The following is a 47,616-nucleotide window of genomic DNA, read 5'->3' on the forward strand; positions in this document are numbered from 1 at the left end:
GCTTAACCCGTCCCCTACGGCAGTCAAAAGCTTGGGACCTTCCGCCCTCATCTTGGGTGCAATCTCGGCAAAAGTACCTGTTATAGAAACTCCCGGGCCGTTATCTACATCAGTAAGCTGATTTGTGTCAATATTTGAGAATATTTCCGCCGCTTTTGTATAATTTTTTGCACCATATTCTCTTATAACACCTATAAGATACACATACTGCAAAAGCTTATAGTTCATATTTTCAGTGGATGTATTGTTAATCTCATTCAGCTTATTCACCTGATCATTTAAAGACTCATTTTCACTCTTTAATTCTTCCATAGAAATACCGGCATCACTTAGTTTCTGTGAAATCTCCACTACTTCTTTATTATGTGCCTTATTAAGTGCCACTTTCATAGTAGGCATATATAAAAATACCATGGCACAGGCACCCACAATAAGCCCGATGCCTACATTTACAGCTGTAAACATTCCTGAATAATTCTTATAGATTTCCGTTACAGGCATACTTGCACTTGTATTTTTTTCTACAGGCTTTTCTTTTTCCTTCTTTATCGGACTTCCTATAACAGAAAGCTTTACGCTACCTGACTTTCTCTCACTCACCGGCCTCATTTCATCCAGATAAGTGATGGCCTTTGCATTAAATCTGTCAATCAAAAGAACCGACTCAAGGAGTTTTCTTGCCTCACCTGCCTTGCCTTCTCTTATATCAAGCAGTGCAAGTGCAAGCATTGCCTTAATAAAATGAGGTCTGATATCCACAACCTGCTTTAGACTCATTCTTGCCATGTCATAGTTAACAGTCCTGATCTGTGAAACAGCCTTATTGTATTTTGAGATGGCCTCCTGTGACTTCTCAAGATATGTTGACTTGTTTCTCAGATTCTGCAAATAGTTCTGTGCAAGATTGTTCATAGACTTGATATTTATACTAATCACCCATGAAATAAGTGCCTTGGTCTCTTCTCCCATCTCAAACTGTATAAGTCCGTATAAGTTCCTGGCATCTATATTTTTCTTATTCAGTCCCAAAGCTATACTCAGTGCGTTTAATGCTGAAGATAAATTTCTTTCTTTTGCCAAAGACAGACCCAAATTATAATAGCCGTTTGACATCTGCTCCAGCCTTCTTCTTCTGTTCATACTAGCCATTTTTAGCCCTTTACTTGCTCTTTCAACAGTTCCATTAAAATATCATTCATATCTGAAATATCACTTTTTGCAATTATATCTTCCACTGCCGAAATATCCAGTGACGGCTTAAACTTACTTAATTCTTCTTCAAAATCTATCATCTGTTAATATCTCTCCCATCAGGTACAATGAGCCTACACAAAACAAAATCTCATCATCCCTTTTCTCAAACTCGGCATCAGACAAAGCTTGTCTTGTATTATTATAACAAGCAATATCCGACAGTCTTTTATTTTTTTCTAAAAGTATATTTAAGCTATTATAAAGCTTTTTTATATCATTACTTCTATATGAGTGCAATGAGCTTAGATAATACTTTTTTACATCTAAACTTGATGTAATTATATCAAGCATCCTCTCCGCTTCCTTATCTTTTACTATCGATATCAAAAGCTTTATCTTCTTGTTTCTTTTTTTTGAAACAGTAAGGACATTATTTACAAATTCTACTATTGCAGGCTCATTATGAGCACCGTCTATTATAATGTCTTTTTCTATTTCTTCCATTCTGCCATGCCACACTGTAGACTTTATAATCTCTGTATCTATATCCGGTTTTTTAAGCAGCTCTTTGGCTGCAAGTATTGCAAGTGCAGCCGCTTTTTTCTTGTAGTTTACATATGTAAAGTCAAAACTTTCATAATCAATACTTGACAGGGCAATTAATTTGGCATTTTCTTTTTTTGCCACCTCATTTATGACCTCATTTGCCTCTTTATCTCCGTCATCAAAGATTACAGTGGAGTCTTTTTTTATAATGCCTGCCTTCTCAAAAGCAATCTCTTTTACAGTATTTCCAAGATACATCATATGATCCATTCCGATACTTGTAATAATACTTAAAGTTTTATCAAAGACATTTGTAACATCCAGTCTGCCGCCCATGCCTGTCTCCAATATAACAAAATCCATTGGAAGACCGGAAAAATACACCATTGCTATATAAAACAGATATTCAAAGTATGTAGGAGGAGTCAAAACACCGTTCAATTTTTTTCTCACATACTTTGAAATATTCTCCAATTCGGCATCAGCTATAGGCAGCATATTAAACAATATTCTCTCATTGATTTCTATCAAATGTGGCGAAATAAAGGTTCCCACATTCTTTTTATCCGCCGTCAAAATATTGCTTAAATATGCACATACAGAGCCTTTCCCATTGGTTCCCGCTACATGTACAATCTTTGGAAGCTTTATATCAAGAAGTTTTATATTCTTTTTCACTTCAAAAAGTGTTGCCTTTTTCTTTGCCCACATGGGTATACTCTCTATATATTCTTTTTCATTCATATCAGTCGGACAGTCTTTCAAGCTGCTCTCTTACCTGTGAAAGCATCTGCTCATAGTTCTCAAGCTTTTTCTTTTCTTCATCTATTTTAGACTGTGGAGCCTTGCTTACAAACTTTTCATTTGAAAGCATTCCGGTTGACCTTGCCACCTCACCGATAAGTTTTTTCTCTTCTTTTTTCAGCCTTTCAACTTCCTTTTTGATATCTACAAGCTCTCTGAGCGGAAGACAAATAGAGGCATTTGGAATTGCAACCCTTACAGAGTCCTTTTCTACCGTCGAATCGTCAGAATCGATAATAAGCTTATCAAGTCCTGCAAGCTGTTTAAAGAAATCTGTAGCACTCTCAAAGATATCCCTTATCTTTTTATCCTCACTGACTACAATTCCCTTTGCTTTATGTGAAGGAGGTACATTCATAGAAGATCTTACATTTCTGACCGCCCTTACAGCTTCCTTTATAAGTTCAGCCTTGTTTTCATCATCCAAAAAATTATATTCAGGGTTTTCTACAGGCCAAGGTTCAATCATTATGGTCTTTACATCTTCATTGACAGTGCAATATATTTCCTCTGTTATAAAAGGCATAAACGGATGCAAAAGCTTAAGTATAGTATTCAAAACATAGATAAGTACTGCAAGTGCCGTATCTTTGGTATCATCCTCCTTATTCCAAAGCCTTAACTTTACCATCTCTATATACCAGTCACAAAACTCCTCCCATGCAAAGTCATAGATTTTTGAAAGTGCAATGCCAAGCTCAAATTTATCAAGGTTTGTGCTTACCTCATTTATAAGCTTGTTTGTCTTTGAAAGAATCCACTTGTCTGAAAGCATAAGCTTTGAACCATCTATTGCCTCAGGCTTTGACTCACCTATATTCATCATAATAAGTCTGGCAGCATTCCATATCTTATTGGCAAAGTTTCTTGCACTTTCCACTTTCTCATAGTAAAATCTCATATCATTTCCCGGGGCATTGCCGGTAATAAGCATCATTCTAAGAGCATCCGCACCGTACTTATCTATTACCTCAAGCGGATCAATACCGTTTCCAAGTGACTTACTCATCTTTCTGCCTTCAGAGTCCCTTACAAGTCCATGTATAAGCACTGTTTTAAACGGCGACTTGCCTGTCTGCTCATAGCCTGAGAATACCATTCTGACTACCCAGAAAAATATTATGTCATATCCTGTTACAAGTACATCTGTAGGATAGAAATACTTCATCTCAGGAGTATCATCAGGCCATCCAAGTGTCGAGAAAGGCCAAAGTGCTGATGAAAACCATGTATCAAGAGTGTCCTCATCCTGTATAAGCTCATGGCATCTGCATTTCGGACAGGCATCAGGCTTCTCCTTTGCAACTGTTATCTCTCCACATTCAGTACAGGTATATGCCGGTATTTGATGTCCCCACCAAAGCTGTCTTGATATACACCAGTCCTTGATATTTTCAAGCCAATGTAAGTAGGTCTTTGAGTAACTCTCAGGTACAAACTTAAGCTCCCCTGTTTCTATTGCTCTTATAGCAGGTTTTGCCATCTCACTCATAGATACAAACCACTGTGGCTTTATAAGAGGCTCAACCACAGTCTTACATCTGTCATGTCTGCCTACATTGTGTATATGCGGCACCACCTTTACCAAAAGCCCTTCATTCTTAAGGTCTTCCACTATAAGCTTTCTTGCTTCATATCTGTCAAGTCCGTCATACTTACTTCCCGCACAGTCAATAGTCGCATCGTCACGCATTATATTGATTTCAGGCAGATTATGTCTCTTTCCCACCTCAAAGTCATTCGGATCATGTGCAGGTGTTATCTTGACACATCCTGTACCGAATTCCTTATCTACATATTCATCCGCTATTACCGGAATTTCTCTGCCTACAAGGGGCAATATAAGCTTCTTGCCTATTATATCCTTATATCTGTCATCCGAAGGATTTACCGCTACCGCACTGTCACCTAAAAGTGTTTCAGGCCTTGTAGTTGCAATCTCTACATATTTGCCCTCTTCACCTGCTATAGGATACCTTATATGCCAGAAATTACCCTCCGTCTCAATATGCTCCACCTCGGCATCTGAAATGGATGTCTTACATACAGGACACCAGTTTATAATTCTATTGCCCTTGTAGATATATCCCTTTTCATAAAGCTTTACAAAGACTTCCTTTACGGCCCTTTGTCCATGCTCATCCATAGTAAATCTTTCTCTGTCCCAGTCGGCGGATGAGCCAAGTCTTTGAAGCTGATTAATTATCCTTGTGCCATAGTCATTTTTCCATGCCCATGCCTCTTTTAGGAATTTTTCTCTGCCAAGCTCATGCTTATTCTTTCCTTCGGCTTTTATCTTCTCAATTACCTTTACCTCTGTAGCTATAGCTGCATGGTCTGTTCCCGGTTGCCAAAGTGCCTCATATCCTGCCATTCTTTTATATCTGATAAGTATATCCTGCATAGTATTGTCAAGTGCATGACCCATATGCAGTTGCCCTGTGATATTTGGCGGCGGCATTATGATTGTAAACGGCTTTTTATCCTTATTTACCTTTGCATGAAAATACTTCCCCTCCAACCACTTTTTATATATTTTGCCTTCTATTTTTTGCGGACTATATGTCTTTTCCAAATCCTTCATACTTTCCTCTTATTTCATATTTCTGTAGTCTGATTTCAGCTTTGCAATATATTCATTTATCAGTTTTCTTTTTTCTTCTCTATTTTCTATCTGAAAAATATGTTCTATATATTTCAGTCTGTCACTGTCTTTGATACCGCTTAGTGCCATATCAAAAGCTTTCTTGGCCTCTTCCATCAAATCAGCCTTGCATGAATCGTTTATCTCTCCGGTCTTTTTCTTTTTTCCCTCTGAATCAAATATTCTCTTTAAAAAATACAGTTCCATCAAGGTTACTTCATCATTTGTCAGCTCATAAGATTTTTTGAAAGCGTCATAAGCTTCTTCATATAGAAAAAGGTTTGCATATGTAACTCCAAGGTTGTGATAAATGCTTCCGACAAAATTATTGTCCGACTTTTTATCCATATCAAGTATCTCAAGATAATACCTCTTTGCTGTTCCATATCTTCCTATATAGAACATATAATCGGCTCTTTGTTTGCCCACTTCCCATACGCTCATTTTCTTTATCTTTGCAACGGCATTTCTAAACAGAATGGATTCGGCATTATTATATAAATCGCATGAATCAATAATATATACTAAAATATCGGCATCATCCACTCCGTTTGTTCTCTTCCTTTTGATACTTTCAGCCAAAGTATTTTTATTAAGTTCATTTTCAATAAAGTCTACCATTGCATCACTTACTATACCCTCCGTGACCAATATCGGATTTTCATATATTATATAGCAAAGTTCCTCAAAACTGTATATATTCAGTGACAGTACCTCTATATGGAAAGAATTTTTTGTTCTTAAATTCTCACATAAAATCAATCCCATATACTCACCTCTATATTTCTCTTTGCATCGGTTGCAAAATACATATCTCCAAATCCTGCATCCGCTATCTCAAGGTTCATTATCTTATTGTTTAAAAAACTTGATTTAAAATATACTCTTCTGGTCTTTATAGGTCTCTTAGGCAAAAAATCAAGCAATATAGGAATATTTTTCTTTTCCTTACCGTCCACGCTTACTACATTTATATCAATAATCTCACTGTTGTCAGGTATCAGCAAAAGCTCCGTAGTAGGTTCATTCCAAAAATCCCCTGCTCTGCCTAAATATATCTTTGCCTGCTTACCGCTGTTGACTACCTCAATATATATATCAGATTTAAGTCTTCCTTCACATGTAGCCACTATATTGTAAATGGAATTCTCATTTGCAAGGTCTACACCTTTAAAAGCTGCTCCCTTGGCAAAAATATTTGTATCCAGATACACCCTGCCTCTTGAACACAGAAAGCTTATAAAATTCTCCGCCCAATCATGTTCCGCAAACACCTGACCTGTCAAAAAGATAGCGGAAAACTGCTTTTTATCCATTACTTTTTCTGCTACGGAGGTCAAAATCTTATCGGCAAGCTTCGCACCTGAAGGATTGCTGAGTATTTGCAGATTGAATGCCTCATCCATATTTTCAGATTCCGCACTTACATAGAGCTTTCTTGTATTTCTGTTTGTAAGCATTTCATAGTATGTAAGACTTACATCCGATAAATCAAACATTCCTACCCGATTGCTCCAAATATCTTTTTTTAATGAAAGTACAAAATAGATAAAACTTTCTTCCTTACTTATAATATGTATATGATTCGGTTGATATCCAAGCCCTACCAAGGCCTCTTTTATATCTCTCATAATATTTTGGTCTAAGCCTGCTATAGCTATTACAACTTCTTCAGGCTTTTCCTTATACAGCTTTTCCATTCCGACCTGTATTATCTCTTTAAAGAAAAGCTTCAGTATATCTCTACCCTTATATCTTGTCCCGTCAATGGTTGCAATTCCATTTTTTCTGGTTAATTTTAATAATTTATCAGTTATTATACCTTTTCCATCCAGTGCCATAGCATAGGCTTCTTCGCCTACAACCCAAGCATCTTCACTCTTTTTCTTACTTATAACAGTAGGAAATGTCAATGCTTCATCATCAGGATAAAATATAAGACCGGTACTTATATCCGATAAAGCGATTCCAAGTACCTTTGGATTCATTGTTTCTCCCATCCTATATAAATTTTAAATACAAATAATTGCATTCCTTTCTTTTTTATATCAGCACAAATAAGTTATCCACTAACTCATCCTTATATATAAATTCTGTTAACTTCTTCTTCATTTCCTCGTCTTTTCCCTCAGGCAAATCTTCCATATCATTTATAAGAATAAACCTGCTCTCTCTTGCATCCTCCTCTTTTTCGAACTGAACACAATCATTTGCCAATACCTTAACATTACCATCTATATTCTGCACAATCTGATACTCCCAAATTTCATCTGCAAAGATTTTCTTATATTTCACAAAAATATTTTTGTATACATTAGAGAACTCCTCTTCCTCAAAAATATCACTAAGCGGCAAAATCTTTGAATTAAGTACAATACCCTCTTTTTCTCCCTTATACTCTATAAAAACCGATTCTAAAATATCCCTGTCAACATAGACAAACTTTGCAAGTGACTTAAAATATGAGAAAATCATATCTTCATCACAAAGATTCTTTACAATCATCTCACAAAGTCTTGTCTGTTTGAAGTTAAGCTTTTCTTTCCTTGAATAATATTTTGACAGTGCCAGCATATAAATATTGGGGAACTCTTTGATATCGTCCACATCATTAAGTCCGTCCTCAAGGTACTCAAATACGGCATCGGAAGTCTCTTCATCATTCATAAAGAATGCATCACTCTTTATAGTAAAATATGCTCTGATAATAATATCCGTCACTCTTTTTCTGTCTGCATATATGCCGAATGCTTCATCAAGGTTTGCTGTCTGATTTGAAAACAACATCTGTATCAAAACTCTTTCTTCAAAGTCATATGTCTCAACATTTTGTTCTACGCAAGTCTTTAAACATTCAAACATATCAATTGTTCTGCCATTGTAAGTTCTCGCAATAAATTCAAGAGTCCTGTCACTGAATTCCCCCTCTTTGTAAAGTGTGAATGCAATGTTTGAGAGTATTTTATTTTGTTCAAAAGTTTCATCTTCTATCGCCTTTGAAACCAAAGTCAACAAATTATCCTTCTTTATATGCTCTATACCGAATGACTTTATGATTTCTATAGATTCAAGCTTATTTCCGATATTCATAAGAGTATCGCAATACATGAATATATTGTCCTCATTTAAACTTTTTACCCCTGTCTTATTTAAAAGTTCAAAGTTTATCTCTTTATCATTCTTAGATGACTCCCAAAAATATTCTATAAGTCTTGACATCAGCTTATTTCTAAATCTTTGGTCAATATCAATCTCTTCAACGGCATTTTCAATCAGTGAAACATCCTCCACATCTATTCCGACTCCGTCTGCTATCCTGTCAAGCTTTTCAAGTCTGCGCATATCATGATCTTTGTCTATCTCATATGCTCTGTCCACCAGATTTTGCATATGGAATATTTTGTCCATCACCATATCCTTTGAATAATATCTGTTTCCGACTTCATCTTCAATAAGGATAACGGCATTGTCCGAATACAGTGCTATATATGCTCTCTTGTCCTTCAGTTCATATATCTTCTCGCCGTTTAACTCAGGATATACTACAATGATGGACTTGGCACCGTCTTCAGGAACATATATATTATATGAATTTATCAAAAACGGAATAATCTTTGCAAGTCTCTCATCTATATCATCCTCTTCAAGGATTCCTGAATAAATATTGATTAAATGCTCATCCATCTTTAACTTCATAGCATTGTCAATTGTAAATATCTTTATTCTCTTTATATATGCCCTGTATATTTCACTATTGTGCTGGTAATATTCTACCACATTTTCAAATATTCTCAGCTTAAACTCCTCAGTCATTGAGTTGATTCGTTCAAAGTATTTAAGTGCCGACTCGGGCATAGGTACATCATACCTTTCAGGCAGTGAATAGATAAAGTACTCATATATTCTGTCTACTTGCAGTCCTTTTTCAATACATCTTTCATACCATTTGTTGACATAGCTCTTTCTCACATTACCGTTTATAAATATCTCACAGATATCTGAAAGCAGTTCATTACTTGGAAGTGCATTATATATGGAAAGCAAAATATTTAAAATTGCACCGTTTACCCTCTTTGTTTCTCTGACTACCTCCAAAATTTTTTCCGACAAACTTATAGATATCAAATTATTTCTGATACCGAAGCTCAGTGCCAGTACTTCCAAAGTGCCGCAACTGTTTAAAAGATGCGGATTTTTACAAAGTAACCTTGCATACTCCATCATCAAAATACTTGACCTGTCACCAAGCTCAAAAGCTCTCTTTAAAAATCTTTGCTTTTCTGCCGGATTGTCAACAAGTGTATTATCCAAGTTCAAAATAAGTACAAGTTCTATTATAGAGTGGTCTTTTTTATATAAATCCTTTACAAGTTTACAGAGATCTCTGATTTTTTCAGCATCAGGATACATATATGTATCTAAATATTCCAAAATCAGATATTCATCTCTCAGTTCATGCTTATTTTCTTTTATTTTGTTGTCAATGCTGTTTATAGTGGACTTTGCTCCGGCCTTATCGTTTTGCATCAGGAATATCTCCGCCTTAAGCAGTTTGACCAAAAGACTCTTATATGTGCTTACAAGCAATCTGTCAAGCACTGCAAGCATCTTGAACAGAATTTCATTTTTTTGAAGTTTATCATTACTAAGTTCAAATTCTATTCTGAGCTTGAAGTAGTTTATCCACTGTTTTCTTTCAAACAGTCTTGCCTCCCTTTGATACTCCTTTTCAAGGTTTTTATTTATTACTATCTCTAAATTTTTCTCATTTAAACCGTTTTTGAAATTTATATTTGCAATATTTTTCTTATCATCCAAGAGGTCCGGATCAATACTGAATTCAAGTTCATATACATTGTCTGCAAAGTCTTCATTCTTTATCTTATCCTTATTAAGCTTTATATATCCGGCATTTGTAGAAACATCTATATCTAAAAGCCCCCAATTTTCCTTGTAGACTTTTATAGAAGCTGTCTTTTCTTCTTCTACACTTGCAAAATCAAGCCGGCTGCTCTCAAGTTGAAAACTTACAGCCTCTTTATTACCGGCAGCCTGTAAGAAATTTTCAAGGTTTGATCTGAAATCATTGCCCCTGCTCAAAGTCTCATATAATTTTTGCAGTTTTATATCCTTCATAAATCCTGAACTGCAAAAATCTTTATACATAAAAATAGCCAATGCAATACTCATATCTTCTTTTGCAATGACCATGAAATCATCTACAGTCTTTAATGAATTTAATACCATTACTGTATCTGTATTTTTAATATAGAAAATATAGGGTATCTCTTTCTCACCTGCATTTGTAACCAGTGTAATGCTGCCCTCTATCTTTTCATTACTGTTCAGATTTCCGGAATTGATTTCAAGTACAAGTATATTCTTTATCCCGCCAAAAGTTGAATCCACCACTCTCACCCTTATATTGTCAGAGTAGGCAACACCTTTTAAAGGTATCCTATTACCACTTCTTACTTCTATTTCAAAGCGAACTGCTTCATCTACCTTTATAGGCAGGTTTATATTACTTGGCTCACAGACCAATATCGGTAATTCTTCTTCTATAATACCCTTTGCCAAACGATTGATTCGCTCTCTCATCTATACACCTCTTCTATAAACCGTGAGTTACATTTTAACATAAAAATGTATTAATTACTATATCAATTATATAAGTTCAGCGTTATGCTTTACAGACCTACGCATTTGTTGTAAAATCTTTATAATACACAGGAGGTCACATGATGCTCTCAGAACCTATGACATTATACAAATTAATGATATTATATATGTTAAATCAAGTGAAATTTCCACTTACCAACTCAAATATATCAGATTTTTTTGTCAGTAAAGAATATACCACTTATTTTATAGTTCAACAGGCTCTTACGGAGTTGCTTGAAGCGAACTTGATAAGTATGGAAAATATCAATAATACCTCAAGATATGATATGACAAAGGAGGGTGAGGAGGCTCTTTCATTCTTTGAAAAGCAGATTTCACCCGCTATTATCACTGATATAAATGAATTCATACAGACCAACAAGTTTCGTATGCGAAACGAAGTCTCCACTACAGCAGAATATTATAAACTCCCCGGCAATGAATTAATTGTACACTGTGAAGTACTTGAGGGCAAAACTCCTCTTATCAATATAGAGATCAACTCACCTGATGAAGAACAGGCCACTGTTATGACCAACAACTGGCGTTCATGCAGTCAGGACATCTATCAATATATTATGAAAAAACTTTTGGGAGATATGTAAAAAGGACACGTCTGTGTCCTTTTTATTCTCCAAGATATGCCTTTTTTACACTGTCATCATTCATCAGTGTCTTTGCATCTCCTTCTAATACTATATTTCCGGTTTCAAGTACATATGCTCTGTCAGCAATACCGAGTGCCTTCTTGGCATTCTGTTCAACCAACAGTACAGTGGTTCCGCTCTCATGTATCTCTCTTATAATATCAAATATCTCATTTACATACAGAGGTGAAAGTCCCATTGAAGGCTCATCCATAACTATTACCTTGGGATTACTCATAAGTGCTCTGCCCATTGCAAGCATCTGCTGTTCACCGCCTGAGAGAGTACCTGCAAGTTGAGATTTTCTCTCCGCAAGCCTCGGAAATCTCTTATATATTTTATCAAGTCCGTCTTCAATGCCCGCTTTGTCATTTCTGATATATGCACCGAGTCTTAAATTTTCAAGTACAGTCAAATCTCCAAAGACTCTTCTGCCTTCAGGAACATGTGCCATACCGAGCTTAACAATATCGTGTGCCTTGGTTTTTGTTATATCCCTGCCTTCAAACTCAATGCTTCCCTCTTTTGCACTCAAAAGTCCTGTTACAGTGTGCAGTATGGAAGTTTTTCCGGCACCGTTTGCACCGATAAGTGCTACTATTTCACCTTGATTTACAAAAAAACTTGCACCCTTTACAGCCTTTATCATTCCATAGTTTACGACCAGGTTATTTACCTTTAATATTTCCACAGCCCCTCCTATTCTCCCAAATATGCTGTAATAACTTCAGGGTTGTTAAGTACCTCGCTTGGTGTACCGCTTGCAAGCTCAGTGCCGAAGTTTAACACCGACAATTTCTCACAGATACCTGCAACAAGTTTCATATCATGTTCTATCAAAAGTATTGTCACATTATACATATCTCTTATCTGCCTGATAGTTTTCATAAGTTCTTCCGTTTCATTCGGGTTCATACCGGCAGCCGGCTCATCAAGCAGTAAAAGCGAAGGACTTGTAGCAAGTGCTCTGGCAATCTCAAGTTTTCTCTGCTCACCATATGGAAGATTTCCTGAGAGTGTATCACTCTTATCATCCAGCGAAAATACTTTCAGTATATCCGTTGCAAGCTCATCCATCTCTTTTTCTTTTTTACCAAAGCCGAATATATGTGTCATAGATGTAAGAAGCGAATACCTGACCTTCTCATGCAATGCCGCCTTTACATTGTCAAGTACAGACATATTTGAAAAAAGCCTTATGTTTTGAAATGTTCTGGCAATACCCATATTGTTGATCTGTGTAGGTGTTTTTCCGTTTATCAGATTGCCTTCAAGCCTTATAGTTCCGGTTGTAGGTTTATATACCCCTGTTAAAAGATTAAACACTGTAGTCTTTCCTGCGCCGTTTGGCCCTATCAGACCATATAACATTCCTTTTTCTATATTCAGATTAAAATTGTCAACTGCTTTTAATCCGCCAAACTGTATTCCAAGATTTTTACACTCCAGCATTATTCCTCCCTTCCAAGCTTTCTGAAGGTCCTATTCAGTGATAAGCCGGACTTAAATTTACTGTTATTGAATATCATCATTACAATAAGCACTATTGCATAAAGTAACATTCTAAGATTATCTGCACCTCTTAAGAACTCAGGCAATAATGTAAGTATTATCGCCGAGATTATTGAACCCGGTATATTTCCCATACCTCCAAGAACTACAAATACCAGTATTTCAATAGATTTGTTGTAATCAAATATACCGGGCTTTATGATTCCTACATTATGGGCATACAGGGCACCTGCAATTCCCGCAAATCCGGCAGCAATAACAAAAGCCATGACCTTATACCTGCTGATATTTATACCTATAGACTCGGCCGCAATATCATTGTCACGAATGGACTTTATCGCTCTGCCGTCTCTTGAATCTATAAGATTTGAAATCAAAACTATAGTTATTACCATTATTACAAATACTACGGTAAAATTTTTATAATCCGAGTACAGAGGTATCTTGCTAAGACCCTTTGAACCTCCTGTGATCTTAAGATAATTGATTATTGACTTTATTATCTCACCAAATGCAAGAGTTACAATAGCCAGATAATCTCCTCTAAGCCTTAATACAGGCACACCGATCAGGAATCCAAAAAATGCAGCCGATATTCCACCGCAAATTAATGCTGTAAAAAAAGCAAGTACAGGAGGAAATGTATTGCTTAATGCAATTGAGAGCAATGCACTTGAATATGCACCTATCGACATAAATCCTGCATGACCCAGTGAAAGCTCTCCCAAAAATCCGGTTACCAGGTTAAGTGATACTGCCAACATTATATTCACACATATAGGAACTATAAGAGACTTATACTGTCTGCTTAACACGCCTGAATTTATCAATACAAACACTAATGCATAGGCCAGCAACATTATTACTATATTTATTATAGTTTTTTTATTTACCTTCATATCACACCTATACCTTTACTATCTTTTTCTTACCCAAAAGTCCTGACGGTCTGAACAACAACACTACTATCAGCACTCCAAATACTATAGCATCTGCAAGTTCCGTTGAAATATATGCCTTTGAAACACTCTCTATAAGTCCCAGAAGTATCCCGCCGATCATTGCACCCGGTATGCTGCCTATACCGCCAAGTACCGCCGCTACAAATGCCTTGATACCGGGAAGCGCTCCAAGAGTAGGTTTCATAGACTGATACTGACATATATACAGTACACCTGCAACAGCCGCAAGAGCGGAGCCTATAGCAAATGTCATTGAAATAGTGCTGTTTACATTGATTCCCATAAGTTCCGCCGCACCCTTGTCCTCGGATACAGCCCTCATGGCAGAACCGAGTTTTGTCTTATTGACAAATAATGTGAGCAATATCATTGCTATGGCTGTAACAATCAATGTCACCACTGTTATGCTTGAAATCACAACCGGTCCGATACTGATATTTACATTTGGAATTACAGACTGAAACGGAATCGGCGTAGAACCGAATATAAGCAGTGACGCACTTTGTAAGAAGAAACTCATACCGATAGCGGTAATCAAAACCGCAAGCGGCGGTGCGCTTCTAAGCGGCTTATATGCCACTTTTTCAATCATTACTCCAAGGACTCCACATATAATAACAGTTATTAAAAGTGCTATAGGAACAGGAAGTCCCAACACGGAAATACTGAAATAAAGAGCATACGCTCCTACCATTATAATATCCCCATGGGCAAAATTTATCATTTTAGCTATACCATATACCATTGTATAACCGATAGCAATCAATGCATAAATGCTTCCGGTCCTCAAACCGTTTATTAACTGTTCAATAAAGTTAATTAACATTTCTTTACCCCTCTTTACCTAAACTACGGAAAACTCCTACATTTTTTAGAAGCTTTCCGAGGTTTATGTTAAAAAAGAGGATGGGACATCTATCCCGTCCTCTTACAATTATCAGTTATTATCAAAAAGCTGATACTCACCATTTGTTATGGTAACGAACTTAGGCTCTTTATTCGGCTCGCCGTCAGCATTAAATGATACCTTACCTGTGATACCGTCAACCTGAATCTCTGTCATAGCCTTTATAAGATCATCGCTTTCAATACTTCCCGCTTTCTCCATGTCCGCCTTGATAACATAAACCGTATCATATCCGTCAGCTGCGAACTGATCAGGAGTTGCATTGTATGCCTTCTTATAAGCATCTGTAAACTTGGCCGCCGACGGATCTGAAGCTAAGAACGGGCTTAAGAATACGGCACCTTCCGCCTGTGACTCGTCTGTAAGCTGAGCAATGATACCGTCCCAACCGTCGGAACCTACAAATGCAGAATCAATACCCTGTTGCTTTGCCTGCTGTACAATATGTGCAGCCGCCTCATAATATGCAGGTACAAATATAAGCTTTGCACCGGATGCCTTAATCTGTGTAAGCTGTGTTGTAAAGTCAACATCATCATTTGTAAATGACTGCTCGTTTACTATAAGAGCAGACTGACCCTTTGCATTAAGTTCATCCTTAAAAGCCTCATATACACCTGTTGAATACTCATCTGAATTGTTATAAAGAACGGCAACACTCTCATATCCCTGATCAAGTACAAAGTCTGCAATCATCTTTCCCTGAAGCGGGTCTGTAAAGCAAAGTCTGAACGCATTCGGATTCTTTGTAATATCCTTTGCAGAGCCTGAAGGTGTAATTTGAAGGATATTATCCTTTGCCGTCAAATCTGTAAGTGCAAGTGAAGAACCGCTTGTTACGGCACCCATATACACATTGATTTTACTGTCCATAAGCTTGTTATATGCATTAACCGCCTTATCTTCTTTTGCCTCATCATCCTGGAAATTAAGTGCCAGCTGATATGTCTTATCTCCAACTTTTACACCGCCTGCCGCATTGATTTCATCAATAGCTATAGTTGCGCCGTTTTTCACCGAATTACCATAAGATGCGGCACTACCTGTAAGAGGTCCTGTAGCTCCTATAGTAAATACATCCCCTGATGACTTGGCTGCCGCCGTTTCATTCTTTGAACCTGTATCTGCCGCTTTATCTGAACCTGAGTTTCCACAGGCTGTAAGTGCCAATCCAAAAGTCAATGCCAATGCTGACAATAATACTTTCTTCTTCATAATACCTCCATAAAAATTAAATTTAATAAAACTCATCTCATTATATTTATTTCATATATCCATGTCAATGAATAGTCAACCTTGCAGGTATATATTTTTATTATGGCAAATATAACCGGCAGATATAACAAAACCCCTGTTCAATCATTATTTGTAACAGAGGTTTTATAATAAATCTTTATTTAATCGTCAGTATTATCTATTTTGTTCTTTAAATAATTTCTTTCATATTATTTTGATTTAGCTGAAAGATACTCATCTATTCCCCTTGCACCTGCTCTGCCTGCCTCCATAGCAAGAATAACGGTTGCAGCACCTGTAACGGCATCACCTCCGGCAAACACTCCCTCTCTGGATGTCTGTCCGGTCTTTTCATCAGCCTCAATACATTTCCACTTATTTATATTAAGACCGTCTGTTGTCTTTGAGATAAGCGGATTTGGTGAAGTACCAAGTGACATTATAACGGTATCACAGTCAATGACAAACTCACTGCCCTTTATAGCAACAGGTCTTCTTCTTCCGCTTGCATCCGGCTCACCAAGCTCCATCTTGACAACCTTTATTCCTTTTACCCAACCTTTTTCATCTTCAAGGATCTCTACAGGGTTTGTAAGCAGGTCAAAAATAATGCCTTCCTGCTTTGCATGATGCACTTCTTCCGCTCTTGCAGGCAACTCGGCTTCACTTCTTCTATATACGATATGTACCTCGGCACCAAGTCTGAGTGCCGTTCTTGCAGCATCCATAGCTACATTTCCGCCGCCTACAACACATACCTTCTTACTCTTGATTATAGGTGTGTGATAATCGTCTCTAAACGCTTTCATAAGATTGTTTCTTGTAAGGTACTCATTTGCCGAGAACACACCGTTTGCATTTTCACCCGGAATACCCATAAACATCGGAAGTCCCGCACCTGAACCTATAAATACCGCATCAAATCCCTCTTCATCAAGCAGTTCATCAACAGTAACAGTCTTTCCGATAATAACATCCGTTTCAATCTTTACACCAAGGTCAATAACATTTTGTATCTCAGGCAGTACCACCGCATCCTTCGGCAATCTGAACTCAGGAATACCATAAATCAAAACACCGCCCGGCTCATGCAATGCTTCAAATATAGTCACTTCATATCCAAGCTTTGCAAGATCGCCTGCGCAGCTAAGTCCTGCAGGACCTGAACCTATTACAGCTACTCTTTTACCGTTTTTATTCGGATTTGCCTTTGGCTTAATGCCCATTTTTCTTGCGGTATCAGCTACATATCTCTCAAGCTTACCTATAGAAACAGCCTCGCCTCTGTTTCCTCTTATACATACACCCTCGCACTGTGTTTCCTGTGGACAAACTCTACCACATACTGCCGGCAATGAACTTGACTGTGCTATAACATCTGAAGCGCCTTCAATATTGTCCTTTAATATCTCCTGAATAAATGCGGGGATGTTGATTGATACAGGGCAACCTTTTATACATTTTGCATTCTTACAGTTAAAGCACCTTGTAGCCTCCGCCATAGCTTCTTCCTTAGAATATCCAAGACATACCTCATCAAAATTCTTAGCTCTTACTTGAGGCTCCTGCTCAGCAACAGCAACTTTCTTCCACATATCCTGTGCCATTATTTGTCACCTCCACATACTCCACATCCGCCATGATGTGTTTCACCTTCTATAACCTTCAAAAGTTCCCTGCCCTCTTCCGTCTTATAAATCTGCAATCTTTGAAGCGCTTCATTGAAATTGATCTTATGAGCATCAAACTCAGGACCGTCAACACATGCAAATTTGATTTCATCACCGACAGAAAGTCTGCAAGCACCACACATACCGGTACCGTCCACCATAATAGTGTTCATACTGGCAATTGTAGGTATACCAAGTTCTTTTGTGAGAAGTGATACGAATTTCATCATAATCATCGGTCCGATAACCACGCAATGATCATATTTCTTGCCCTCATTTTCGACAAGATCTTTTATCTTATCCGTTACAAGACCCTTAAAGCCGTAAGAACCGTCATCTGTACATACATATAAATTACCGGATACGGACTTAAGTTCATCCTCAAGTATTACAAAGTCCTTGCTCTTGGCACCTTGTACCACATCGGCCTTGATTCCTCTTTCATATAACCACTTAACCTGTGGATACACAGGTGCCGTTCCAAGACCTCCGGCTACAAAAAGAATATTCTTTTTCTTAAGTTCTTCAATATCTTCCGATATAAGATCACTTGCATTTCCAAGCGGTCCTACAAAGTCCATAAACTCGTCGCCTTCTTTAAGATCATCTGCTATCAGTCTGGTTGAGCCGCCAATAACCTGAATAACAATTGTAACCGTTCCTGCCTCTCTATCATAGTCACAGACAGTTAAAGGTATTCTCTCACCCTGTTTGTCCTGTTTTACGATAACAAATTCTCCGGGAAGACATTTTGCCGCCACTCTCTTAGCCAAAACATCAAAAAGATAGATGTTTTCAGCCAATTTTCTTTTTTTAACAATAGGAAACATATTGTTTATTCCTCCAAATAGATAAAATCTCATATCTATAATAGCATAAAAAAAAGAAAAAACCAACCCGAATGAAAGCAATATATCAGAATAGTTCGTTAATTTTTTGTTTATTTTGATAAACAATTGTCTTTATCTATTCATTTCAGACCTATATCCTTCAGTCATATTGTGGTCTGCAATAATAATGTCAATATCATGCAAATTTGAGGACGGAACGTCACCCGGAATGGTATTTTTCACAGCCGAATATGCATTTCCATATGCTATAGCCTGCTTACAATCCAGTCTGTAATGAAGCAATCCGTACAATGCCCCTGCAATATATGCATCACCGCTTCCAATTCTGTCCACTACATCAATAGACTTATACGGTTCTTCCGTGTAGTACTCATTTTGATATGCATTGTATATTATAGACCCGAAGTCATGTACCTTAGGAGAATGTACCACTCTCTGTGTGGACGCAACTATTGAGATAGGATATTCATCTGTAAATGATTTCATAATCTCTTTTATATCTCCACGTTTATCAAATGTAAGTCTGGCGGTATCTTCAGAGCAAAAGAAAATGTCCACATATGGCAGTATTCTTTCTATAGTCACTCTTGCTTCATCTCCTGTCCATAGATTTGCCCTGAAGTTGACATCAAACGATATAATGGAACCGTTATCTTTAAACTTTTTTATCATTTCTATAGCCGTTTCTCTTGAATTTTCACAGAGTGCCAGTGTAATACCTGTAGTATGAAAACATGTGGTGGACTTATACATATCACCCTTAAACTCATTTATACTTATACGTTCAAAGCATGAGTTCTTTCTATCATATATTACATTCGGCTTTCTCGGATATGCACCATGCTCATAGAAATATATACCGACTCTTGCATCTCTTCCGGTATCATAGATTATATAATCATCACTTATTCCATAAGATCTGATGGTATTCTTTATATAAGCTCCAATCTCATGTGAGGGCAACTTGGTGATAACCCCTGTCTTTAGACCAAGCAGTGAAGCACCTACCGCCACATTCAGTTCAGCTCCTCCCACTTGTCTGATAAGAGTATCTCCTCTTACCAGTCTGTCATCTCTTACTGGTGAAAGTCTAAGAAGTACCTGTCCGAAAGTTAACAAATCAAATTTCTTTTCCATTGTTCTACCTTTATTCTACCTTTCATAATATCACAACATAAGTCATAGAACTTTAATCTTACAATCCTTGTTGTGATTATTTTTACTATAATAAAATATTAAAGCCGATTATTTCTTTTATATAATCTAAATGTATATGGTATATCAAAGTAAGTTTCTTCCTCGGTTTCTAAAATCAAATCCCAATTTTCATCTTTTTCCATATTCAAAAAATGCCTGTCCGCCTCATACTCATAGTCAATATATGTAATATGAGCAATATTGCAATAGGGTAAAAAATCATTATAAACACTTTCCCCTCCTATCACAAAAACATCATTATCATCTATATTATTTTTCTTTATGTAATCTAAACAGGCATCTACACTGTTTAAAACTGTAGCTCCTTTTACAGTAAGAGACTTATCATTTGATAAAACTATATTTTTTCTGCCTGCAAGAGGCTTGGCCCCCGGAAGTGATAACAATGTATTATGTCCCATTATTATCACTTTACCGGTAGTCTCTTCTCTAAAAAGCTTTTTATCTCTGGGTATTGAAACTAAGAGCTTACCTTTATTTCCGATACCCCACCTTTTATCTACCGAAACTATTATATTCATGTTGCTCCTCAGATATAATGATTTCATTTGCATATGGCAAGGTCTTTATCCAGTCGCAAAAACTCCTCCACTCATCCAGCTTATGATTCTTTCTTGACCTGTATATATTCACCAAAGTCTCATAGTTCAGTGTGCAAGTTCTCAACTGATTATAGCTTGACGGCAAGAGCTGTATAATATCGTACCAAAATTTCTTGTCTTTACTTTCTATATATAAAATTCTTATCTTTTCAAGTTCATCTATAAGATTTTTCAGGATACTCAAACCGTTCTTACTTAGATGATCATGTGAAAAATCTTCCAATTCAAAATGCTTTGAATGAATCTTATGCATTGTAGAGGTGGAGTTTGCCACTGTTCCAACCTTATAAGTGTCATATTCCTTCCACCAGTAAAGCGGAGCCGTAATATCTATAGAAACCATTATCTGTCTTAAGTACTTTCTGTGATCACTGCTGCCTGCTCCCCTAAGTCTTTTAGCCAGCGAAAGGTCATTCTCTCCTAAAATATAATCGCCGTTCTCATTATAGCCGCTGTCCGATCTTGCCCATGAGTTCATAGGATTTCTTGCTCCTCTCATGGCATTTTCCAGATTCATTACATAGCACTCTTTAAAATCTATCATCCCATCTCCTCATTCTCTTTAATTCCGTGTAAATATTGTAACCTCGCTCAAGCATCATCCTTTCATTTGAAAACTTTAACAGATGAAAGGACTCATGATATTTATAATATCCGGAATCCACAAAATACTCTTCTCTTTGTGGTCTTGAAAAGTAACTGTCTGTCTTCATTAAAAACCAGTGTACTCTTTTGTCAATCAAATCCGTGCTTGTATTAAATGTATAATGGCTTGTCCCTATAAATTGTACTATTCTGGCCTTTGCTCCGGTCTCTTCATATACTTCTCTTAGTGCAGTCTGTTCAAATGTCTCACCAAGTTCCACAGTTCCCTTTGGCAAAACCCATCCCTCATACTTATTTTTATAATTTTTAAATAAGGTCAATATCTTTCCATGATATATAACTACACCACCGCAGCTAGTTGCTTCTATCATTGCACACCTCCACTTTAGTGATAACTAAAAGAAGTATAAACCAATGCGGCATTATAGTAAAGAAGATATCACTCTATGCCTCTTTTCAGATGTCCTCTTGTAAAATCATCTATATTTGAAACGGTGACATTATTATAAAAATTATCTATATATTTTCTCAGCACAGTCTTTGTTTCACTTACATTTTCTGTAGTAAACCAAAGCCTTAGAATACCGGGTGATATCTTTTTTACTTCGTTTTCCATGCCGAGAATTGAAAGAGGCTTTGAATTTAAGATAGTGTTATAACAAAAATCACAATGTGTCTTTACCTGCATTTCACTGTTTTTTCTGTCCTTCAAAACAAGTATCTCTTTTTTATGATCACAGCCTTTTGAAGTCTTTTTTAAGCACTGTGCGGATACCATCATAGGTATCTTCCCATATGCAATCATCTCATTACCGGGATTGTCAAGCTGTCTTATCTCTGACAGATTCAGTTCAAGCGGATATGTAAGCCTTCTTATATTAAATTTATCATTATAAAAATCTATGGTATTCTTATTGTAGGCATATACACTGTAGTCAAGGATAATATTCGCATTATTATCTATTTTATCATCAATATAGAAGATCTCTTCCAAGCTTCTGACTATAAAATTATCAAATTTACAATTTTTTATAGTTTGCAAATGCTTATCAAAAAACGACTTGGCTTCATCTCTAAAAATATGCGGCATATACAGATTGCAAATACCTGCACAATCTTTTACAGCCTTTATTTTCTTTTCTGTTTCAGGCTCGGATATAAGTTCACTTTCTATACTGATTTCATCAAAGATAAAATCAGTACTTCTTGCAAAATCAAGCACGGCATCTACTTGTTCCATAGTTTCACAGAGTATATTAAACTTTACTCTACTTTTGCTTTCAGTCTTTGCAGCAACACCGGGATAGATAAAGCCGGTATAGGCAATCACATCACTGTCATCTCTTCTATATCTGTCCAATATCTTTTGATAAAGTTTATCAATCGCCTCTCTTCTTAACTCATTCAACACTTTGACCGGAATAAACAGATCACCATCCATTTCAATATCCAGCCTTTCAATACTGAAAAGAGTATTACCGGTCTTTTTAAGCTGTTTTTCCACATCGGTAACACTGCTTGCCCTTGTCCTTGCCGGCTGCGGCGACTCCCCAAAGACTTTTACCGATATACTGTTTACCTGACTTTCTCTGCCATATGTCTGTCTTAAGTCTTTCACAGCTATATCAAATACTATCGGCATATCCTCTTTTATCTTTATTTTGCCAAAGACAGATACCGCTCTCCTGCCCTCTACAAAGGTCTTATCAAGATAATTAAAGTAATCGGCATTCACATCCCTATTTGCAGGTTTTTCATGTATTGCTATCATATCTCTACCGTTATGCCTCTTATAGTAGCCTTCAGTCTGACCGCCTCTGTCAAATAAATCAAGCAAAAGCTTCCTGTCCGCCTTATCTACCTTATAGCCTGTTCTTTTCTTATCATTATACAGATCAAGGTACTTTCTCCAGATACCGACCACTCCTGCGGTATATCTTGGAGACTTCATCCTTCCTTCTATCTTAAGAGAGTCAATACCTGCCTCTATCAAATCAGGCAAAATATCAAGACTACACAGATCTTTACAACTTAAAAGATTTCTCTCATCAGACTTATTTAACTTTTTACCGTCTTCATACAGATCATATGGCAGTCTGCAAGTCTGTGCACATCTGCCTCTGTTGCCGCTTCTTCCGCCTATTATAGAACTCATCAGACATTGACCTGAGTATGAATAGCAAAGTGCTCCATGTACAAAACACTCTATCTCTATATCACATTTATTATCTATATCTTTTATCTCAGCAAGTGATATTTCTCTGGCGGGAACTATTCTGCTTGCACCTATATTTTTCAAAAATATTGCACCGTAACTTCCTGTAATTGTCATCTGTGTACTGGCATGTATCGGAAGCTTTTTAAAATGCTTCCTGATAAACTCAAACACACCTAAATCCTGCACAATCACCGCATCAATACCTGCATTGTAATAGGTCTTTATATAGTCAAAGAGTTCATTCATCTCACTTTCTTTAAAAAGTGTATTTATTGTCATATATATATTTACACCGAAAGTATGAGCATACTCAATTCCTTTTATAAGTATATCCTCATCCGGGTTGTCTGCATATGCTCTGGCGGAAAACTTCTTTCCACCTATATATACGGCATCCGCTCCTGCATTTACTGCCGCCACTAAGCTCTCATAAGAGCCGGCAGGTGCCAAAAGTTCCGTTATTTTCATCATCAACCTTTCATTTCAATACCAAGGTGGATATATGCATTCTCTGTTGCAACTCTTCCGCCCGGAGTTCTGTTTATAAGTCCGTTCATCAGCAAATATGGCTCATATACCTCCTCAAGTGTACCTGCATCCTCTCCTATGGCCGCACTTAGGGTATTAAGTCCTACAGGACCGCCTCCAAATTTTTCTATTATTGTAAGCAGAATCATTCTGTCATTGTTGTCAAGTCCAAGCTTGTCTACATCCAAAGTATCAAGTGCAAAATCCGCCACTCCTTTATCAATGATTCCGTTGTATTTTACCTGTGCAAAATCTCTGACACGTTTTAGCAGTCTGTTTGCCAGTCTGGGTGTACCGCGGCTTCTCCTTGCAATTTCTATGGCACCATTATTATCTATCTCCACACCAAGCACTGTTGCGGAACGCCTCACAATCTCCTTTAGTTCATCTGTATTATAAAACTCAAGTTTTTGTACCACACCGAATCTGTCACGAAGCGGTGCGGTAAGCAGTCCCGCTCTGGTGGTAGCTCCCACAAGAGTAAACTTCGGCAAATCAAGTCTGATACTTCTGGCTCCTGCATCTTTACCTATCACAATATCTATTACAAAATCTTCCATTGCAGGATATAATACCTCTTCCACCTGCCTGTTAAGTCTATGTATTTCATCTACAAACAATACATCTCCCTCATTCAGATTATTTAATATAGCCGCCATATCACCGGGTTTTTCAATAGCGGGACCTGAAGTCACTTTCAGATTGGTACCCATCTCATTTGCAATTATATTACAAAGTGTAGTCTTTCCAAGTCCCGGAGGTCCGTAAAACAGCACATGATCAAGACTCTCATTTCTAAACTTGGCGGCATCTATATATACTTTGAGATTTTTTCTAATCTTTTCCTGTCCGATATATTCGTTCAAAAACTGAGGTCTTAAGCTTTTTTCTATCTGCTTGTCCTCTTTTGTTATCTCAGTTGAAATTATCCTTTTTTCCATCTTCACACTCACTTTATAACATCTTCTTTAATGCAAGTTTCAGTATATCCTCTGTTGTATCGGTATTTTTGACTTCAATTTCTTTTATAGCTTTATAAGCTTCACTGTTGGAATATCCAAGTGATACCAATGCCTCTAAAGCCTCAGACACTACACTGTTATCGCTTGTGTCTGCCGCTTCTAAAGTACCTATATCATCCGGTTTAACTTTTTCCTTCAGCTCAAGTATTATCTTTTTTGCAATCTTTGAACCTACACCCACCGCCGCACATATTGCTTTATAATCCTCAGTTACTATCGCAATTTTCAGATCAAAACTGTTTAATGTATTCATTATACTGAGTGCAGCCTTCGGACCTACTCCATTCACTATAATAAGCTTTTTGAACATAACCATATCATCCTTATTCAAAAAACCGTATAATGTATGTGCATCCTCGGAAATCTTCAAATATGTATGGATAAGCACCTCACTCCCTTTTGAGAGCTTGTCAATATCCCTGCCTGTGGCAAAAATCTCATATCCTATACCGCTACATTCCACCGTTACAGTATTTACATTCTTTTCTGTTACAATTCCTCTTATATATGCAATCATAGTTCTTCCTAAAATCTGTTACATTTATTTCTATCTGTATTTTATCATAACATAATACAGGATTATAAATCAATTAAAATCGAACATACTTTCGCAATTCCTTGATTTACATCCGAATAACTATTATAATACAGATATGAAAGAGATAACAAAGAAATTTAAAAATAATATACACTATGATTTATCAAAAATAGGCGATATCAAAAAACTGCTTTTTTTTGATATCGAAACTACCGGACTAAGTCCCAAAAACTCAAACCTGTATCTTATAGGCTGTATAAATGTTGATAACGATAATATTATATTTAAACAGTGGTTTTGTGAAAGCCTCTCTGATGAAACGGATGTGTTACAGGCTTTTTTTGAATATGCAATAGAGTTTGATACAATTATCAATTTTAACGGTGACGGCTTTGATTTGCCATATATCAGAGAATGTGCCAAGCAGTACTACATCTTCAATCCTCTTACAGATTACAAAAGCCTTGATATATACAAAGAAATCAGATATTTGAAAAAGCCGCTTGGGCTTGAAAGAATGAACCAAAAGTCCTTGGAAGAATTTCTCGGGCTTTACAGAGAGGATAAGTATGACGGAGGTACACTTATAAAGTTTTACTACGATTACACAAACAGTCGTGACGAAAAAATCCTACATCTTCTGCTCCTACACAATGAAAAAGATTTACTTGGTATGTTAAAGGTCGTTGAGATGCTCTCCTTTGTGGACTTCTTTAATTCGGATTTTATACTCTCAGATATTAAAAAGAATACAGATTATCTTACACTTTGTTATACCTGTAGTGAATATCTTGATTATAATTTAAGCATTGAAAATGATGTATTTTTAGATGCCTCAGGGAATAAGCTTACACTTACCATACCTATATTGAAATCCGAGCTTAAGTTTTTCTTTAAGAACTACAAAGACTACTATTATCTGACAATTGAAGACTATGCCGTACATAAAAGTATAGGTGAATTTGTAGATAAGAGTGTAAAAAAGAAAGCAACAAGGCAGACCGCCTATATAAAGCAAGTTGCCGAGTATATTCCATGCTTTAATACAGAATCGGTTAGTGAAATCTTTAAAAAAGAATATAAATCCAAAGAAAAATATATAAATTTAGCAAAACTTAATTTTTCAGACAATGTTTTTTTCAAAGAATACGCCATCGAAATGCTCAAACAATTCAAACTTTTAAAACAATGATTGGATTATTCAGAAAATTGATATAAAAATATACGAATAGGACCTATATTTTATAAAACCCTTATAAAATCAGATTATAAGGGTTTTATATTACTTTTAATTGTATATCTCAAACAATTTTTATTGATACATAAGTTCTTTTTAGTATAAATATGGATGTTTCAGCATCCATCTCATGTAAGCCAAAGCCTTCTTTTCCCCCTCATTCTTGTTTATAAGGAGAATCTTTTCAAGCAAAGCCCTTGTGTCCTTATGAATATCCATATAGTCCCTTCTTTTGCAGTAATAATTCCAAGGAACATCCGTTGTATATTCACTTCCCGAGTACACTCTTGAGGCGGCTATTCTGTCACAACACATCTCAAGCACATATTTTAAAGGCATTTTCATACCCTGTAAGCCGTCTTTCATATCTTTTCCATAGTCAATCCAATACTCAAAATGGTGCTTATTTCTTCCTTTATGATGCAGCCATGCACTTGAATATCCCTTATCAAGTTTCTCTACCGAGTTCGGACTTCTGTCTCCCCTGTAATATTTGATACCGATCAAGAACTCTTCAGGTGAATATTTGCTCAAATCGTGTAGTAAACCTTGCTTAATTAAGCCAATTTTAAAACAAAGGTCCATTACAAGGGCTTTATGTTTATTTATAGTCTTTAAATGATTAAATACACTGTTATTATGCATAAATATCTATCTCCTCTAATAAAATATTTGACAATACATACATTCTATGATAATATAATATTGCAGATAAAAATTACCACTAGAATGCTTGATAATAGAAAGTTTTACTTTCATCAAAACAAATAACGACTTATAATTATCCCTAAACCGGATTATTGAGCCTGTAATATTGCAAGCTATTTAACTTTTTTCTGTGGTTACACTTATTTATTTGGAGGCATTATTATGAACAGAGGTACAGTTAAGTGGTTTAATAACCAGAAAGGTTACGGTTTCATCTCAGATGAAGGTGGAAATGATGTATTCGTACATTTTTCTGATTTAAACATGGACGGATTTAAGACTCTTGATGAGGGAAACTCGGTCGAATATGATTTGACAGAGGGTGCCAAGGGTCCGCAGGCTGTAAATGTTACAGTCGTTAGGTAATCAAATATGTTTAAAGAGCTCTTTATAGAGCTCTTTTTTATTTTTACAAACTTGACACCGTTTTCAAATCCGGTTTAAACTATTTTGGTTTAAACTATTTTAATGTAGCCGTCTTTAACATCTTCTCAAGTTCATCCACCTTAAATTCATATGCCTTGTTACAAAAATGACATTTCACCTCTATAGGCTTACCCTCATCTATCATTTCTTTCAGTTCTTTTTCTCCTACACTTATAAGTGCCTTTTCAATTCTGTCTTTATTGCAGTTGCACTTAAATGAAAGATCAAGACTTTCATTAAATTCAGGATTCATATCACCTAGAATATGCTTTAAAATATCATTTGGCGACATTCCTTCACTTAACATTGTTGTAACCGGACTCAGATTATTTATTTTTGCTTCTAATTTATCTATTGCTTCATCAGGGCAACCGGGCATCAGCTGTATTATAAATCCGCCTGAAGCTTTTACAGTATTATCCTTATTCAAAAGCACACCAAGTCCCACACTTGACGGAGTCTGCTCACTTGTAGCATAGTAGTATGTCAAATCCTCCGCTATCTCACCGGAGAGCAGTGCCACCTGACCCACATAGGGTTCCTTCATACCTGTGTCCATTATTACACTCATAAGTCCTACACCGATAGCCTCAGCCACATCAAGTTTTCCCTTTGCATTTGCAGGAATCAGTACGACAGGATTAAACGGATATCCTTTAACTTCTCCATGATTGTTTGCAGTGGCAATCACTCCGCCAAGCGGTCCGTCTCCTTCTATCTTCAGTGTAAGAAGGTCTTTTTCTCCCTTCATCATACTTCCCATCATTACAGCGGCTGTAAGCATTCTGCCAAGTGCGGCAGTTGCAACCGGTGATGTATTGTGGTCATTTTTTGCCTCTTCGACCAAATATTTTGTAGTAGCTGCAAACGCTCTGATATATCCGTCTGCTGCCGTGGCTTTCACCATATAATCCTTCATTTACTTACCTTTCTCTCTGGCTACAAAAAGTATCCTCTCCGTACATTCACTTACAGCTTTAAGATTATCCGCATCCACATAACTTTCAAGTACCATTTTACTTGACTCTACAGCAGACACTATCTCTTCAAATGTGAATGCTCTTTGCACATGTCTTTCTTCAAATCTCTTATATGTATTGCCTTCAAGCTTTATAAACAGATTTAAATCATATTCATTGATTCTTTTTTCACTGTCATATGAATTGTCCCATATAAAGCTTGCCGCATCTCTTACTTCTGCAAAAGTGTTGTCACTTAGAATATTTTGATATTTGTAGACGGTATTAATATCAAAAATAAAAAGACCGTTCGGATCAAGATAATTATTTACCAGTGCAAATACATGCTTTAAATCTTTCAAACTTTGTATATAATTCAGACTGTCACATCTTGACACTATAGCTTTTACAGTACCGTAAAGTTCAAACTCTCTCATATCCTGACATAAATACAATATATCATGACCCGACTCAAATTTCTTTTCCGTCGCAACATCCAGCATATCATATGAATTGTCTATTCCAATCATATCATAGCCGCTGTTTGCGAGGCTCTCAGTTATCGTGCCTGTTCCACAACCCAGATCACATACCAGTCCGTCATATATATTCTCGGCCTGCAATATATCTTTTATCTGCTGCACCCATTTATTATAAGGTACATTGTCCATGAATAAATCATATACTTTTGCAAAGTTTGTATACTGTTCCATTATTTATCCTTAAAATTTTAGGTGACAGTCAAACCGCCACCTAAAACACTACCTTTATTCAGTTCTTACCGCAGCAGAACTTATATTTCTTTCCGCTTCCGCATGGACATGGGTCATTTCTGCCGACTTTCTTTTCCTTAACTACAGTTCCGCTCTTCTTTTGTGACTTATACAGCTCTTTTCTCTTTTCTTCACTTAAAAGAGCATCCCACTGCGGCAGATTGTAGAGCCAATCCGCTTTAGCCTCCACCATGTTGTAGTAGAGCTTTTCAAGGTTGATATCAAGACTGATTACAGTATCCTCTTTCATCTCTTCAATAGGATTAGGCTTGTTAAGTGAGTCATTTATTCCGTCTAAGAAGCCTGTGACAGTCTGTATATCCGTATCAAATTTTGTTGCCAATTCAGCTACTGTACAGGTGATAATATCATTAGGATTTTTTAGAATCTTCTCATAGATACCCTTTTCCACTAAAAAGTAATTCTTCCAAATCTCCTCTTTTTGCTTATCATCTGTTGCATCGCCATAAGCTTTATTTCTCCAATTTTCCAATAAGGTCATTGTTATTTCCCCTTTTTTCTTAAACTTGATTAGTTATTATATACTAAAAACTGTTTAAAAGCAAGCCGACAGATTTTAGTTTCACAGTATCTGTAAAGCATTGTATAATTTGTATAGTTAGTACTGCCTAACTTACTTGTATTTTATTCAATACATCAAAAATATCTCTTGTTATTTTCTTCATTATATATTAGAATGTAAACAAGTAAGAGAAACATATAAATTTAGGAGGAAATTTCAATGGCATATACAATTACAGATAAGTGCGTTAGTTGTGGAACTTGTGAAGGTGAGTGTCCTGTAAGTGCAATCTCACAGGGAGATACACAGTACAATATTGATGCTGATGCTTGCATTGATTGTGGAACTTGCGCTTCAGTTTGTCCTACAGAGGCTATTATAGCTTAATTATTACTTGCTCAGGTAATAATGCTTATCATAGGGACCTGCTTTTGCAGGTCCTTTTTATTGTTTAAAACAATACAAAAAAGCGAGACCGTTTATCTCGCCATATTTACAAACTTTGTTATATCCGGTTTCCAAACAAGGTTGATTGTGCCTATTGCACCGTTTCTTTGCTTTGCAATGATTACCTCCGCCTCATTCGGATGCTCGGTGTCCTTATTGTAGTAGTCATCTCTGTATAAAAACATGACAACATCGGCATCCTGCTCTATTGCACCCGACTCTCTCAAATCTGAAAGCATGGGTCTGTGATCAGGCCTTGTCTCACAAGCTCTTGAAAGCTGTGACAGTGCAATAACAGGTGCCTTCATCTCCCTTGCCAATGCCTTAAGGCTTCTTGAAATATCCGAGATTTCCTGTTGCCTGCTTATATTTGATTTACCGCTTCCGCTCATCAACTGCAAATAATCAATGATTATAATATCAAGCCCCTTCTCAAGCTTCATCTTCCTGCATTTTGATCTTAGCTCATTTATAGAGATACCCGGAGTATCATCAATAGCAAGTGTAGAAGAACCTACATTCACAGCACCCTCTATCAGGCTGTTCCAGTCATTATCATTCAGATTACCTGTTCTAAGTTTCTGTGAATCAACATTGCTCTCCATGCTTAAAAGCCTGTTTACAAGCTGCTCCGCACTCATTTCAAGTGAAAATACCATACAGGATATTTTCTTTTTCATAGTAATATTTTGCACTATATTAAGCACAAATGCAGTCTTTCCCATAGAAGGTCTTGCAGCCACCAAAACAAGATCTGAAGGCTGTAATCCACTGGTCTTATAATCCAAATCAATAAAACCGGTAGGTATACCTGTGACGGTCTCACTGTTTTTAGATGCGGATTCAATCTTATCAAGTACCTTCAGCACCACTTCATTTATAGGCACTATATCCTTGGTCTCCTTACTCTCAAGTAACTTAAAGATATCATTTTCAGTCTTTGCAAACAGCTCATCTACACTTTTCTCACCTGCATAGCAGTCATTTACTATCTCTTGTGACACCTTGATAAGTTTTCTAAGATTTGACTTGTCTTTAACTATCTTGGAGTAATTCTTTATATTGGCTGATGTAGGTACGGAATCCATTATACCTCTGAAAAAATCCAGACCTGTTATATCCGGAGGTACCTGCTTTTCAATCAATTTATTCTGAATAAGTACCAGATCTATCGGCTTTCCCTCATTAAAAAGCTCCACCATACATTCAAATACAATACCATATGCCTTGCTGTAAAAATCATCCTTATCCAGCATTTCTATGGCGGTTGCAGTTGCTTCTTTGTCAAGCAACATAGAGCCAAGAACCGCTTTCTCGGCATCTATGCTGTTCGGCATCACTCTTTTAACCGGAGCCTCTTCCATCACGCTTCTCCAACTTTTACATTTAAGCCGGCTGTAACATCCTTATGCAGCTTTACTTTTACCTCATGATTTCCGAAAGTCTTTATCGGCTCTGCAATAACAAGTTTTTTCTTATCTATCTCAAGACCCAGTTGGGCCTTTATAGCCTCCTCAATCTCCTTTGACGATACGGAACCGAAAGCTCTTCCGTCTTTTCCGCTCTTTATACTCAGTGAAATGCTTGCATTATTTAACTTGGCTGCAAGCTCCCTTGCCGCCTCAAGTTTTTCCTTTGCTATCTTTTCTTCATTTGCCTTTTGTAATTTCAGTGTATTTAGATTCTCATTATTTGCCTCTACACCTTTTTTCTTAGGTATAATAAAGTTTCTGGCATATCCCTCACTTACTTCTACTATTTCTCCCTTTTTTCCCAAAGATTTTACATCTTCCAATAAAACAACCTTCATTATAATTCACCTCTCTCAATCAATTCCTTCAAAACCTGCTTTACCCGGTTTTTAGCATCTTCTATACTTCCTTCTTTTATCTGTGCTCCGGCTACAGAACGATGTCCGCCACCTCCAAGTTTTTCCATAATAGTTTGCACATTTACCTCATCCATAGATCTGGCACTGATATATATGAGATTATTATATACCGTCAAAACAAAACTTGCCTTTATTCCCTTTATGTTCAAAAGGTCATTTGCAGCCTGAGCACATACCAAAGTAGGTGATGCCGTATTTGCAGAGTCACATTCACTTATAGCATAATAATCTTCATATATCTCTGCATTATGTATTGCTTCCGCCTTAGCCAGATAATCTGCGGCATCTTCTCTAAACATCTTTCTGACTCTTGTAACATCCGCACCGCTTCGCTTCAAGAATGCGGCGGCTTCAAAAGTTCTCACACCGGTTTGAACATTAAAATTCTGTGTGTCTATAACAATTCCTGCATACATAGCATCAGCTTCCAAAGTCTTTAACTTAATATCATCAGATATATACTGCACTATCTCTGATACCATTTCACAAGCGGATGATGCAAATGTCTCCACATATGACAATGTTGCATTTGTAATAATTTCATTGCTTTGCCTGTGGTGGTCAAGCACCACTATATTCTTCGCTTTCTTTAAAAGTGAAGGTCCTTCTGTGATACTTGGTCTGTTTACATCCACTACAACTACCAATGAATCATTTGTCAGACTGTTTAACGCCCTTTCCTCAGACATAAACAGGTCTTCAGGATACTCAGGTGCTTTAAACTTTTCTATCATCGGTTTTGCAGACGGATTGACATCGCTCATAAGTATATATGCTTTTTTATTCAGATGTGTAGCAATCCTCCAAATACCTATTGCGGCACCGAAAGCATCCATATCAAGCATCTTATGTCCCATTATGATGACCTTATCCTTATTTTCAAGCAGTTCTCTAAAAGCATGTGCTTTTACTCTTGCCTTTACTCTGGTCTGCTTCTCTACAGTTTGAGCCTTACCGCCGAAATATCTTATATCATCCTCAGTCTTTACTACAGCCTGGTCACCACCTCTTCCAAGTGCCATATCCATAGCCATTCTGGCAAGTTCATAGTTTCTGGCTAGATTCTCACTTCCGTATCCTATGCCTATACTTAAAGTAATACTCATCTCATTACCGATATTCACAGACTTTACATCTTCTAAAATATCAAATCTTACTTCTATTGCAGAGTCCAGATTTTCTTTCTTTATAATAAAGAAGAACTTGTCTTTTTCAAGTTTTTTTACAATACCGTTAAATCCGTTTATATATTGGTTTATCTTTCTGTCAATCAATGCCTCCAAAATTGAATGTCTTACCTCTTCTACACTTTCCATAGCTTCATCATAGTTGTCCATGTACATCAGTCCGACTACAAGTTTTGAATCTTCTTTTTGAATCCTCAGTTCAATCAAATCAGTCTCATCAAAAAGGCATACTGTATATACAAATGTTTCGTCTACATATAATCTTGTTATTCTAATCCTGTACTTCTTCCCCTGATACTCATCATGAAAATCCGCTTTATCAGAGATATTTTCTATATCTGATGAAGTAATGTTTTTAAACATTGCATGAATATCTTTTTTTGCAAGCCTGTCCTTTTGAACAAGTCCGTTAAAAGCTCTATTCCTCCAAGCAATAATACCTCTTTTATCCATCAAGGCATATGGTATATCCAAATCCTGTGAAAATATATTCTGTGTATTTTCACTTGCCATAGAATATTCCACCATATAATTTTGCAAATTTTTAATTAATCCGATATACCATATAACAATATATATTATTGCCGACAGTGCCAGCAAAAAAATTATTGCACCGCAGCCTCTACCCGGTGCAACAAGTAATATTACAAGTAAAAATACCAAGACTATAAGTGAATACCCTATATTTTTTCCTAATAGTGCTTTTGTATTTTTTTTATTTTTCATAGCATCTCCATTATATAAAAATAATGTCTTAACCCTTATAAGGTAAAACTCTTATACTCTCATTAAGAAAGCCCAGTTTGATTATATCAAGAAAACTCCAATCTATCAAGCACAGTAAAAACAGACATAAATACAAACAGGGGCTGTTTTCACAGCCCCACAAAAACTTCATTATATAAATTTCACACTCAACAAATTATACATTTACATCTGCTGCCCCTTCAAGCAACATTGCTTCATACTTTCCGATGACTGTCTCTGAAATAAGTTCTCTTGTCTGAGAATTTATAGGATGTGCGATATCTCTGTATTCGCCGTCTGCCGCCATTCTACTTGGCATAGCAATAAACAATCCCTTCTCACCTTCAATCACCTTAATATCATGAATAACAAACTCATTGTCCAAAGTGATAGAAACAACAGCCTTCATCTTACCTTCTTTATCAATTCTTCTAACTCTGACATCAGTAATCTGCATTATTTGAATCCCCCCTTAATCTCCTTAAAGAGTATATCTTTCATTTTTTTCTATTACTATTCTGACTTGCTCTGCTGTCCCACTATAAGTCGAATTTGCACGTATTGTATCTCGGCTCTCTACAATACAATTCTCAATAACTGAATTGTCACCGATATATACATCATTCAAAATAACAGAATTTCTAATTATACAACCGTTACCTATGTACGATTTATTAAAAAGAACTGAGTTTTCAACTGTACCGTTTATAATACAGCCACTTGCAATAAGTGAATTTGACACCTTAGCCCCCGGATTATACTTCGCCGGCGGCAAATCGTCAACCTTGGAATAAACGCCCGGATATTCTACAAAGAAATGATCTCTCACTTCTTTCTTGAGAAAATCCATATTAGTCTTATAATACGAGTCTACCGAAGCTATATTGCTCCAATATGTATTAAGCTTATATGCGTATATTCTCTTTAAATTTTTGTATCTGATCAAGATATCTTTTACAAAGTCATATCTGTCCTCCGCTATACTTCTCTCAATCAGTTCAATAAGCTGCCTTCTTCTGATAATGTAAATACCACAAGATATATTTACAGAATCCGTAACTATCGGTTTTTCCTCAAAACTGACTATCCGACCGTCGTCATTTATTGAAACCATACCGAATCTAGTCAAATCTTCTGTATCATTCGCTTTTTTGCATACTACAGTAATATCTGCCTTCTTTTCTATATGATACTCCAATACTTTATTATAGTCAAGTTTATAAACACCGTCACCTGCACATATAATAACATACGGCTCATGAGATCTTTTTAAAAAAATCAGATTTTGGTACAGTGCATCTGCAGTACCTCTATACCAATCCGAACTCTCAGCGGTAATAGTCGGTGTAAAAACAAATAATCCACCCTGTTTTCTTCCAAAATCCCACCACTTTGATGAACTCAAATGTTCATTTAGAGATCTTGAATTATACTGTGTAAATACAGCCACTTTCTGTACATGTGAATTTGACATGTTGCTGAGTGCAAAATCTATACTTCTATAACTTCCGGCTATAGGCATTGCGGCAATAGCCCTCTTGTTGGATAGTTCTTTCATCCTCTTTGAGTTTCCACCCGCCAACACTATTCCTATCGCTCTCATAATCTGCCACCTACCTTTACAATGAAGTCACCACTTAAAAGTTGTCTGTCCACATAGTCTTCTATGGTTGTATCTCCTAAAATAGCTGTATTCTTACCTATAACAACTCCTTCAGGAATATTTGTTCTTTCTCCAATAACTGCCAGATCACAATTATAAACCTTTTTATCATACTTGCTTTCACAAAATTCGAAAGCACCTATCTCGCAATCTTTTCCAACTACAGAATTTTCAGCTATAATAGCCTTGTTTACTTTAGAGTTTGCCCCTATTCTGCTGCCTTTCATTATTATGGAGTCATTAACTACAGCCCCCTCTTCAATAACAACTCCGGCACCTATAACCGAGTTGTTCACCTCTCCATAAATTTCCACACCTTCTCCAATGATGCTTTTGTTTATAACAGAAGTAGATGCTATATATTGCGGCGTTATGATATCACCCTTAGTATATATCTTCCAATATTCTTCATAGAGATTAAACTCAGGTATAATATCCACAAGTCCCATATTGGCTTCCCAATATGACTCTAAAGTACCCACATCTTTCCAATAGCCGTTATATTCATAACTGAAAATTCTACCGCCATTGTTAAACACATGAGGAATAATATGTTTACCAAAATCACATCCCGCTACATTTGACAGTTCAAGTAAAGAATCCCTAAGTACTTTCCATGAGAAAATATATATTCCCATCGAAGCAAGATTTGACCTTGGATGCTTAGGTTTCTCTTCAAACTCCGTCACCTTACTATGTTCATCGGTTATCAATATTCCAAATCTTGATGCCTCCTCCATCGAAACAGGCATAGCTGCTATAGTCACGTCTGCATTATTTGCCTTATGATAATCAAGCATTACCTCATAGTCCATCTTATATATGTGATCACCGGAAAGTATCAAAACGTAGTCCGGATTATAGCTCTCCATATATTCAAGATTTTGGTAAATTGCATTGGCAGTACCTGAGTACCAGTCACTACCTGCAGCATTTTCATATGGCGGTAATACAGTAACACCTCCCATGTTCCTATCCAAATCCCATGGAATACCAATTCCAATATGGGTATTCAGTCTCAGAGGCTGGTACTGAGTCAAGACTCCAACTGTATCAACACCTGAGTTAATACAATTGCTCAATGGAAAATCTATAATTCTGTACTTACCGCCAAAAGAAACTGCTGGTTTTGCCACATTATGTGTCAACACACCAAGACGACTGCCTTGGCCACCAGCCAACAGCATAGCTATCATTTCCTTTTTAATCATATCCACACCTCGTTGCCTAATGTTAATTCCTTATGCTTACATTAGAATTATATCACAACTTTACACGATTGTGAATAAAAGATTTTATTTTAACATGTTTTTTTTCTATGTTTTGCCAAAATTCCATATTTGGTCTTTATACTCTTCTCTCACTTATTTGACCCATATATTAACCAAGAAAATTGCACAAAGTTTTTATATTATTTTTGTTAGATATTCATAAATTTCTTAGTGATAAATAAAACACAAAATTATATTGTTCTTAAGTTGTCGAAACAAAACTTTTTATGGTATAATTAGATGTTACTAAATTTATGCCTAAACGGTATTAAGGAGGAAATCTAATGAAGCTGACAACAGTGAGAGAAATATACAAAGACAGCAAAAAGTATATTGGCAGTGAAATCACAATCGGTGGATGGGTAAGAAGCAATAGAGATTCAAAATCATTTGGATTTTTAGTTATAAGTGACGGAAGTTATTTTGAACAAATGCAGGTAGTATATAATGATACACTCCCTGATTTTAATAAATTAACAAAGATAAATGTGGGTGCCGCACTTATTGTAAAAGGCACATTAATAGCAACTCCGGATGCAAAACAACCTTTTGAGATACAGGCCGCACATATAGATATAGAAGGCGAATCAACTCCTGACTACCCTCTTCAAAAGAAAAGACATACACTTGAGTATCTTAGAACCATTACACATCTTCGCCCGAGAACAAATACATTCCAGGCAGTGTTTAGAGTGAGATCTCTTATTGCATATGCTATACACAAGTTCTTTCAGGAAAGAGATTTTGTGTATGTACATACACCGATTATCACAGGTAGCGATGCCGAGGGTGCAGGTGAGATGTTTAGAGTTACCACTCTTGAACCTAGGGATCCTGTTCTTAACAAAGACGGAAGTGTAGACTTTTCCAAAGACTTTTTCGGTAAGGAAACCAACCTTACCGTTTCAGGACAGCTTAACGGTGAGACTTTTGCTATGGCTTTTAGAAATATCTATACCTTCGGTCCTACATTCAGAGCTGAAAATTCAAATACTACCAGACATGCGGCAGAGTTTTGGATGATTGAGCCGGAATTTGCATTCGGTGATTTAAATGACAATATGGATTTGGCTGAAAGTATGCTAAAATATATAATAAACTATGTTCTTGAAAATGCTGCACCCGAGATGGAATTCTTCAATCAATTTGTGGACAAGGGACTTTTAGAGAGATTGCATCATGTTGCAAATTCCGAATTTGGAAGAGTTACATATACTGAGGCTATTGATATTCTTGAAAAGAACAATGACAACTTTGAATACAAGGTTTCTTGGGGATGTGACCTTCAAACCGAACATGAACGTTTTCTTACAGAACAGGTATTCAAAAAGCCTATATTCGTTACAGATTATCCGAAGGAAATTAAGGCATTTTATATGAAAGAAAATGATGACAAAAAGACTGTAGCCGCTATGGACTGTCTTGTTCCGGGAATAGGTGAGATTATCGGAGGAAGTCAAAGAGAGGATGACTATAACAAACTTCTGAAAAGAATAGAGGAACTTGGAATGAAATCTGAAGATTATGACTTTTATTTAGACCTTAGAAAATACGGTTCAACAAGACATGCAGGTTTCGGTCTCGGCTTTGAGCGTTGTGTTATGTATCTTACCGGAATGTCAAATATCAGAGATGTACTCCCGTTTCCAAGAACAGTAGGCAATTGCGAATTATAATGTGGAGGTGATATTTAGCCATATGAAATTTATACATACAGGTGATATTCATTATGGTATGAAACCTGATTCAAATAAACCATGGGGTAAGGAAAGGGCTGATGCCGTCAAAGCTTCACTTCAAAAGATTATTGAAGTTGCAAAGAAAAAGGAAGTTGACCTTTTACTTATAGCCGGAGACCTCTTCCACTCTCAGCCGTTTAGTCGTGATTTAAAGGAAGTCAATTTCCTTTTTTCCACAATACCTGATACTAAGGTAGTTATCATAGCCGGAAACCACGACTGCTTAAGGGAAAATAATAATATACTTACCTTTCCTTGGGCAAAAAATGTGGTTTATTTGTCCACTCCCACTATCAGCAGTGTATATTTTCCTGATATAAATACAGAAATCTACGGATTTTCATATCATGACAGGGAGGTCAAGGAAAATATAGTTTCAGGACTCTCTATTCGTGAGAATGACAGAGTGAAAATTCTTCTGTTACATGGTGGTGATGCTACGCATCTGCCATTTGATAAGAATGAACTTAACAAGATTTCTTCATCTTATATTGCTCTCGGACATATACATAAGCATGAAGTACTTTTTGACAGACATATGGCTTATTGCGGTTCACCTGAACCTCTGGATATGACTGAAACCGGTGACCATGGAATTTATTACGGCGAGATTGACAATGAAACCAGAGTTATGAAGGAATTTGAATTTATCAAAATTTCAAACACTTCATATATTTCACTCACCATCAATGTCACTCCGGAGACTACCAACTCAGAGCTGCATACATCTCTTACAGAGACAATCAATAAAAAAGGTAAACAAAACATATATAGATTCAAAATAAAGGGGCTTAGAGATCCGGATGTTGAATTTGATCTGGAATCTTTGTCCTCTACACTAAGGATTGCTGAAATTATAGATGATTCGGAGCCGAAATATGACTTTGCAAAACTTTTTGCAGAACATCCGTCCGATATGATAGGATTTTTTATACGTGAGCTTGACAGACCGAATATGAGTAAACTTGATAAAAAGGCTCTTTACTATGGTATCAATGCACTTCTTAGAACTACTGATGAAGGGGGGAGGACATGAGACTGCTTAGCCTACATATAAACGGCTTCGGTAAATTCAAGAACAAGGATTTGGTCTTCGGCGACAATATGAATATTGTATACGGCTATAATGAAGCCGGAAAATCCACCATATTTATGTTTATCAAAGCAATGCTCTACGGTCTTGAAAGAGCCAAGGGCAGAGCCAGTAAAAGTGATACATGGACTAAGTTTAAGCCCTGGGGAAACGGCGATATCTACGGCGGAAGTCTTCGCTTCTCATACCGTGAAAGAGCATATCGTATCGAAAGAGACTTTACAAAAACGGCTACAACCCCCTTTGCCATTATCAATGAAACCGACGGCAAACCGGTTGAAGGTGCAACCGAATTTTTGAAGGAAGTACTTTGCGGGCTTACTGAAACAGCCTACTCAAATACTGTAAGTATCTCACAGCTGAAGTCTGCCACCGATGCCAAGATGGTTGTGGAATTAAAAAATTACATTGCCAATATGAACACCACAGGAAATATGTCTTTAAATATAAATAAAGCATCAGACTTTTTGAAGGAAAAGAAAAAAGCTTTTACCGCCACTCTAAATCCTGATGCCGCAAAGACATACAATCAGAATCTGACGGAAATTAAAACTTTGGAGAAGAAAATCTCCTCTCCTGAATTTTCAAGCCATCTGAAGACTCTAAAAGAAGCGGATGCTATAACAGATAAAAGAATTATGGACTTGAATGCTCAAAAAGAAACTCTTATAGAAAGTATCGCTTCAAAAAGACAGCATCTTTCAGACTTGGGTTTTGTTGATAAAGCTACAATAGTACAGCTTCAAGATGAGCTGAACAGAGGCTATAATGAATATCTTTCCGCCTATGAATCTGAAAAGAAAAAATCTATTAATAAGGTCTATCCTGTAATTTTCCTTATTTTATCGATACTTAGTGTGCTTATGTCGGCATATATTTTTAAAGCCGGAAAGACTAATGTAATCACCGCCTCTACAGGTATAAGCTACCAATTTGCTATGGTGCTTTTTATTATTATATGCCTGTCATCACTTGTCTTTGCCCTATATATCTATACTGTATATAATAAGGACAACAGACATCTGACGGAACTTAAGGTGAATTTAATAGCTACAATGGCAAGAGTCGGTTCATTTGACTCTATTACAGAGGAAAATATACATCGTGCCAACAAAAAGCTCAGTTCCAAAATAAATATTTTTGATGAGATGGCAGCCGATATTGCAAAGAGTGAAGCATTGAATGTGGATATTGAAAATCTTCGTGCAAAAAAAGCCGCCTATGCAAGCGGTATCGATGCCAAAAAGCAAAATGAGTGGGAGCTTGAAAAACTTATGGAAAAGTTGGCCAAGATGAAAGAGGACAATTCCGCTCTCAAAAATATAATAGCCGAAAATGACAAGATTCGTTTTGAGATAGATGCTATTGATTTGGCAATGGATACACTGAAAAATCTGTCTGAAACCATCAAAAACTCATTCGGTCTATATCTTAATAAAGATGCTTCTGAGCTTATTGAAGGTATTACAGGCGGTGTATATGACTCTATCTCCATTGATGAGAATTTTAATGTGTTCTTAAATACACCGAACAGACTGGTTCCCATTGAACAGGCAAGTTCAGGTACTATGGATCAGGTCTATCTGGCACTTAGAATTTCTGCCGGCAGACTTATGCAAAACCGTTCCAAGGAATTGCCGTTTATATTTGACGACAGTTTTGTCAATTATGATTCAATCAGGCTTAGAGCAGCCCTACTCTGGATTGCCAACAATGTCCCGGAGCAAATTATAGTATTCAGCTGTCACATGAGAGAAGCACAGCTTATGACAGCGACAATGCAAGATTTTAATTTAATAGAATTGTAGGGAAGTTTATGCGTTTTATCAGACAATTTCTAATTATATTATTGGTAAGTTTTTTTGGGGAAGTGTTAAAAGCAATTTTACCACTTCCCATACCGGCAAGCATCTATGGTTTAGTCATTATGCTTGCTTTACTTGTTTCAAAGAAAGTTAAATTACATCAGGTAGAAGGCGGCTCCATGTTCCTTATTGATATTATGCCGCTTATGTTTATTCCGGGTTCAGCCGGATTGATTAATATCTGGCCAAGCCTAAAACCTGTACTTATACCTTTACTTGTCATGACTCTCGTTTCGACTGTCCTTGTAATGGCTGTTTCTGCTAAGGTAACAGAATTTGTCATAAAGTTTGATAAAAAGGTAGAAAAGGAAGAAAAACAAAGAGAAGAAAAAATAAGAGAAGAAATGCAAGAGGAGGCAAAAAAGAATGACTGATTTTTTAAGTAATTCTGTTTTTTTCAGTTTAATGCTATGTCTGCTATCCTATCAAATAGGTGTATTTTTAAGGCAAAAGACTAAAATAGCAGCTTTTAATCCGCTGCTAATCTCTATCATTATAGTAATCTTTGTACTTGTTATATTCCATATCAAGTTTGAAGATTTTTATAATGGTTCAAAATATATAAGCTATTTACTTACTCCGGCAACTGTAGCACTTGCAATACCGCTTTATTCAAAGCTGACACTGCTGAAAGATAACTTCAAAGCTATTATTTCAGGGCTTATAGCCGGTGTATTGACTTCACTTTTATCCATACTTGTTATGTCAATACTCTTTCACTTAAAGCATGAGTACTATGTCTCAATGCTGCCAAAGTCAATTACTACCGCTATCGGTATCGGCATTTCCGAGGAGCTTGGCGGTATTTCCACTATAACTACCGCAGTTATCATTGTAACAGGTGTGTTCGGAAATGTTATGGCGGATATTGTATATAAAATATTTAATATTACAAATCCTATAGCAAAAGGTATCGGTCTCGGTGCCTCAGCCCATGCTATCGGTACATCAAAAGCCCTTGAAATGGGAGCGACAGAAGGTGCTATGAGTTCACTCTCTATAGCGGTTGCAGGTATTATCACCGTTATATTCGCTTCATTTTTTGCAAAAATTATGTAACAAAAAAGTGCCATCCGAGTTTAAACTCGTTTGACACTTCTTTTTATTTATTATGATACTGCAAGTATTTCATTTATCTGTGATACCAATGTATCGCAGTCAATTCCATGTACCATACATGCCTCCTCAAGTGTCTCCATCTGTGATGACGGACATCCTAAGCAGTGCATACCTGCTCTCATAAGCATAGGAGCAATCAAGTCATTGGTCAGCAAAAGCTCACCTATTGTCATATTCTTATTTATTGTCATAAAGACTCCTTTCTACTTCTTTAGAAAAATCCTCTATACCTTTCTTTATATCTTCAGCTTTAAGTGAGGCAAAGCCTACCAAAACTGTAGATTTCTTTTTATTTTCATCGGTATAAAAAACCGATATAGGATAAAACCTTACTCCTGCCGTCACTCCATAATCAAGTATTTCTTTTTCGCTCAAGTCTTCAAGTGTCATTAAAACATGAAGCCCTGAATTGTTCTCAAATACTGTTGCCCTTGACAAGTTCTTTTGTATACTTTCTATCAGAATATCTCTTTTTGCCCTATAGTTGGTCCTCATTCTGTTTAAATGTCTCTCAAAATATCCTTCTCTTATAAAGATTTCAAGTATATCCTGGTCTGACCTCGGTACAGTACATGAAAAGAAATCAAGTTTTGATTCATATTCCTCCATCAGCTTATCCGGAAGTACCATATATGCAACTCTTATTGCAGGTGCAATTGATTTTGAGAATGTACCTATATATATTACTTTTTGCGGGTCAAGTCCCTGCATTGCAGGAATCGGCTTACCTACAAATCGAAACTCCGAGTCATAATCATCCTCTATAATATATCTTCCGGTTTTCTCATAACACCATGTTATCAGCTCTCTTCTTCTGTTTATAGGCATTATCACACCTGTAGGATATTGATTGGCAGGCATCAGATAACAAATATCCGCTCTGCTGCGTTTAAGTTTATTTATATCCATTCCTTCATCATCCATATCAATACTGCTGATATTCCAAGCCATTGATTCAAAAATCTGCCTTGCCTTGATATAGCCCGGGTTTTCAAGTGCTATATATCTGCTTCCAAGTAACAGCCCCAAAAGCAATATAAGATACTCACTTCCGGCACCGACTATAATATTTTGTGGAGTGCATACCACCCTTCTGGCAGTATGCAGGTAAGCCGCTATCTCACATCTTAATCCATATTCGCCCTGATTGTCTCCTGCCGTAAATACATCCGCCCTGTCATTTGAAAATACTTTTCTTGCAATACTTCTCCATGAAGCATATGGAAAGCTCCTTAAATCAATCTTTGTCGGAGAAAAGTCAATCAAATTTTCGATTTCCTTACCCTTTGTTTTCTTCTTTGCAGGTATATATTCAGTTCTTTTTTCAAGCTTTGAATATTTTTTTAAAATATCCATATCGTCAAGCTTATTTACAATATAACCGCTACCTGCCTTTGATTTCAGATACCCTTCCGCCAAAAGCTGCTCATAAGCATTTACTACAGTAGTCCTGGATACTTTTAAATCTTGTGAGAGTCTCCTTGTAGACGGCAACTTTGTGCTTGTAAGTATATGACCTGATTTTATCTCATTTTTTATAAATTCATAGATTTGCTCATATATCGGGCAATCCGCTCTCAAATCTATAAGAAGCTCCATCAATCATTCTTCACAAGCTTAAATGAACTCTTAAGTGAAACAATTCTGTTAAATACAAGTGCATCCGGTCTTGAATCTTTAGCATCCACACAGAAAAATCCGTTTCTGACAAACTGGAAACTGTCATATGCCTTTGCGTCCTTAAGGCAACTTTCCACATAGCAATTTTTTAATACAGTCAAAGAATTCGGATTAAGGTTCAGATTGCCGTTCTCATCAAGTTTACCCTTCTCTTCATCCACTATATTCTCATAGAGCCTTACCTCTACATTAAGTGCTGTCTTTGCATTCACCCAATGTATTGTGCCTTTTACTTTTCTGGCATTAAATCCCGAACCGGACTTGGTCTCCGGATCATATGTAGCATGAACTGCAATAATATTGCCGTTTTCATCCTTTTCTACAGATGTGCAGGTTACAAAGTAAGCACCCATAAGTCTTACTTCATTTCCGGGGAATAATCTGAAGTACTTCTTTGGAGGCACTTCCATAAAATCATCTCTTTCAATGTAGAGTTCCCTGCCAAACTCAATCTCTCTTTCACCAAGCTCAGGATTTTCAAGATTATTCGGCATTGTACAAATCTCGGACTGATCTTCAGGGTAGTTATCTATTATAAGCTTTATCGGATCAAGTATTGCCATTATTCTCGGTTTCTTAAGCTTAAGATCCTCTCTGATACAGTACTCAAGCATTGCCGATTCTATAGAAGAATCCGCCTTTGATACTCCTGCAAGCTTTACAAAATTTCTGATAGACTCGGGAGTATAGCCTCTTCTTCTAAGTGCCGCTATAGATACAAGTCTCGGATCATCCCATCCGTCCACTATTTTATCTTCCACAAGCTTTTTTATATATCTCTTACCTGTGACCACATTTGTAAGATAAAGCTTTGCAAACTCGATCTGTCTTGGCGGATTCCTGTACTCACATTCTCTTACCACCCAATCATAAAGAGGTCTGTGATCCTCAAACTCTAATGTACAAAGACTATGTGTGATTCCCTCTATAGCATCCTCTATCGGATGTGCAAAATCATACATCGGATAGATACACCACTTGTCACCTGTATTGTGATGAGTCATTCTTGCCACTCTGTAAATTACAGGGTCTCTCATATTGATATTTGGTGATGCCATATCTATCTTTGCACGAAGTACATGACTTCCATCCTCAAACATTCCGTTTTTCATATCCTCAAAGAGCTTTAAATTCTCCTCAACAGTTCTGTTTCTGTATGGACTTTCCTTACCGGGAGTCTTAAAATCCCCTCTGTACTCTCTTATCTCATCCGCACTTAAGTCACATACAAATGCCTTGCCCTTTTTGATAAGCAGTACAGCCTTCTCATACATCTCTTCAAAATAATTTGATGCAAAGAAAAGTCTGTCCTCAAACTCTCCTCCAAGCCACTTTACATCCTCAATTATTGAATTGACAAACTCTTCCTTTTCCTTTGTAGGATTGGTATCGTCAAATCTTAAGTTAAACTTTCCGTTATACTCTTTTGCAATATCATTATTTAAAATAATGGACTTTGCATGACCTATATGCAAATATCCGTTCGGCTCAGGCGGAAATCTGGTCTGTACATGATCAAATCTTTTTGATGCCAAGTCCTTGTCTATCTCTATTTCAATAAAATTCTTTGAAACCGTCTCAGTATTCTTGATTTCTTCCGACATAAGTTTCTCCCATCTTCTGCTTTATTAACTGATACACAATTATATCATTGATATAATTCTACCGCAATCCCGGAGAATACTTATAATACAAAAATCCCCTCTTATTTTGCAGTATAAAAGGGGATAAAAAATATTATTCTGTAAATAAAGGTGTTGAGAAATATCTGTCTCCACTGTCAGGAAGAAGTGCAACTATTGTCTTACCTTCATTCTCCTTTCTTTTTGCCTCCTTTATAGCTGCAAACAGTGCGGCACCTGAAGATATACCTACAAGTATACCCTCTCTGGATGCTATAAGTCTGCCGTAATCAAAAGCCTCTTCGTTCTCAACTGTGATTATCTCGTCATAAATCTTTGTATTAAGTGTGTTCGGAATAAATCCGGCACCGATACCCTGAATCTTATGCGGACCGCTCTTTCCCTCTGAAAGTACCGGTGAACCTGTAGGCTCTACAGCAATTACCTTAACACCAGGCTTCTTTTCTTTAAGGAACTCACCTACACCTGTAATAGTACCGCCTGTACCGATACCTGATATAAAGATGTCCACTTCGCCGTCAGTATCATTCCAAATCTCAGGACCTGTTGTAGCTCTGTGAACTGCCGGATTTGCCTGATTGTCAAACTGTGCAGGGATAAAGCTTCCTTCAATATTTGCCGCAAGCTCCTCAGCCTTGGCAATAGCACCCTTCATACCCTTTGAACCTTCTGTAAGTTCAATAGTAGCACCATAAGCCTTCAAAATATTTCTTCTCTCAACACTCATAGTCTCAGGCATTGTAAGAATTACTTTATAGCCTTTTGATGTACCCACTGAAGCAAGTCCGATACCTGTATTTCCTGATGTAGCCTCAATGATGGTAGCACCGGGCTTTAATTTTCCCTCCTTCTCGGCAGCCTCTATCATAGAAAGTGCTATTCTGTCCTTTACAGAACCTGCCGGATTAAAGTACTCAAGCTTTACCAAAACCTTAGCCTTCAGTCCAAGCTCCTTTTCAATATTTGATACCTCTAAAAGTGGTGTATTACCAACCAACTCACTGCTGCTCTTATAAACTCTAGACATACAAACCTCCATTTATGTATTCCTGTTTTCCTACTTGTTTTATGGGTTTATAATAATCTATTTATTTTTATTTGTCAAGCAATTTTTATTTTTTCCTGATATTTATATTTTTTGCCTTACAGCAAAGAAAAATTATTTGTATAAAAAGAAAAACACACTTGCATAATATTCTTTTTTATTGTATATTTATGAATGTATTTTATAGTAATAAACATTTACAAAGTATAATAATATATTTTATTCGTATTT

The 47,616-nt window shown here is 36.7% G+C and carries 44 protein-coding genes (1 of these 44 running past the window's edge); 9 read left to right on the forward strand and 35 right to left on the reverse strand.

The window, feature by feature from the left end; translation table 11 throughout:
* The 7 genes in view from HMPREF0381_RS09315 to HMPREF0381_RS09340 are tightly spaced (at most 55 nt apart) and all read right to left on the reverse strand, a layout consistent with a single transcriptional unit that may run on beyond the window.
* Positions 1-1,140 carry the 5' portion of a tetratricopeptide repeat protein gene (locus tag HMPREF0381_RS09315; protein ID WP_040461817.1) on the reverse strand. The gene continues 207 nt to the left of window position 1, outside the view, so only the first 1,140 of its 1,347 coding nucleotides appear in the window; the start codon lies at positions 1,138-1,140; its stop codon lies beyond the left edge, outside the window.
* An 11-nt stretch (positions 1,141-1,151) separates the two neighbouring features.
* Positions 1,152-1,292 (reverse strand): hypothetical protein, encoded by a 141-nt coding sequence (locus HMPREF0381_RS15040; RefSeq protein WP_008751720.1) that lies wholly within the window; start codon positions 1,290-1,292, stop codon positions 1,152-1,154.
* Positions 1,279-2,484 carry a bifunctional folylpolyglutamate synthase/dihydrofolate synthase gene (locus HMPREF0381_RS09320; RefSeq protein ID WP_008751721.1) on the reverse strand — a complete coding sequence of 402 codons (1,206 nt, stop codon included), beginning with the start codon at positions 2,482-2,484 and terminating at the stop codon, positions 1,279-1,281. Before HMPREF0381_RS09320 ends, HMPREF0381_RS15040 begins: the two co-directional genes overlap by 14 nt.
* A 1-nt stretch (position 2,485) precedes the next feature.
* Positions 2,486-5,128: a valine--tRNA ligase gene (locus HMPREF0381_RS09325; protein ID WP_008751722.1), complete on the reverse strand. Its 2,643-nt coding sequence runs from the start codon at positions 5,126-5,128 to the stop codon at positions 2,486-2,488.
* 9 nt (positions 5,129-5,137) lie between these two features.
* Positions 5,138-5,956 carry a tetratricopeptide repeat protein gene (locus HMPREF0381_RS09330; protein WP_008751723.1) on the reverse strand — a complete coding sequence of 273 codons (819 nt, stop codon included), beginning with the start codon at positions 5,954-5,956 and terminating at the stop codon, positions 5,138-5,140.
* Positions 5,947-7,176 (reverse strand): DUF5716 family protein, encoded by a 1,230-nt coding sequence (locus tag HMPREF0381_RS09335; RefSeq protein WP_207635185.1) that lies wholly within the window; start codon positions 7,174-7,176, stop codon positions 5,947-5,949. The genes HMPREF0381_RS09330 and HMPREF0381_RS09335 overlap by 10 nt, the downstream gene beginning before the upstream one ends.
* Positions 7,177-7,231: 55 nt before the next feature.
* Entirely contained in the window at positions 7,232-10,789 is a 3,558-nt protein-coding gene (locus HMPREF0381_RS09340; RefSeq protein ID WP_008751725.1) for a DUF5717 family protein, read from the reverse strand.
* Between the two features lie 143 nt (positions 10,790-10,932).
* Here HMPREF0381_RS09340 and HMPREF0381_RS09345 point away from each other — a divergent pair, with 143 nt between their 5' ends.
* A complete protein-coding gene (locus tag HMPREF0381_RS09345; RefSeq protein WP_008751726.1) occupies positions 10,933-11,457 on the forward strand; it encodes a DUF4364 family protein in 525 nt (174 codons plus the stop codon).
* A 22-nt stretch (positions 11,458-11,479) separates the two neighbouring features.
* Here the strand turns inward: HMPREF0381_RS09345 and HMPREF0381_RS09350 are convergent, their stop codons facing one another.
* From HMPREF0381_RS09350 to ruvA, 14 genes are all read right to left on the reverse strand, one after another.
* Positions 11,480-12,190 carry an ABC transporter ATP-binding protein gene (locus HMPREF0381_RS09350; protein WP_008751727.1) on the reverse strand — a complete coding sequence of 237 codons (711 nt, stop codon included), beginning with the start codon at positions 12,188-12,190 and terminating at the stop codon, positions 11,480-11,482.
* Between the two features lie 8 nt (positions 12,191-12,198).
* Positions 12,199-12,951 carry an ABC transporter ATP-binding protein gene (locus tag HMPREF0381_RS09355; RefSeq protein WP_008751728.1) on the reverse strand — a complete coding sequence of 251 codons (753 nt, stop codon included), beginning with the start codon at positions 12,949-12,951 and terminating at the stop codon, positions 12,199-12,201.
* Positions 12,951-13,910 carry a branched-chain amino acid ABC transporter permease gene (locus HMPREF0381_RS09360; RefSeq protein WP_008751729.1) on the reverse strand — a complete coding sequence of 320 codons (960 nt, stop codon included), beginning with the start codon at positions 13,908-13,910 and terminating at the stop codon, positions 12,951-12,953. The genes HMPREF0381_RS09355 and HMPREF0381_RS09360 overlap by 1 nt, the downstream gene beginning before the upstream one ends.
* A gap of 7 nt (positions 13,911-13,917) precedes the next feature.
* Positions 13,918-14,799 carry a branched-chain amino acid ABC transporter permease gene (locus HMPREF0381_RS09365; RefSeq protein ID WP_008751730.1) on the reverse strand — a complete coding sequence of 294 codons (882 nt, stop codon included), beginning with the start codon at positions 14,797-14,799 and terminating at the stop codon, positions 13,918-13,920.
* A gap of 111 nt (positions 14,800-14,910) precedes the next feature.
* Positions 14,911-16,095 carry an ABC transporter substrate-binding protein gene (locus HMPREF0381_RS09370; RefSeq protein ID WP_040461349.1) on the reverse strand — a complete coding sequence of 395 codons (1,185 nt, stop codon included), beginning with the start codon at positions 16,093-16,095 and terminating at the stop codon, positions 14,911-14,913.
* A gap of 230 nt (positions 16,096-16,325) precedes the next feature.
* A complete protein-coding gene (gene gltA, locus HMPREF0381_RS09375; protein WP_008751732.1) occupies positions 16,326-17,723 on the reverse strand; it encodes an NADPH-dependent glutamate synthase in 1,398 nt (465 codons plus the stop codon).
* On the reverse strand, positions 17,723-18,616 hold the full coding sequence (locus HMPREF0381_RS09380; protein ID WP_040461350.1) for a sulfide/dihydroorotate dehydrogenase-like FAD/NAD-binding protein: 894 nt from the start codon (positions 18,614-18,616) through the stop codon (positions 17,723-17,725). The genes gltA and HMPREF0381_RS09380 overlap by 1 nt, the downstream gene beginning before the upstream one ends.
* 132 nt (positions 18,617-18,748) lie before the next feature.
* Positions 18,749-19,774 (reverse strand): sugar kinase, encoded by a 1,026-nt coding sequence (locus HMPREF0381_RS09385; protein WP_008751734.1) that lies wholly within the window; start codon positions 19,772-19,774, stop codon positions 18,749-18,751.
* 98 nt (positions 19,775-19,872) lie between these two features.
* Positions 19,873-20,376: a dihydrofolate reductase gene (locus tag HMPREF0381_RS09390; RefSeq protein ID WP_008751735.1), complete on the reverse strand. Its 504-nt coding sequence runs from the start codon at positions 20,374-20,376 to the stop codon at positions 19,873-19,875.
* The gene (locus HMPREF0381_RS09395) at positions 20,351-21,001 is read right to left on the reverse strand and encodes a hypothetical protein (RefSeq protein WP_008751736.1); all 651 of its coding nucleotides are present in this window, start codon (positions 20,999-21,001) and stop codon (positions 20,351-20,353) included. Before HMPREF0381_RS09395 ends, HMPREF0381_RS09390 begins: the two co-directional genes overlap by 26 nt.
* A complete protein-coding gene (locus HMPREF0381_RS09400; RefSeq protein WP_008751737.1) occupies positions 20,988-21,434 on the reverse strand; it encodes an NUDIX hydrolase in 447 nt (148 codons plus the stop codon). Before HMPREF0381_RS09400 ends, HMPREF0381_RS09395 begins: the two co-directional genes overlap by 14 nt.
* 68 nt (positions 21,435-21,502) lie before the next feature.
* Complete coding sequence (locus HMPREF0381_RS09405) at positions 21,503-23,749, reverse strand: U32 family peptidase (protein WP_040461351.1); 2,247 nt, start codon at positions 23,747-23,749, stop codon at positions 21,503-21,505.
* 2 nt (positions 23,750-23,751) lie between these two features.
* Positions 23,752-24,750 (reverse strand): Holliday junction branch migration DNA helicase RuvB, encoded by a 999-nt coding sequence (ruvB, locus tag HMPREF0381_RS09410; protein WP_008751739.1) that lies wholly within the window; start codon positions 24,748-24,750, stop codon positions 23,752-23,754.
* Positions 24,751-24,763: 13 nt separating this feature from the next.
* Complete coding sequence (gene ruvA / locus HMPREF0381_RS09415) at positions 24,764-25,348, reverse strand: Holliday junction branch migration protein RuvA (RefSeq protein WP_008751740.1); 585 nt, start codon at positions 25,346-25,348, stop codon at positions 24,764-24,766.
* 136 nt (positions 25,349-25,484) lie between these two features.
* Here ruvA and HMPREF0381_RS09420 point away from each other — a divergent pair, with 136 nt between their 5' ends.
* Positions 25,485-26,561 (forward strand): ribonuclease H-like domain-containing protein, encoded by a 1,077-nt coding sequence (locus HMPREF0381_RS09420; RefSeq protein WP_008751741.1) that lies wholly within the window; start codon positions 25,485-25,487, stop codon positions 26,559-26,561.
* Between the two features lie 141 nt (positions 26,562-26,702).
* Here the strand turns inward: HMPREF0381_RS09420 and HMPREF0381_RS09425 are convergent, their stop codons facing one another.
* Positions 26,703-27,251, reverse strand: a complete 549-nt coding sequence (locus HMPREF0381_RS09425; RefSeq protein WP_008751742.1) for a DUF5662 family protein — start codon at positions 27,249-27,251, stop codon at positions 26,703-26,705.
* 225 nt (positions 27,252-27,476) lie between these two features.
* Here HMPREF0381_RS09425 and HMPREF0381_RS09430 point away from each other — a divergent pair, with 225 nt between their 5' ends.
* Positions 27,477-27,680: a cold-shock protein gene (locus HMPREF0381_RS09430; RefSeq protein WP_008751743.1), complete on the forward strand. Its 204-nt coding sequence runs from the start codon at positions 27,477-27,479 to the stop codon at positions 27,678-27,680.
* Positions 27,681-27,774: 94 nt separating this feature from the next.
* Here HMPREF0381_RS09430 and hslO read toward each other — a convergent pair whose 3' ends face one another.
* The 3 genes from hslO to HMPREF0381_RS09445 are packed head-to-tail and all read right to left on the reverse strand — an operon-like array spanning position 27,775 to position 29,974.
* Positions 27,775-28,659 (reverse strand): Hsp33 family molecular chaperone HslO, encoded by an 885-nt coding sequence (hslO, locus tag HMPREF0381_RS09435; protein ID WP_008751744.1) that lies wholly within the window; start codon positions 28,657-28,659, stop codon positions 27,775-27,777.
* The gene (locus HMPREF0381_RS09440) at positions 28,660-29,412 is read right to left on the reverse strand and encodes a class I SAM-dependent DNA methyltransferase (RefSeq protein ID WP_008751745.1); all 753 of its coding nucleotides are present in this window, start codon (positions 29,410-29,412) and stop codon (positions 28,660-28,662) included.
* 58 nt (positions 29,413-29,470) lie between these two features.
* Positions 29,471-29,974: an SEC-C metal-binding domain-containing protein gene (locus HMPREF0381_RS09445; RefSeq protein WP_008751746.1), complete on the reverse strand. Its 504-nt coding sequence runs from the start codon at positions 29,972-29,974 to the stop codon at positions 29,471-29,473.
* Between the two features lie 240 nt (positions 29,975-30,214).
* On the opposite strand from HMPREF0381_RS09445, the gene HMPREF0381_RS09450 reads away from it, so the two are divergent.
* Positions 30,215-30,382, forward strand: a complete 168-nt coding sequence (locus tag HMPREF0381_RS09450) for a DUF362 domain-containing protein (protein ID WP_008751747.1) — start codon at positions 30,215-30,217, stop codon at positions 30,380-30,382.
* Positions 30,383-30,474: 92 nt separating this feature from the next.
* Here the strand turns inward: HMPREF0381_RS09450 and dnaB are convergent, their stop codons facing one another.
* The 6 genes from dnaB to HMPREF0381_RS09480 all read right to left on the reverse strand — a co-directional run bounded on the left by dnaB (position 30,475) and on the right by HMPREF0381_RS09480 (position 37,141).
* On the reverse strand, positions 30,475-31,806 hold the full coding sequence (gene dnaB / locus HMPREF0381_RS09455; protein WP_008751748.1) for a replicative DNA helicase: 1,332 nt from the start codon (positions 31,804-31,806) through the stop codon (positions 30,475-30,477).
* Positions 31,806-32,252, reverse strand: coding sequence for a 50S ribosomal protein L9 (gene rplI, locus HMPREF0381_RS09460; RefSeq protein ID WP_008751749.1), 447 nt, complete (start codon positions 32,250-32,252; stop codon positions 31,806-31,808). Before rplI ends, dnaB begins: the two co-directional genes overlap by 1 nt.
* On the reverse strand, positions 32,252-34,246 hold the full coding sequence (locus tag HMPREF0381_RS09465; RefSeq protein ID WP_008751750.1) for a DHH family phosphoesterase: 1,995 nt from the start codon (positions 34,244-34,246) through the stop codon (positions 32,252-32,254). Before HMPREF0381_RS09465 ends, rplI begins: the two co-directional genes overlap by 1 nt.
* Positions 34,247-34,442: 196 nt before the next feature.
* Positions 34,443-34,724, reverse strand: coding sequence for a septation regulator SpoVG (spoVG, locus tag HMPREF0381_RS09470; protein ID WP_008751752.1), 282 nt, complete (start codon positions 34,722-34,724; stop codon positions 34,443-34,445).
* Between the two features lie 24 nt (positions 34,725-34,748).
* Positions 34,749-35,870, reverse strand: a complete 1,122-nt coding sequence (gene glgD / locus HMPREF0381_RS09475; protein ID WP_008751753.1) for a glucose-1-phosphate adenylyltransferase subunit GlgD — start codon at positions 35,868-35,870, stop codon at positions 34,749-34,751.
* Positions 35,867-37,141: a glucose-1-phosphate adenylyltransferase gene (locus HMPREF0381_RS09480; protein ID WP_008751754.1), complete on the reverse strand. Its 1,275-nt coding sequence runs from the start codon at positions 37,139-37,141 to the stop codon at positions 35,867-35,869. The genes glgD and HMPREF0381_RS09480 overlap by 4 nt, the downstream gene beginning before the upstream one ends.
* Before the next feature lie 344 nt (positions 37,142-37,485).
* On the opposite strand from HMPREF0381_RS09480, the gene asnS reads away from it, so the two are divergent.
* From asnS to HMPREF0381_RS09505, 5 genes are read left to right on the forward strand one after another with little or no spacing between them, the layout of a single operon-like run.
* Entirely contained in the window at positions 37,486-38,877 is a 1,392-nt protein-coding gene (gene asnS / locus HMPREF0381_RS09485) for an asparagine--tRNA ligase (protein ID WP_008751755.1), read from the forward strand.
* 22 nt (positions 38,878-38,899) lie between these two features.
* Positions 38,900-39,976, forward strand: coding sequence for a metallophosphoesterase family protein (locus HMPREF0381_RS09490; protein ID WP_008751756.1), 1,077 nt, complete (start codon positions 38,900-38,902; stop codon positions 39,974-39,976).
* Positions 39,973-41,841: an ATP-binding protein gene (locus HMPREF0381_RS09495; RefSeq protein WP_008751757.1), complete on the forward strand. Its 1,869-nt coding sequence runs from the start codon at positions 39,973-39,975 to the stop codon at positions 41,839-41,841. Before HMPREF0381_RS09490 ends, HMPREF0381_RS09495 begins: the two co-directional genes overlap by 4 nt.
* 8 nt (positions 41,842-41,849) lie before the next feature.
* Complete coding sequence (locus HMPREF0381_RS09500) at positions 41,850-42,272, forward strand: CidA/LrgA family protein (protein ID WP_008751758.1); 423 nt, start codon at positions 41,850-41,852, stop codon at positions 42,270-42,272.
* Positions 42,265-42,957 (forward strand): LrgB family protein, encoded by a 693-nt coding sequence (locus tag HMPREF0381_RS09505; protein ID WP_008751759.1) that lies wholly within the window; start codon positions 42,265-42,267, stop codon positions 42,955-42,957. Before HMPREF0381_RS09500 ends, HMPREF0381_RS09505 begins: the two co-directional genes overlap by 8 nt.
* Before the next feature lie 50 nt (positions 42,958-43,007).
* Here the strand turns inward: HMPREF0381_RS09505 and HMPREF0381_RS09510 are convergent, their stop codons facing one another.
* From HMPREF0381_RS09510 to cysK, 4 genes are all read right to left on the reverse strand, one after another.
* Positions 43,008-43,208, reverse strand: coding sequence for a DUF1858 domain-containing protein (locus HMPREF0381_RS09510; protein ID WP_008751760.1), 201 nt, complete (start codon positions 43,206-43,208; stop codon positions 43,008-43,010).
* Positions 43,195-44,616, reverse strand: a complete 1,422-nt coding sequence (gene pdxR, locus HMPREF0381_RS09515) for a MocR-like pyridoxine biosynthesis transcription factor PdxR (protein ID WP_008751761.1) — start codon at positions 44,614-44,616, stop codon at positions 43,195-43,197. The genes HMPREF0381_RS09510 and pdxR overlap by 14 nt, the downstream gene beginning before the upstream one ends.
* Positions 44,616-46,301, reverse strand: coding sequence for a glutamine--tRNA ligase/YqeY domain fusion protein (locus HMPREF0381_RS09520; protein ID WP_008751762.1), 1,686 nt, complete (start codon positions 46,299-46,301; stop codon positions 44,616-44,618). Before HMPREF0381_RS09520 ends, pdxR begins: the two co-directional genes overlap by 1 nt.
* A 133-nt stretch (positions 46,302-46,434) precedes the next feature.
* On the reverse strand, positions 46,435-47,367 hold the full coding sequence (gene cysK, locus HMPREF0381_RS09525) for a cysteine synthase A (protein ID WP_040461352.1): 933 nt from the start codon (positions 47,365-47,367) through the stop codon (positions 46,435-46,437).
* Positions 47,368-47,616 lie beyond the last annotated feature (249 nt).

It is taken from the genome of Lachnoanaerobaculum saburreum DSM 3986, assembly GCF_000185385.1.
GTDB classification, from domain to species: domain Bacteria; phylum Bacillota; class Clostridia; order Lachnospirales; family Lachnospiraceae; genus Lachnoanaerobaculum; species Lachnoanaerobaculum saburreum.

What these genes read in the sequence shown, in the direction of transcription:
- spoVG (WP_008751752.1), bottom strand. Translation starts at nt 34,724, where the DNA reads ATGCAGATTACTGATGTCAGAGTTAGAAGAATTGATAAAGAAGGTAAG.
- HMPREF0381_RS09480 (WP_008751754.1), bottom strand. Translation starts at nt 37,141, where the DNA reads ATGATTAAAAAGGAAATGATAGCTATGCTGTTGGCTGGTGGCCAAGGC.
- rplI (WP_008751749.1), bottom strand. Translation starts at nt 32,252, where the DNA reads ATGAAGGTTGTTTTATTGGAAGATGTAAAATCTTTGGGAAAAAAGGGA.
- HMPREF0381_RS09400 (WP_008751737.1), bottom strand. Translation starts at nt 21,434, where the DNA reads ATGATAGAAGCAACTAGCTGCGGTGGTGTAGTTATATATCATGGAAAG.
- HMPREF0381_RS09440 (WP_008751745.1), bottom strand. Translation starts at nt 29,412, where the DNA reads ATGGAACAGTATACAAACTTTGCAAAAGTATATGATTTATTCATGGAC.
- HMPREF0381_RS09425 (WP_008751742.1), bottom strand. Translation starts at nt 27,251, where the DNA reads ATGCATAATAACAGTGTATTTAATCATTTAAAGACTATAAATAAACAT.
- hslO (WP_008751744.1), bottom strand. Translation starts at nt 28,659, where the DNA reads ATGAAGGATTATATGGTGAAAGCCACGGCAGCAGACGGATATATCAGA.
- HMPREF0381_RS09505 (WP_008751759.1), top strand. Translation starts at nt 42,265, where the DNA reads ATGACTGATTTTTTAAGTAATTCTGTTTTTTTCAGTTTAATGCTATGT.
- HMPREF0381_RS09330 (WP_008751723.1), bottom strand. Translation starts at nt 5,956, where the DNA reads ATGGGATTGATTTTATGTGAGAATTTAAGAACAAAAAATTCTTTCCAT.
- HMPREF0381_RS09450 (WP_008751747.1), top strand. Translation starts at nt 30,215, where the DNA reads ATGGCATATACAATTACAGATAAGTGCGTTAGTTGTGGAACTTGTGAA.
- HMPREF0381_RS09325 (WP_008751722.1), bottom strand. Translation starts at nt 5,128, where the DNA reads ATGAAGGATTTGGAAAAGACATATAGTCCGCAAAAAATAGAAGGCAAA.
- HMPREF0381_RS09385 (WP_008751734.1), bottom strand. Translation starts at nt 19,774, where the DNA reads ATGGAAAAGAAATTTGATTTGTTAACTTTCGGACAGGTACTTCTTAGA.
- HMPREF0381_RS09490 (WP_008751756.1), top strand. Translation starts at nt 38,900, where the DNA reads ATGAAATTTATACATACAGGTGATATTCATTATGGTATGAAACCTGAT.
- HMPREF0381_RS09345 (WP_008751726.1), top strand. Translation starts at nt 10,933, where the DNA reads ATGCTCTCAGAACCTATGACATTATACAAATTAATGATATTATATATG.
- HMPREF0381_RS09465 (WP_008751750.1), bottom strand. Translation starts at nt 34,246, where the DNA reads ATGAAAAATAAAAAAAATACAAAAGCACTATTAGGAAAAAATATAGGG.
- HMPREF0381_RS09500 (WP_008751758.1), top strand. Translation starts at nt 41,850, where the DNA reads ATGCGTTTTATCAGACAATTTCTAATTATATTATTGGTAAGTTTTTTT.
- HMPREF0381_RS09390 (WP_008751735.1), bottom strand. Translation starts at nt 20,376, where the DNA reads ATGAATATAATAGTTTCGGTAGATAAAAGGTGGGGTATCGGAAATAAA.
- glgD (WP_008751753.1), bottom strand. Translation starts at nt 35,870, where the DNA reads ATGAGAGCGATAGGAATAGTGTTGGCGGGTGGAAACTCAAAGAGGATG.
- HMPREF0381_RS09365 (WP_008751730.1), bottom strand. Translation starts at nt 14,799, where the DNA reads ATGTTAATTAACTTTATTGAACAGTTAATAAACGGTTTGAGGACCGGA.
- ruvB (WP_008751739.1), bottom strand. Translation starts at nt 24,750, where the DNA reads ATGGAAAAAAGGATAATTTCAACTGAGATAACAAAAGAGGACAAGCAG.
- HMPREF0381_RS09405 (WP_040461351.1), bottom strand. Translation starts at nt 23,749, where the DNA reads ATGAAAATAACGGAACTTTTGGCACCTGCCGGCTCTTATGAGAGCTTA.
- cysK (WP_040461352.1), bottom strand. Translation starts at nt 47,367, where the DNA reads ATGTCTAGAGTTTATAAGAGCAGCAGTGAGTTGGTTGGTAATACACCA.
- HMPREF0381_RS09360 (WP_008751729.1), bottom strand. Translation starts at nt 13,910, where the DNA reads ATGAAGGTAAATAAAAAAACTATAATAAATATAGTAATAATGTTGCTG.
- HMPREF0381_RS09395 (WP_008751736.1), bottom strand. Translation starts at nt 21,001, where the DNA reads ATGATAGATTTTAAAGAGTGCTATGTAATGAATCTGGAAAATGCCATG.
- HMPREF0381_RS09380 (WP_040461350.1), bottom strand. Translation starts at nt 18,616, where the DNA reads ATGTTTCCTATTGTTAAAAAAAGAAAATTGGCTGAAAACATCTATCTT.
- HMPREF0381_RS09430 (WP_008751743.1), top strand. Translation starts at nt 27,477, where the DNA reads ATGAACAGAGGTACAGTTAAGTGGTTTAATAACCAGAAAGGTTACGGT.
- dnaB (WP_008751748.1), bottom strand. Translation starts at nt 31,806, where the DNA reads ATGGAAGAGGCTCCGGTTAAAAGAGTGATGCCGAACAGCATAGATGCC.
- HMPREF0381_RS09340 (WP_008751725.1), bottom strand. Translation starts at nt 10,789, where the DNA reads ATGAGAGAGCGAATCAATCGTTTGGCAAAGGGTATTATAGAAGAAGAA.
- ruvA (WP_008751740.1), bottom strand. Translation starts at nt 25,348, where the DNA reads ATGATTGCATATATAAGAGGAATTGTAACAGAAAAGAATGTAAATACT.
- HMPREF0381_RS09370 (WP_040461349.1), bottom strand. Translation starts at nt 16,095, where the DNA reads ATGAAGAAGAAAGTATTATTGTCAGCATTGGCATTGACTTTTGGATTG.
- HMPREF0381_RS15040 (WP_008751720.1), bottom strand. Translation starts at nt 1,292, where the DNA reads ATGATAGATTTTGAAGAAGAATTAAGTAAGTTTAAGCCGTCACTGGAT.
- HMPREF0381_RS09420 (WP_008751741.1), top strand. Translation starts at nt 25,485, where the DNA reads ATGAAAGAGATAACAAAGAAATTTAAAAATAATATACACTATGATTTA.
- pdxR (WP_008751761.1), bottom strand. Translation starts at nt 44,616, where the DNA reads ATGGAGCTTCTTATAGATTTGAGAGCGGATTGCCCGATATATGAGCAA.
- HMPREF0381_RS09355 (WP_008751728.1), bottom strand. Translation starts at nt 12,951, where the DNA reads ATGCTGGAGTGTAAAAATCTTGGAATACAGTTTGGCGGATTAAAAGCA.
- HMPREF0381_RS09520 (WP_008751762.1), bottom strand. Translation starts at nt 46,301, where the DNA reads ATGTCGGAAGAAATCAAGAATACTGAGACGGTTTCAAAGAATTTTATT.
- HMPREF0381_RS09320 (WP_008751721.1), bottom strand. Translation starts at nt 2,484, where the DNA reads ATGAATGAAAAAGAATATATAGAGAGTATACCCATGTGGGCAAAGAAA.
- gltA (WP_008751732.1), bottom strand. Translation starts at nt 17,723, where the DNA reads ATGGCACAGGATATGTGGAAGAAAGTTGCTGTTGCTGAGCAGGAGCCT.
- HMPREF0381_RS09445 (WP_008751746.1), bottom strand. Translation starts at nt 29,974, where the DNA reads ATGACCTTATTGGAAAATTGGAGAAATAAAGCTTATGGCGATGCAACA.
- HMPREF0381_RS09335 (WP_207635185.1), bottom strand. Translation starts at nt 7,176, where the DNA reads ATGAATCCAAAGGTACTTGGAATCGCTTTATCGGATATAAGTACCGGT.
- HMPREF0381_RS09510 (WP_008751760.1), bottom strand. Translation starts at nt 43,208, where the DNA reads ATGACAATAAATAAGAATATGACAATAGGTGAGCTTTTGCTGACCAAT.
- HMPREF0381_RS09495 (WP_008751757.1), top strand. Translation starts at nt 39,973, where the DNA reads ATGAGACTGCTTAGCCTACATATAAACGGCTTCGGTAAATTCAAGAAC.
- asnS (WP_008751755.1), top strand. Translation starts at nt 37,486, where the DNA reads ATGAAGCTGACAACAGTGAGAGAAATATACAAAGACAGCAAAAAGTAT.